Consider the following 57,671-nt stretch of genomic DNA (forward strand, 5'->3'; position numbering starts at 1 on the left):
CGAACCCGTTCGACGCCGCGTCCGGCGTCAGCGGAATTCCGGTGTTCGACCCCACCGTCACGGGCTGGCGCGGGGACATCGACACGAAAGCGACCTACTCGAACCTCGTCGACAACCTGGAGTACTGGGTCGCGCAGGCGAAGGCCCGCGCGTGGTGAGTGAGGAGTGCGAGTTCTGTGAGATCGTCGACCGCGACGATCCCGACGTCCGCGAGATATACCGGGACGAGAGCGTCGTTGCATTCTTCCCGACCGAACCCGCGGCCCTCGGCCACGTGCTCATCGTGCCGCGCCGCCACGTGCCCGACATCTGGAGTCTCGAGCCCGACGAGGCGGCCGATCTCTCACGGGCCGCCCTTCTCCTGGCTGACGCAATCCGCGAGGCGGTGACGCCCGAGGGGCTTAGCGTCATCCAGTCCAACGGCGACACCGCGACACAGACCGTGCCGCACCTTCACATCCACCTCGTGCCGCGATGGAAGGACGACGCGATAGGCCCGATCTGGCCGGTGGGGACGGACTTCTCGGAGGTCTCGAAGGAGGCAGCGATGCTCGATGTCCGCGACGCAGCGGAGCGTCTACGATCCTTTACCGAGCTGCCGATCGCGCCGGAGGACCGGCGCAAGCACCTCGACTACATTCAGGCGGTGGTCACGAGGCAGTCGGCCGCGTCTTCGTCAGCGAAGGGATGGCTGCTGCCTATCGTGACCGCCACGTTCGGTTTCGCGATCACGCAACACACGTGGCCCCTCGCGGCGCTTGGCATGGTGGCAGTGGTGCTGTTCGCGTACCTCGATGCCAACTACCTCCGGAGTGAGAAGCGGTTCCGTCGTCTGTACGACACAGTGGCACGGTCCACCCGCCGGGTCCCGCTGTTCACGCTCGACCCGGTCGATGCCGACGAGATCCTCGCGAACGACGCGCCCGCGATGTCGAAATGGAAGAAAGCGGTTCACACTTACCTACCCAAATGGTCGATTTGGGCCTCGTGGTCGATCGCCCCGTTCTACATTGCATTGCTCCTGCTTGGCGTGGGGGTGCTGATCGCGTCAGCCTCATGAGGGCTACGCCGTTCGTCCAATTCCGGAAGTAGTCGCCGGGGGCAGCCGATTGGGCGCCATCGCGACGAGCGCATTCGGATCGCTATGCCCCCCCGGTCTCATGTGCGGCGTGACTTCTGAGAGGATGAGGTACTTGTCGCCGCCTTCAGCATTCTACCGGGGGTCAAAGCGCCTGGCGAGCCAGCTCGAAACTTCGATTGCACAATCGGCCCACTTCAGCGCGTGACCAACCGTTACGCGCTCACCGTCGCCGTGGGCAATCTTTGTTCGTGCCTTGACGAGTGCCCCGAGCTGATCGGCCCTCAGGGAGTCGGCTTCTCCAAGCCAGTCGGCTAGTTCATCGCCCCAGGTAGGGTCGAAGGTGCGTACAAAGTCCACGAGTTGCTGTGGCCGAGCGCCTTGGCCCGATCGGAGACCGGACGACACTCTCCGATGTGGTCGAGCAGGTGCCACGGCGCGGCAATGCTCGTCCGCAACATCGTCGCGGACCGCCTCAACTAGGCCAGCCGACCTCACTGCAAGGTACCTCGCGAGGTGAGTGGAGGTGCTTTCTCTCTCGTCGAGCGCACGGACAATTTCGCAAAGTTCCTTAAACTCGAGTAGCCGCTGGGTTACTCCCACGGGGGGCCAGTGGGGAGTCACGGTCCGTCCTAGGACGCGAATGCTGCCGCAGCGAGACTGAGGCGGTCTCGCACGGCATCGTTGTCAGCGGTCGAGCGTGTCGTAACTCGCGCGAACTCGTCACTCCCTTTGAGGGCTGAGATTGCGGAAGCGACCGCAGCGGGCTCGCGACCCTGAGCGAGCTTACGCATTAGGCCCACAATAATCGCTTCGGCTTGGGCTGCGTTCACCTGGCCGACCTCCCCGCGGCGCAGGGCGCCGCGTCCCGCGTCTCTCTCCAGGATGACCGTTGCGCGCCGGAAAAGATCGGCAGCGTCGTTTGGCAACTCTCTTGCATTGCGGTAGGCGGCGCTGAAGTTGTTCAGGAAAGACTTGAGCGGTCGGGCGTATTCAGGCGCATGCAGATACAGGGCGGCGATCCGCATGACGAGCTCGTGGTCGCGAATCCGCTTGTTTGGCGGCCCGAAAAGCGCCCGCCAGGCCGGGAAGCTATTGAGCTCTTCGACCAATACCATGAGCGGTCCCGCGAAAAGTGCGACGCGGATCTCGTGGGGGGTAAGTTGGGTACCTCCGGAGTTCAGGCGCTCAAAGATTCGATAGATGGCATCGTTGACCTCCGTAGAGCCGTCGGTTGACACGATCGTCGCTTGCATGAACGAATCGTCGAGTGCCAATTTAGATGCTTCGCCTAGTGTCTTGTAAGTCCGCCCGCGGAAATCGGCGCTGACGTTCTCCAGGGCGAACGGACGGGCATTGTGTGTGCCTGCGTAGAAGCGTCGCAGTGTCTCTAGGCGCTGCTGGCCGTCGAGAACGAGCATGACGTTGTCGGTTTGCTTCACAAGGAAGATCCCTGGGACGGGATACCCGAGGAGCAGGGATTCGATGAAGCGGTCCATCTGTCCTTTCGTCCAGACGAATCCTCGCTGGAAGCCAGCGGTCGCATTCGCGGGGTCGTCGACTCCGAATTGAGGAACTCTCATACTTCCGCGCTCCAGGCGCTTTACGAGTCCGTCAACGGGATAGTCCTGAGTGCTGTAGGTGACCGCGGGCGGTGCTTCGTCGCCGTCCACGAGGTCCTCGAGCTCGAAGTCGCTCAGAGTGCGGTCCAGCAGGTCAGCGGAACGCTCGCCCGATTCCGGTGAGTCGTCTGCGTCGCTGGTCATGTCGGCGAACGTACCGCAAGAGGCTGGCTTGTGGCGGCTCAAGACGAGACGCGCGTGCGGGCGACGGGCTTGCACGGCCGAAGTCCTCGAGGGGCCCGCGGCTGTGGATCGGGTGGGGGCCGATGTGTCACAGCTGTCGACCTGGGTCTGGCGTGCAACGGGCGTGCAGCGAGGACCCCTTCGCGGCTCCAGGACTTTGCCCGGGCAAGCTCGGAGAGCCGCGCCGCCGGTCAGGAGTTGTCCCGGCCAACGAATCACTGACCTGAGCGCCGGCGCGCTCGCTAGGCCCGGCGTCCGACCGTTGACGGAGACGCAACGCAGGGTAGGATTCGACGCGATGCGGCTTAAGTATCCAATATGTGGATGCGACGCCCAGCGCGACGCAGGGCGATCGGGGACTTCGCGAAGGGGCGACACCATGACCACATCGATGACGCGACGGACAGTGCTGCGTGGAGGCGTCGCCGTCGGCCTGGCCGCAGGGGCCGCGGCAGCCACAGCCGGCACGGCGGGCGCGGATGCGGGAAGGGCCAGCGGGCACGGCCGTCCGCGAGCCTTCCCGGTCGCCCGCTACGGCGCCCGCCCCGACGACGGCCGCGACGACACCCACGCCATCCAGCGCGCCATCGACGCCGCCACCGCCCATCGCGGCCCCAGCGTCGTCGCCTTCGAACGCGGCACGTACACCCTCACGGCCACCGAGTTCGAGGTCCTGAAGGTCACCGGCGCCAGCAACCTCACGATCCGCGGCGCCACGGACCGCCGTGGCCGCCCCGCCACGACCCTCGAGGTCAACCTCCCGCTGCAGAACAAGCCGCCGAACGGCGTCCACCTGTCGCTGCTGTCGTGCACGGACACCACGGTTGAGAGCCTCGTGCTCGACTACAATCCGCGCTTCGGCACCTCCGGCGTCATCGTGAGCGTGGACACGGCCAACGACGCCGTCGAGGTCGACGTCTTCGACGGCCTCCCGCACTTCGACGGCATGCGCTGCTACTCCGCCAACAGCTGGGACATCGCCACAGGGCGGATGCACCACGTGCCGGCCCTCACGATCGGCACCGGCGAGAGCACGTTCACCAACACGTGGACCGCCGTCCCCGGCGGTGAGGGTCGCCGCTACCGCATCGCCGGCTTCGGGTTCACGCCGTACGTGAGCGTGGGCGACGGCATGAACTGGCACTTCGGCATCGACGGCCCCAAGAACCTCCAGATCATCGACTGCGTCGACACCCGCGTCGAGAACGTCGACTTCCCCAACGCCATCGGCATGTGCTGCCTCGCCGGCTACAACACCAATCTCACGCTCCGCCACATCCGCATCGCGCCGACCAACGGCGCCCTCGCCGTCGGCCCCCGCGACGGATTCCACCTCTCCAACAGCCGCGGCACGCTCGTCGTCGACGACTTCGACGCCAAGGGCGTCCGCTGGGACCCGCTCGTGCTGCGCTCCACGCTCGGCGAGATCACAGCCGTCGACGGCGCCCGCCGCGTGAGCGTGCTGTACCCCGCCGGCGCGGTGCCGATGCCGTACGAACCCGGCGACGTCGTCACGTTCTGGTCCGGGGACGAACCCGCGGAGCGCACGGTCGCGAGCGTCGACCGCGACGACGCCGGCACCACCGTCACGCTCGACCTGGACGGCGACGTGCCGGCGAGAGCGGTGGTCGGGTCGACGCTCACGTGCAGCGCCCACGAGTGGACGACGGCGACCATCCGCAACTCGACGTTCACGGACAACTTCGGCACACCGCTCGTCATCATGAACCCGCACGTGACGATCGAGGACTGCACGTTCGTCGACAACGCCTACCAGGTGATCGGCCTCGGGACGACGAGCTCGGGCTCCGGCCCGTTCGCCCGCGACATCACCATCCGCGACAACACGTTCCGCAGCTCGGGCTGGATCAAGAAGTACCCGAAGCACCTCGCCAGCGGCGCCATCACCACGCTCTGCAACAACGGTCGGTTCGACCTCGAGGCGTACAACTCCGACATCACGATCACCGACAACGTCTTCGAGGACATGGCGGAAGAGCCGTTCCAGGCGGCGGTCGAGGTGCGGCACGCGCGGCGCGTCCACATCGCCGGGAACACGTACCGGAACGTGAGCCAGCGCGTCGTCGTCGACCCGGCCACCACCGGCGAGATCACCAATGAGGACGGCTGAGGCCGCGGGCGGCGGGCACCCGGGCGACGGCGCCTGTCGGGAGACCGGTGCGCCGGCATCGCCCGACCCGACCCCTCAGTAGGGCAACGCGCCGATCGCACCGCGTGTGACGCGAAGCTTCTTGCGCGACGTCGCGACCGAGGTCGACTGCCAGACGTTGGTCGCGGTGATGTAGTTCGTGTAGAAGTAGTCGGGCCCGGCGGCGCACCGCAGGTAGCCCTTGTAGGGCTGGCACTTCGCATAGCCGGAGCCGTCGTCCTCGTTGGGGCTGGCGGGGATGCCGATGTAGCTCAGCAGGGTCGGGTTGCCCGCACGTCGGTCCGGCCATGACGTCCTCCCCGTTCCACCCGACGCCGTGCCGTAGCTGGACATGGACGGAACGGAGAACTCCGTGGCCACGTGATCCTGTTCGGGGACGTCCTGGTCCCGCGCCACGCGCGAGGCATAGCCGCAGTGGACGTCCCCGGCGAGGAACACGGGGCTGAAGTCAGGATCGGAGGCGCGCCGCGCGGCGATGGCATCGGTGACGAGTCCGCGTTCGGCATAGGTGTTCCACGTTCCGGCAACCCTCGGGTCGGTGGCGGAGATCCGATAGCTCGTGATCGGGCTGACGACCCCGAGCGCGGTCCAGGTTGCGGAGGCTGTCGCGATCCTGTTGAGCACGCGGTTCCGCTGCGCCACTCCGAAGAGCGTCGGCGTCGCGTGGTCGAACCGCGTGCGGTACTGACGCATGTCGGGGACGATCAGGTCCAGGTGCCGTCCCCAGCGGATGTCGGTGCGCTCCACCTCCGCGACCAACCGCGTCGTTCCAGGTTCCACGACCGGGCGCGCCGACCGGGTGGGCATGTTCTCCCAGAGGGCACGGAGCGCGTTGTTCCAGCGGTCGATCACCCCCTGCGTGCGGTCCGCGACCTCGCCGCCGTGGACGTCATTGATGAACTCATGGTCGTCGGGCACGTAGAACATGGGCTGCGTCCGACGGACCCGCTGGATGTTGTCGCGCTCGAGGTAGGCGCCCCAGCGCCTGCGGTAGTCGGTGATCGATCGGCACGCGTCAGTCGTCGGGTCGCCCGGGATCTCAGCCGGGATCGTGTTGGCGTGGCTGCTTTCGTAGATGTAGTCGCCGAGGTGGAGGACGAAGTCCATCGGGTTCTGCTCGAGGTGCGTGTACCCCGGCCAGTAGCTCGTCCCCGTGAGTTCCGTCGCGTAGGACTGGCAGCTGATGACGGCGAAGCTGGCGATGACGTCCGCATCGGGTGCGGGACGGGTTCGCGTGGTCCCGACCCAGGTCTCAAAGCCGTCGACGGCGAACCGAAAGTAGTAGGTGGTCCCCGCCTGGAGGGGCCCACCGCCGGGCGCGGTCTTCACATCCACGTGCGCCGACCAGCAGTCCGTCGCGGTGACAGTGACGTCGCCGTCGTAGAGGCTCGTCGCGTCACTCGTGGCACCCTCGTGCGTCGTCGCGACCCGCCAGTGGACGGAGATGGACGACGGCGCCCCCGCCATCCCGAAGTCCGTCGCGGTGGGCTCGGGCGCGAGCCTTGTCCAGAGGATCACGGAGTCCTCGGTCGGGTCGCCGGAGGCTGAGCCAAGCTGAAACGGGTTGCTTGCGAATGTGACGGCAGCTGCGGGCGCGGCGGCCGCGAAGTCGGTGACAGCGGCGCCGGCCGCCGCTCCAGCGGCAGCCAGAAAGCTTCGACGGGATACGGACATGGGTGAGCTCCCTTGCGAGGTGGGGGTCATCGAGGACCGAGCCGGAGCGACATCACGTCGGAGCACGGCAGGAGATGGCACTGCCTGGCTCATCGACGTTCCTCGCAGGTGGGTCGGCGTAGGACGGTCGCATAGCCGAGCCAGTGCATCGCGGTCGCCTTTCCCGACGGCCCGAGGTTGACGCGGCGGGAGGCGATCCTTGCGACTCGACGCCGAGCATGGTGGCGACGCTACGGGCGGTGCCAGAGGCTGGGGAAGGCACGATCCGACGGAGCCACCTGGACGATTCGATGGTGGCTCACCCCGGTGGCCTTGCGATCCCACCGCATGGGTCACCCCGCGACGGGTCCAGGACCACGCTTGCCCCCGGGTGCGCGACGGCGGCGTCAAAGCGCGTTGGATGGCGGCTCTGTCGTCGACGCCGAGCCGGCCGCGGCTGGGCCGCTTGCCTGACCTCCGCCGGTGGGGGCGACCACCCCGAGACGCAGCGGACGATACGACCAGATCGACCACGCTCCCGGAGAACACGGTTCTTCCGTCGACGAAACGACCAGATCGACCACGTTCTCGGAGCACAACTCCTCCGGAGACGGAACGACCTCCACGACCAGCGTCGGCGTGCGCCTAGGAGGTCAGCCCGCGACCCCGGGCCACGGGCGCTGCCCCCAGAACCCGCCCGGCGCGAACAGCTCGTCGACGCACGACGACAGCAGCCCCGCCTCCAGCAGCAGGTCCAGCAGCGTGTACCGGCTCCGGATCGTCAGCGCCCGCCAGTACGTCGTCCGGAAGCGGTCTAGGTCCAGCCCGATCTGCGCCGGGTGCGTCACGGCTCCCACCGTGGCAAGCCGCGACTCGATGTCCGCCGCCGGCAACAGCTGCGCACGCAGCAGCGGCGCCAGTGTCGGCCACAGCGACACCATGTCCGTGAGCCGCGACCGCAGCGCCGAGGCCGGGACGTACTTCGCCTCGCTCTGCGCCAGCGCCGCGACCTCCACCTCCGGTGGCAGCCCGGCCCCGCGGATCCGGGACGCCATCTGCTCCCACGTGGGCCACGCGGCCACGGCGGCGTCGACGTCGAGCGCACCGAGGTCACGCCGCAGCACCACCTCGTACAGCGCGCACATCGCGATCGTGCCTAGACCCACCTTCATCCCGTGCGACAGCGGCGGCTCGGCGTCGCGCCCCAGCCCCTCCATCTCCCACAGGTGCGAGAACTGGTGACCGGCGCCGGACGCCGGGCGCGAGGACTGGTGCGCCTGCATCGCGAGCCCCGACATGAGCAGCCCCTCGGCGAGGCGGCCGACGGCGGCGAGGTCCCCGGCGGCGAGCCCCGCCGGGTCCGCCAGCGACGCCCGCAGGGGGCCCTGGACCAGGTCCCACACGCCGCGGTCGATGGGCTCGACGCCGAGCGCGTCGGCGATCATCCAGTCCGCCCCGGCCGGGACCTTCTCGATGAGGTCGCCGAGCCCGGTCGCGGTGAGGCGCTGCGGCGCGTCGGCCATGACCGACACGTCGGCGACGACGGCGGCCGGCGCCGGGCAGTACTGCGTGATCTTGAACCCGTCCTTCGTGATGGACGCGCCGTACGCGGCGTACCCGTCCATCGATGCCGCCGTCCCGACCACGAGGTACTCGCGCCCCAGCTCGCCTGACGCCAGCTTCACCAGGTCGTTGAGCGTGCCGGACCCGACCACGACCGGCACGGCGTCGCTGCCCCGCAGGTGCTCCCGGATCAGCGACACGTTCTCGTACGACGCGTACACGGTGGGCGTCGCCGGCAGCACCAGCGGCGGCGCGAGCGACACGCCGGCCGCGCGCAACGACGCCGACACCTCCTCGCCAGCCACCGCCCACGTCGTGCCGTCCGCCACCAGCTGGGCGGAGGAGTCCCCGAACGTCTCCGTGAACACGGCGCCGGTGCGCGACAGCACCCCCACCCCGGCCTCGAGCGCGCGCGTGTCCGACGCCCCCGCGAGCGCCGTGGCCAGCACAGTCATCGCGTCACCGCGCCGGGCAGCAGGTGGTCGACCCGCTCCAGCAGGAGGTCCGGCTGGAGCTCGGCCGGCAGGGCCTCCGCCTCGGCCCGCGTCGAGTCCCCGGTGAGCACCATCGCGGAGGCCATCCCGACGTCGGTCGCCATCCGGATGTCCGTCGGTAGCCGGTCGCCGACCATCACGCACCGCGAGAGCGAGACATCCAGCCCGGCGAGCGCGGCATGCACCATCGCGGCGTCGGGCTTGCCCACGTTCTTGGTCAGCGTCACGCCGGTGCTCGCCTCGATCGCCGCCACGACCGCCGCCGCGTCGGGCTCACCCCGGCCGCCCGGCAGCGGGCAGTACGGGTCCGGGTTCGTGGTCACGAGGATCGCCCGCTGGTGCATCCACAGCGCGTCGAACGCCACCTGCAGCTTCGCGTACGTGAGCGTCCGGTCGTAGGAGGCGATCACGACGTCGACCCGCGACGCGTCATCGCTCACCTCGAAGCCGGCCGCGAGCAGCGCGTCCACGAGCGGCCGCTCCGCGATCGGGAACACGACGGCGTCCGGGTGCTCCCGCTCGAGCCACCGCACCATCGCCACGACCGTGTTCGTGACCTCCTCGAGCTCCGCCTCCAGGCCGAGCCCGCGCAGCTTCGTCACGTACGCCTCGGGGGAGCGGGTCGGGTTGTTCGACACGAACCGCACCGGGAGGGAACGACGGCGCAGCTCGGCCAGCAGGTCCGCCGCACCCGGGAGCAGCTGGTCGCCCAGGTAGATCGTGCCGTCGAGGTCGAACAGGTACGCGTCGTACAGCTCGTCGGCGCGCGGCCGCAGCGTCGCGGCACGGACGGCGTCCCGCGTCTCGGCGGTCAGCACGCCCCGGTCCCGGCCTCGTACGTGTCGATCTCCGCCACCTTCGGCGCGGACGCCGACGTCGGGTCGAACGTCAGCGTCAGCCACTCCTCGGTGAGGGCGCGCGCGAGCTCCAGCCCGATCACCCGCTGGCCGAGGCAGAGCACCTGGGCGTCGTTCGACAGCACCGACCGCCGCACGGAGTAGACGTCGTGCGCCGTGACGGCCCGGACGCCCTTGACCTTGTTCGCGGAGATCGCCACGCCGAGCCCCGTGCCGCACACGAGCAGCGCCCGGTCCGCCTCGCCCGCGGCGACCCGGCGCGCGGCCTCGAACGCCACGCTCGGATAGTTGGCGCCGTCGTCCGCGGCGGGTACTCCGACGTCCACGACGTCGCTCACCAGATCGCTCACGAAGAGATCCTGCTTGAGCGCCTCCTTGTAGTCGAACCCGGCTCCGTCCGAGCCCACCACCACGCGCCATGCCATGGCCGTTCCTCCTCGTCCGCGGGCGGGACGTCGTCCCGCGCCGTGCAGCTCTCTCGGCGACGACGACGGCGTCCGCACCTTGGCTGGTAAAACTCTCACAGACGGATTCGTGAACGCAAGGTCGTCTCGGCGTTGTCCGGACGGCGTGCGTGGCGGGGTCGGCGCCCCGTCCGGGCCGCGCAGAATCGCTGGTGAGAGGGCGGGGACGTCATCCCCCAAGTGGCGCGCGCCGGAGCCGGGCGCATCGTCCCGACGAGGTCCGGTCGCCGTCGCGGTGGTGAGACGTCCTTGCGCGCCGACCGACTCGAGGGATAACTTTCACGGACCGCGAGCCCGGGTGTTCCAGGACGCCGTAGCCGTCGCCACGGCCCCGGCGCGCGCCCGTTCGAAGTCACCCATCCGCAGTGCCGCGAGGAAGGCAGGACGTTGGCCCACCAGGACGTGATCGCGGCGCCGCGCCCGCCCGCGACCGGAGCGCGGGAGGCCGCCGATCGGCGCCGCGGACGACGCCGGCGCGACAGGCGCGAGTACGCCCTGTTCGCGCTGCTCATCTTCCCGAACGCCGTGCTCATCCTGACGTTCGAGTACTGGCCGGTGCTCTACAACGCGTTCCTGTCGATGACGAGCTGGAACATGATCTCGGGCACGCCCCAGTGGGTGGGATTCGCGAACTACGTCGACCTGCTGACGAGCCCCAACTTCCACCGGGTGCTGCTGAACACGGCCGTGTTCACGGGTGCGGTGGTGATCGGGAGCGTCGTGCTCGGCCTGCTGCTGGCGCTCCTGTTCAACCAGAAGCTGCACCTGCGCGGCGTCGTCCGGACGGCGGCGTTCTCGCCGTACGTCATCAGCGGCGCCGCCGTCGCGACGCTCTGGCTGTTCCTGTTCGACCCGAACTACGGGCTCTCGCGCCTGCTGTTCTCGCTGGTCGGGGCGGACTCGCCGCGCTGGGTCACCGACGCCCAGTGGGCGATGCCGGCGCTGATCATCGCGTACCTGTGGAAGGGCATGGGCTTCGTCGCGATCATCTACCTCGCCGGCCTGCAGGGGCTGCCCGAGGAGTACGACGAGGCGGCGCGCATCGACGGCGCCGGCCGCTGGGCGATCTTCCGCAGGATCACGCTGCCGCTGCTGTCGCCCGTCACGTTCTTCGTCATGGTCATCACGATCATCGGCACGTTCCAGGCCTACGACCTCATCGCCGTCATGACCGGCGGCGGGCCGGGGATCGCGACGACGACGCTGTCGTGGTTCATCTACGAGCGCGCCTTCAAGGCGTCCGACGCCGGGGGCGCGGCGGCCGCGGCGATGATCCTCTTCGTCATCCTCCTCGCGGTCACTGCCCTGCAGAACGCCTACTCCCAGCGCAAGGTGCACTACCAATGAGCGCAGCGATCCCGCTCCTGAAGGAGGGCCAGGACGACCCCGCCCTCGACGGCCCGCCGCCGCCCCGCCGGCGCGGTGCGATGACCGACTCCAGGCTCCGCCGCGTGCTGCTGTACGCCGCGCTCGTCGTCGCCGGGCTCACGTTCCTCGTGCCTGTCTACTGGCTGTTCTCCTCGGCGGTGAAGGAGAACTCGGACATCTACCAGTACCCGCCGCAATGGCTGCCGTGGCCGCCGGTCATCGAGAACTTCGGCGACGCGTGGGCCGCCGCCCCGTTCAACCACTTCCTGGTGAACTCGCTGATCGTCACGGTGGTCGGGGCGTCGATCAAGCTCGTCAACGCGTCGCTCACGGCGTACGCGTTCGTCTACCTGCGGTTCCCCGCGAAGAACCTCGTGTTCCTGCTCATGCTCGGCTCCCTCATGGTGCCGGGGAACGTCACGCTCATCGTCAACTACATCACGATGGCCAACCTCGGCTGGATCAACACCTACCTCGGACTGATCCTCCCGAGCGCGGGGAGCGTGTTCGGGATGTTCCTGCTCCGGCAGTACATGCTGACGCTCCCGTCGGACATCACGGAGGCGGCCGCCGTCGACGGCGCCGGTCACATGCGCAAGCTGTTCCAGATCGTCCTGCCCATGTGCAAACCAATGCTCGTCACGGTGGGCGTGATCGCCGTCGTCGACATGTGGAACGACTTCATCTGGCCGCTCATCGTCACGAACACGGTCGAGATGCGCACGCTCCCGATCGGGCTGCTCTACCTCCGCTCGGCGGAGGGCTACAACGACTGGGGCGCGATCATGGCCGGCACCGTGATCGTGGCCCTGCCGATGCTCGTGCTCTTCCTGTTCACGCAGCGGCACATCGCCCGCGGCCTCACCGCCGGCGCCGTCAAGGGATGAGCGTGCCGCACGCCCCGGACACCCCGCCTCGAAAGGACACACCCATGACCCGCAGTCCCTTCGGTTCCCCGAGCCGCCGCACGTTCCTCGGCCTCGGCGCGGCCGGTCTCAGCGCGCCCCTCCTCGCCTCGTGCGCGGGCGGCGGCTCCTCCGGCGAGCTGGGCTCGGTGGACCTCAACGTGCCGTCCGCGTTCTCCGGCCGCGAGGTGAACATCGCCGTGTGGAGCTCGATGAGCGGCAACAACGGCGAGGTGCTGCAGGGCCTCGTCACGCAGTTCAACGAGTCCCAGGAGGACATCTACGCCGAGCTGCAGTTCCAGGGCGCGTACGAGGAGGCCGGCCCGAAGGTCACGGCCGCGCTGCAGGCCAAGGCCGTGCCCGACGTCATGATGTTCGCCGACACGTGGTGGGCGCGGTTCATGCTCAACGACGTGCTCGAGCCGCTGGACGACTACTTCACCGACGACTTCAACGGCGACGCGTACCTGCCGTCGCTGTTCCAGGAGGGCGTCGTGGACGGCAGCACGTACTGGCTCTCGTACGGGCGCAGCACGCCGCTCTTCTACTACAACAAGGACCAGTTCGCGCAGGCCGGGTTGCCGGACCGCGGGCCCGAGACGTGGTCGGAGCTGCTGGAGTGGGCGCCCGCCCTCAACGCCATCCAGGTCTCCGGGAAGGCGCTCGCGACCCACGCGTTCAGCTCGGGCGACGACTGGCCGTTCATGGCGCTGATCTGGGCGTTCGGCGGCCGGATCTCCGACGGGCTCGACGTGCAGATCGACGGCGACGCTGCCGTCGAGGCGGGCACGTGGGCGCAGGACTTCGTGTTCGAGCACGGCTACGGCTACCTCGCCCAGGCACCGACGACCGACTTCGGCGCCGGCGTCGTCGCGACGACCGTCGGCTCGACGGCGTCCCTGCGCGGCATCTACGAGGAGTCCGACTTCGAGGTGGGCGCGTCGTTCCTCCCGCAGGAGGTGACCACCGGCGTGCCGACCGGCGGCAACGGCTTCTCGATGTTCAGCGGTGTCCCGGACGAGCGCAAGCAGGCCGGCTTCGAGCTGCTGACGTTCCTCGGCCGGCCGGACAACGCCGCCGCGTGGACGCTAGGCACCGGGTACCTGCCGATCGTGACGGCGTCGCAGGAGGAGCCGGAGCTCGCCCAGGTGCTGGCCGACGACCCGAACTTCTCGGTGGCCGCGGACCAGCTCGAGCTCGCGCAGCCCACGGACGCCGTGCGCATCTTCGTCACGGACTCCACGAGCACGATCATCGGCGGCATCCAGGAGGTCCTCTCCGACCGCAGCAAGGACGTGGCGACGACGTTCGGCGGCGTCGCCGGCCAGCTGCGGCAGGGCGCCGAGGACATCCAGGACTCCTACGACCGCTGGTACGGCTGAGCACCGGCCGCGACCTCCCGCCCGCCCGACCCACGACCGAAGGAGACCGAACCCGCATGCCCGTCATCGCCGTCGGCCACCGGGGAGCCGCAGCCCTGGCCCCCGAGAACACGCTCGCCTCGTTCGCGCGAGCGGAGGAGATCGGGGTCAACCAGCTCGAGCTCGACCTCCAGACCAGCAGCGACGGGCACGTCGTCGTCATCCACGACGCGAGCGTCGACCGGACGACGAACGGGACGGGCGCCGTCGCCGACCTGACGTTCGAGCAGCTGCGGGTGCTCGACGCCGGCGACGGGGCCACGATCCCGACGTTCGCCGAGGTGCTCGACGCGACGAGCGTCTCGCTCCAGGTGGAGATCAAGGCCACGACGGCGATCGAGCCCGCCGTCGAGCTGCTGCGGCAGCGTCCCGAGGACGCCCGGCGGTGCGAGCCGACGTCGTTCGACGCCGCGACGGTGGGTCGCTTGGCCGAGCTGCTGCCGGACGCGTGCGTCGGGCTCATCCGCAAGGTCGCCGGACCCGACGTGCTCGACGAGGCGGCCTCGCTCGGCGCCCGGCGGGTGCTCGTGGGCCTCGAGAGCGCCGACGAGGCGTTCGTGCGGGCAGCGCGGGAGCGCGGGTTCCGGGTGGACCTGTGGCCGATCCGCACCGCCGACGACGTACGCCGGGTCGTGGAGCTCGGCGCCGACGGGTTCACCCTCGACGACCCGCGGCTGGTCGCCGACGCCGGGTTCCGGATGACGCCGGACGGGCTCGTCGGCGTCGACGTCCCCGCCCGGTCCTGAGGCCGGGCGGCCGCGATGGGAGGCTCCGGCGGGCCGTACGTCCTGGGGCTCGACTTCGGCACGGAGAGCTGCCGCGCCGCGGTGTTCGACGTCGCCGGTCGCGCCGTCGGCATCGCCGCCGTCCCGTACCCCACGGGCTACCCGCAGCCCGGGTGGGCGGAGCAGGACCCGCAGCATTGGTGGGAGGCGGCGTGCACTGCTGTGCGACGCGCCCTGGCCGAGTCCGGGCTGAGCGGGAGCGAGATCGCGGGGCTGGCGTGCGACGCGACGTCGCTCACGCTCGTGGCGACGGACGCCGCCGGCACCCCGTTGCGCCCCGCGATCCTGTGGATGGACGTGCGCGCCGTCGAGCAGGCCGCGCGCGCCGACGCCTCCCGCTCGACCGCCCGCCGCTACAACGGCGGCGGCACGATGCCGGCGAGCGCCGAGTGGTACCCGTTCAAGGCGGCCTGGCTCAAGGAGCACGAGCCGGACGTGTACTCCCGGGCCGCGCACCTCGTCGACGCGGCCGACTGGATCACGTTCCGGCTCACGGGTGAGTGGACCGTCAACCTCAACTCCGCCGCGCTGCGCATGTACTACGACGGCGACAACGGTGGCTGGCCGGAGGACCTGTACGACGACGTCGGCGTCGGCGACGTGCTCGGCAAGCTCACCGGGCCGGTGCTGGCGCCGGGCGCGCCGGTGGGCGAGCTGACCGACGACGCCGCGGCGGCACTCGGCCTGCCGGCGGGCGTGCCCGTGGCCCAGGGCGTGATCGACGCGTGGGCCGGCCAGATCGGTCTGGGCGTCCTGGCACCCGGCCGCATGGCGCTCATCACCGGGTCCTCGCACGTGTTCACGGGCCAGTCCGCCGAGCCGATCTCCGGCCCGGGCTTCTTCGGCGCGTACACCGACGGCGTCGTGCCCGGCGAGTACACGGTGGAGGGCGGCCAGGCCTCGACCGGCTCGGTGCTCAAGTGGTTCGTGGAGCACTTCGCTCCGGACGTCCGGTCCGCCTCCGCGAGGAACGGCACGAGCCCGTACGACGTCCTGAACGAGCGCGCCCGCCACCTGCCGCCGGGAGCCGAGGGCGTCGTCGTCAACGAGTACTTCCAGGGCAACCGCACGCCGTACACGGACGGCGACGCCCGCGGGATGATCTGGGGCCTGAGCCTGCATCACGGCCCGGAGCACGTGTACCGGGCGATCCAGGAGGGCGTCTGCTACGGCACGGAGCACATCCGTCGCGTCATGGCCGACGCCGGGCACGAGGTGCACGCGATCGTCGCCGGGGGCGGGGCCACGCGCAGCCGGGACTGGATGCAGATGCACGCCGACGTCACGGGCGTGCCGATCACGCTGACGCACGTGCCCGACGCGACGGCGCTCGGCACGTGCGTGCTCGCGGCAGCAGGTGCCGGGTTGTTCGGCTCGGTGCGCGACGCCGCGGCTGCCATGGTCCGCACCGCCGACGTCCTCGAGCCCGATCCCGACCGGCACGAGGAGTACGGCTTCTTCGTGGACCGCTACGTCGAGGCCTACCCGCTGCTGCGCGAGCCGATCCACGCCGTGGCCGCCCGCGTGGCGGATCAGGCCTCCAGCGCCTGATCCTCGCTCGCTCGGGCCGCCTTCACGATCCGCGTGGGCACGTGCTCCGAGACAGCCGCGACGAACTCCGGGTCGTCCGGGTCCGTGAGCAGCAGCTCGTCGAAGTCGCGGGTGGGCGCCAGCCGGTGCAACGCCGTCCGCCGGATCTTCGTCGGGTCCATGAGGAGCACCCGCTCGTCGGCCGCCGCCATCATGGCGCGCTTCATGAGCACGATGTCCTGGTCCTGGTGATAGGTCTCGTCCGGCGTCATCGCCGACGTGCTCAGCACCGCCAGGTTCGCCCGCAGCCCCTGCGTCATCGCGACGGCGTCGATGCCGAAGAACGCGTCGTGGACGGTGCTGTACCGACCGCCGATCATGATGAGGCTGACGCCGTCGCACGAGCGCAGCGTGTGCAGGATGGGCTGGTAGTTCGTGATGACGGTGAGCGGCACGTCGTCCAGGCGCGCGATGCGGCGCGCGAGGAACACGTTCGTCGACGACGTGTCGAGCATGACCGACATGCCGGGCTCGATCCGCTCCAGCACGGCCTCGGCGAGGGCGTCCTTGTGCTCGGACTGGTAGTGCAGGCGGAACGCCGAGCTGCTCTCGAACACGGACGACGCCTTCGCGGAGACACCGCCGTGGAACTTGCGGATCAGCCCCCGCCGCGCGAGCTCGTCCAGGTCACGGTGCACGGTCATGATGCTGGCGCCCGAGACCTCGGTGAGCTCGTGCGGGGTGGCCACCCCCTTGGCGAGGACGTAGGAGGCGATGAGCTCCTGGCGCTCCTGCCGGGCGCGGTCCCGTGCCGAGGGGCGCCGGCCGGCGTGCGACGAGCTCATGGATCCGTCTCCGCTCCCGGACTCCGCGTCCGGAGCCCAGTTTATGGTCAGCCCACGGCGACGTGGGGCCGAAGCCCCAGCACCTCCAGCCGAGCGGCGAGGTCGCGCAGCGCGTCGGCCTCGAGCGTGGGGACCGGGCGCGCCGCGCGCGGCGACCCACCGCGCAGGATCGCCACGGCCGCCTTGATCGCCGACAGCCCCGTGGCGCCGTCGGCGAGAGCCGCGATCTCGCCGATCCGCGCCACGGCGGCCGCCCGCGCGTCGTCGTCGCCCGCCTCCAGCGCCGCCCGCAGCAGCCCCGGTTCGATGTTCTCGAGCCCGCTCACGAAGCCGTCCGCGCCCGCGGCCCGGTACTCGAGGACGGCGGCGTCGTCGGTGCCACGGAGCACCGTGAACGACGGCGACCGCAGCGCGAGCAGCTCCGTGAAGTACTCGCGGGAGGGGCCGCTGTCCTTGATGCCGACGACGTTCTCGTGCTCCGCCAGCGTCGCGACGAGGTCCACGGTCAGCGGCACGTGCGTGTTCTGCGGGATGTTGTACAGCACCACCGGCACCGCAGCGGCGTCGGCCGCCCGCCGGAAGTAGTCGAGCAGCCCCGCCGGGGTGGTCGCGTAGTAGAACGGAGCGCACACGGCGACGTGCGTGACGCCGTCGGCCACCCGCCGCAGGTTGCGGCGCGTCCGCGCCCACCCCGCGCCCCCGACGCCCAGCACGATCTGGCCGCCCGCGTCCCCCACCTCCGACAGGACGACGTCGACGAGCTCGTCGGCGACGGCGTCGTCGAGCACCGGCAGCTCGCCGGTGGTCCCGAGCGCCATGAGTCCGTCGACGTGGGGGAGGACGGCACGGACGTGAGCGGCGAGGACCTCACGGTCGAGGCGCTCGTCGTCGGTCAGGGGCGTGACGATCGGGCAGATGACGCCGGTGGGGCCGGCGTGGTTGCTGCTCATGCGTGGACGGGAACCTCTCGGAAAGCGTGCAGACGGTGGAACGTGAGGTAGTTGGCGTCGTGGTGGTTGTGCGCGGTTCCGCCCGGTTCGTCCCAGGCGGTGCGGGAGAGGACCAGCAGGTCGCCGTCCTCGATGAACCAGTCGACGTACTGGAAGCCGTGCGTGACGTCGTCCGCGTGCTCCAGCACGGGTGCCGACACCCGCCAGGTCCGCAGGTCGGCCGACCGGGCCAGCGCCAGCGTGTTCCGTGCCCGCAGCCCCCGCGACCGCGCGGCCGGGTCGGGGACGTGGTTGACGAGCGAGACGTAGTCGCCCGTCACGGGGTCGCGCCGGATCGCGAACTTCGTGATCCCGCCCGGCATCTCGATGAGGTCCGCCTTCGGGTCGAACGTGGCCCGTGTGCCGTCCGGACTCACGTGCACGATCGCGCCCCACGTGACCCGCGGGTCGGCGCTGTCCACGCGCAGCACGTCGACGAGCTCGCCCTCCGGCGTCACGACCGCGTTGCCCTCCAGCCACGCCCGGAACCCGTCCGGCAGCCACGCGTTCTCCCGCGCGAGGGCGTTCGTGGATGTCCACGACGCCGCGTCGAGCAGGTCCGCCCCGAGCGGCGCGGACATGACGAACGCCGCGAACCGCTCACCCCAGCCCTCGCCCCCGGACGCGTCCTCCATCGCGCGCCAGATCCGCCCGTCGTGCTCGACGAACGGCATCGGCGCCGTGTGGAACTGGCCCTGCCGCAGCAGACCCGTCCGCGGGGAGTCCGGCGTCGTCCACGTCCGCCCGCCGTCGTCGGAGCGCCGGATCACGACGTCGCCGTACTCCGTGGTCGTCCCCAGGATGTACAGGGCGCCGCCGTGCACCAGGAGGCTCGACCACCACTGCCCGGCGAGGTGCGCCCGGTGGCGCCACGTGGCGCCGTCGTCGTCCGAGGCGTACACGTGCGTGTCGCTCCACGTGGAGCCCGGCCCGAACAGGTCGTGGCTCGCCAGGAGCGTGCCGCCCGGCAGCCGCACGAGCGACGGCGAGCCGATGTACGCCTGCGTCGCCGCGGGGGAGTGCGCGACGACGACGCCGGGCGGCGGCTTCACCGTGGTCGTCCCGTTCCGTACCGCGTCCGTCGTCACGCCTGATCGAGCACCCACTGCTCCGCCTTTCGTTGCTGGTCGGCCAGCTCGGCCGCCAGGTCGTAGCTCGCGCCGCCGAGCGCGCGCGAGATGATCGAGGCCATCCACGGCCGGAACGTCCGGAACATGAACTCGGGGAAGAACGCGTTCCGTCCGGCCTCCGCGGCGGCGATGAACGCCGGCGCGTACGGCGTCAGGTCGGTGTCGACCCAGTCCGCGTCGCGCCAGGTGGGCAGCTCCTGGTACTCCTCGTACAGGAACCGCTGGCCCTCGGCCCCGCTGAGCAGCTTGACCGCCTCCCACGCGAGGTCGGTGTCCCTGGCGGCGGACGCGATCGCGAACTCCGTGGCCGTGACGTAGAACGTGTGGCCTTCGGTGTTGCGCACGCCCTCCGTCACCACGAAGCGGTCGACGAGGCCGTTGTCCTGCGCGGTCTGCATCGCCGCCGGCGCGACGGACATGTTGATCGCCACCGTGTTGTTCTCGGTGCCCCAGTTCTCCGCACCCTGACCGATCTCGAACCCGGGCGGCGCGAACTCCGCCGTCGCGATCATCTGCTCGATGCCGCTGCGCACCTGGTCGGTGTCGAACGCGAGCCGGGCCGGGTCGTCCGGGTCGACGGTGCCCAGGTCGATCCCGCGGCCGAAGTAGTACAGCATGATGTGGCTCGCGGCCCGGGGGTCGTAGTACATCCCGTAGCACTGCTCGCCCGTGCGGGGGTTCGTGCCCGTCAGCCGCGGGAGCTTCGCGACGACGTCGTCGATGTCCGGGATCGTGCCCGGCGGCTCCACGCCGAAGTCCTCGAACAGCTGCGCGTCGTACGCGAGGCTCAACGTGTTGAGGATGCCGGGGGAGGAGATGTACGTCGACGGCGCGGGGTCCCACGGCGGGTACATGATGCGCTCGAGCGGCGGGGCGAAGATCGCCTCGATGTAGTTGTCCGCCCAGGAGTCCCGCTCGTAGTACGGCGTGAGGTCCGCCAGCAGACCCTGCCGGAAGAACGGGTACACGGTGCTCATCTGGATGATGTCCACCGAGCCCCCGAGCAGCATCGTCTGCACCTTCGAGTTGGTGGAGTTCGCGTCGCGACCGGGGACGTCGACGGCGACGACGCCGTCCAGCCCCGCGTCGCTCAGGAAGTCGTTGAGGCCCCGGATCTCCCGGCCGGTCCGCGGGTCGATGCCGACGTTCGCCGCGAACGTCGTGAGGCCGACGCGAGACCCGCCGCCCGCCGTCGCCCCGCATCCCGACAGGAGAGCCGCGCCGCCGAGCGCGGTCGCCGCCGCGGACGTGGAGAGGAAGGCTCGCCGGGACAGCTGCCGTGAACGCATGTGCCTCATCCCTTCACCGCCGCGCTCGCCACGCTGGCCACGATGTAGCGCTGGAAGAACAGGTAGATCGCGAGGATCGGGATGAGCGACAGCACCGTGGCCGCCAGGTTGACGTCCGGCAGGGCGTACGTCTCGCTCCCGATGGTCTGGTTGAACGACGCGAGCCCGAGCTGGATCGTGTACATCGTCGGGTCGTTGATGACGATGAGCGGCCACAGGTAGCTGTTCCACGTCGCGAGGAACAGCAGGATGACCAGGGTCGCGATGATGCCCTTGGCGAGGGGCGCGTAGATCCGCATGAGGATGCGCAGCTCGCCCGCGCCGTCGAGCCGGGCCGCCTCGCGCAGCTCGTCCGGGACGGAGTCGAGGTACTGCTTCACGAGGAACGCCCCGAACGGGTACGCGATGGCGGGCAGCCACAGGGCCCAGTACGTGTCGAGCATCCCGAGCCACCGGAACGTCATGAAGTTCGGGATGATCGTGGCCTCGAGCGGGATCATCATCGTCGCGAGGGCGACGACGAGGATGACCTTCGACCCGCGGGGTCGGATCTTCGACAGGGCGTACCCGGCCAGCAGCGCCGAGCCGAGGCTCAGGACGATCTCGACGACGGCGACCAGCAGGGTGTTGCCGTACAGGCGCCAGACGTCGATCCCCAGGGTCGCGATCCGGTACGCCTCCGTGCTGAAGTCCTCGGGGATGATCTGCGGCGGGAACGGGACCGACAGGCGGGCCTGCCCGTTGAAGCTCGTCGAGATCATGAAGACGAACGGCAGGAGGACGGCGAGCGCACCGATGGTCAGCACGAGGGCGCTCAGCCACCAGCCGAGCCGACGCGCGCGGGTTGCCGACCGCTGAGGACGCGGCGCCGTCGTCTGCTGCGGCGGCGCACCGGTGAGCTGCTGGACGGTCATGACAACCTCCTGCGGAACAGCGCGAAGTTGACGCACGTGAGGGCGAGGATGATGAGGAAGAGGACCACGGTGGCGGCGGACGCCTTGCCGAAGTCGAACGTGTTGAAGCCCGTCCGGTAGATGTAGAGCATGATCGTCGTGAGGACGCCGCCGGGCTGGCCGTCCGTCCCGCCGATCTGGTAGACGTCGGCGAAGCGTTTGAACGCGTTGATCGACTCGACGACGATGATGAAGAACGTGATCGGCCGGAGCATCGGCAGCGTGACGCTCCACCACCGGCGCAGCGAGCCGGCGCCGTCGACCTCCGCGGCCTCGTGCAGCTCGCGGGGCACCCCCTGGAGACCGGCGAGCCAGATGAGCGTCGTGTAGCCCAGGCCCTGCCACACGGACATGAGCACCACCGACGCGCGCGCCGTGCCCGGGTCGGAGAAGAAGCCGAACGGGCCGAGTCCGAGCTGGCCGAGCAGGGCGTTCACCCAGCCCTGCTCGGTCGGGTAGAAGACGTACGTGAACGCGATGGCCGCCGCGATCGCCGAGGTGATGTTCGGCGCGAAGTACACGGCCTTGAACAGGCTCTGCGTGGCCGGCAGCGAGTTGATGAGCGTCGCGATGACGAGGCTGAGCGGGATGCCGATGACGATCGTCAGCGCCCCCATGTACACGGTGTTCGACAGCGCGCTCCAGAACAGGTCGTCGCTGAAGATGTACGTGTAGTTGTCGAGGCCCACGTAGCTGGCCTGGACGCCGTTGCTGTCGGTGAAGCTCAGGCGGGCGGTCTCGACGAGCGGGTAGAGCGTGAACGCGGCGAGTGCCACGAGCATCGGCGTCAGGAAGATGTAGCCGATGACGTCGGAACGGGCGCGGAGTCCGAGCCCGCGCCGGCGCTGCGCGGCGGGCGGCTCGGGCGGCTTGCCCGTCCGGACGCGCGTGAGGGTGGGGTCCATGGTCCCTCCTTTGGAACCTCGGGTGGTGCGGGGTGTCAGGTCGCGGGGCGTCCCGTGCGTCTCTGGTGGGCGGCGGTGATGCGGGAGCGGGCGCCGAGGAGGTGGGCGCCGAGCTCCGTGCGTGCCGAGTCGCCGTCGCCGGCCAGCACGGCGTCGAGGATCTGGGCGTGCGACTCCGCCGACGGGCCGAGGTCGTCGTCCTGGGCGGTGCTGATCTCGAGCAGCGCCACGAAGGTCGGCTCGAGCGTGTGCCACATCGCGTGCAGGCGGCGGTGGTGCGACGCGGTGTAGAAGAGCCGGTGGAACATGACGTCGGCCTCCGCGAAGCTGGCGCTGTCGCCTCGCTGCGCCGCGTCCCGCATGGCCTCGACCGCGTCGACGAACGGCGTGCGGTCGAGCCGCTCCTGCTCGAGCACCAGGTCCAGGGCGAACGCCTCGAGCACCTCGCGCAGCGAGTAGAGCTCGTCGATGTCGTTCTCGTCGAGCCCGACGACGAACGCTCCGCGACGGCGTGACTCGACGAGGCCGTCGCTCTCGAGCGCCCGGAGCGCGTCGCGGATCGGGCCGCGGCTGACGCCGAAGCTCTCCGAGAGGGGACCTTCCACGAGATGGGTGCCGCGCTCGAGCTCTCCGGAGACGATCTTGCGGCGCAGTGCCCGGGCGACCCTGTCGCCGAGCGCTTCCTGCTGCAACGGGGTGACGTCGATGTCCATGTATGACCTCCGCGGGAGACGGTAGACGGTTAACTGTCGACCGGTCAAGGCGGAGGCGCTCGCCGGCCCGTGCCGCGGGGCTACGTCACTGACCCGCGTGGTGGGTCAGTGACGTACCGCCGGTCCGTGTCGCGGGGCTACGTCACTGATCCGCGTGGTGGATCAGTGACGTACCGCCGGCCCTTGGCCCCGGTTGTCTCCGCTGCGGAGTGGAGGGGCCGTCAGGCCGACGCGGGCTCCCGCTCGCGGTCGGTCGCGTGGTCGGACGCGCGCAGCGCCTCCCGCGCGATCGTCGTCACCCACACCATGACGAACGGGATGACCGTCACGTTCTTGATCGCGAGCTCCCACGAGAGGAACGTCGCGTGAGCGTCCGGGCTCAGGTCGGCGGCGAGCAGCTCCGGGACCACCTTGAAGACGAGCGTCAGTCCGACGAGCATCGCTGCGCTCGCCAGCAGCATCGGTGCGTTCCCGGCGACGAAGCGGGACAGCCGCCGGCCCAGCTGCGCCCATGGCATGGCCCGTTCGGCGCGGAACAACGTGCGCACGAGCCATGCCAGGAACATCAGCCGGACGACCGCCGTGAACACCTCGCCTCCCACGCCGCCGGCGAACGCGAATCGCTCGTCGCCCGAGACGGCGAGGAACCGCTGCGCCGACGCGAGCGCCCCGAACGCGGCGATCGCTGCGTAGTGGCGAAAGAAGAAGCGGAGCGCGACGCCGAACGTCGCGCTCGCCTGGGACCATCCCCGTGTCATCGATCTATCCTTCGGTTGTCTGAATAATTCAGTACACTAAACTATACGTGAGGGTGGAGGATGGCGCCATGACGAAGTCACCGGACGACGGCTCGGCCGGCGTGCCCGGTTCCCGAGGCGCACCCGGCGCACCCGACGCGGCGGCGAGGCTCGGCACCGACCTGAGCGACGCCGTCGTCCTCTTCCACGAAGCGCTCGGGTCGCTCCTCGGCCTCTCCGCGGCGGACAACAAGGCGCTGGGCATCGTGCGGCGTGAGGGGCCGATGTCGGCGTCCGAGCTCGCGACGCGCACCGGGCTCACGGCCGGAGCGATCACCGGGCTCGTCGACCGCCTCGAGGGGGCCGGGCTCGCGCAACGCACGCGGGACGCGGCGGACAGGCGGCGGCTCGTCATCTCCGCGACGGCGACGGCGTCGCCCGAGGTCGCTGTGGCGATCGGCGGTCTGCAGTCGGGCATGGCCGAGGTGACGTCGCACTTCACGCCGGAGCAGCTGCTCGTCGTCGCGGAATGGGTGGACCGGACGAGCGCCGTGCTGCGCGAGCAGGCGGCGGCGATCGCCCGACAGCGGCAGGAGTCGGCGGGGCGTCCGGAGCGCGGGCCGACGGTGTAGCGTCCGGCGCACGACAGGCAACGGAGGCGGGGTGCGGCATGGCTGTGACGATGCGCGACGTCGCGAAGCGCGCCGGCGTGTCGGTGAAGACCGTCTCGAACGTCGTCAGCGGCGAGTACCCGTACATCCGCCCCGAGACGCGCGCCCGGGTCGTCGAGGCCATCGAGGACCTCGGCTACCGGCTCAACGTGTCGGCGCGGCAGATGCGCACCAACCGGACCGACGTCATCGGCCTCGCCCTGCCGGAGCTCCGCCTGCAGTACTTCGCCGAGCTCGCGGACGAGGTCATCCGCGCCGCCGCCGAGGAGGGGCTGCGGGTCGTCATCGAGCAGGTGGAGCACGTCGAGCACGTCGCCGTCGACCACATGATCGGCACGGGCGCGCACCTCCTCGACGGCGCGATCGTCGCCCCGACCTCACAGGCCGACGTCGCGCCCGAGAGCGCCCCCCGCGGCTTCCCGATCGTGGTCCTCGGCGACCGCCGCATCGGCGACGACGTCGACCAGGTCTATCTCGCCAACGCCACCGGCGCTCGCCTCGCCGTGAATCACCTCCTCGACGTCGGCTGCCGGCGCATCGTCGCCCTCGGCGGCATGCCCGGCGAGACCACCGGCAACGCGGGGGAGCGCACGGCCGGCTACGCGGATGCGCTCGCCGCCCGCGGCGTCGACGTCGACCCCGACCTCGTGGTCCCGACCTCCGCCTGGACCATGGCGGCCGGAGCTCAGTCCCTCTCCGCGATCCTCGAGCGGGGCACGACGTTCGACGGCGTCTTCGCGTTCTCCGACTCCATCGCGATCGGCGCCCTCGGCGCCCTCGCGCAGGCGGGTGTCCGGGTGCCGGACGACGTCGCCGTCGTCGGCTTCGACGACATCGACGACGCCGCCCACGCCGTCCCGCCGCTGACCTCCGTCGCCGTGGACCGTGCGCGCACCGCCCACGAGGCCGTCCGCCTCCTCGTCCGACGCCTCCGGGCGGACACCCCGCCCCCGACGAGCGCCGTCGAGATCGGGGCCACGCTCGTCGTCCGCGCGTCGTCGACGCGCTCCGCCTGACCTCCACTCGCGCCCGCCAGTGCGCACGAGGTGCCTCTTGACGCTTCGTAGTACACCGTTGTACGGTCACGACCTGCACTAATACACCGTTGTACTAGCGAACGCACGAGGCGAAGGAGCTTCTCGGTGTCGATGCCCGTCACACTTCCCACGGCCGGGGGCGCGCTGCACCGGTTCTCCCCGAGCACCGCCGGCACCGCGTCCAGCAACGGCGGCACCTCCGACGGCGCCGTCGCGGACAACGTCGCCACAGACGACGTCGCCGTCACCTTCGCCCTCGACACCCGCGGCGTGCCCGTCAGCACCCTGCTGTTCTCCCAGTTCCTCGAGCACATGTCGTACGCCACGATCGGTGGGCTGAGCGCCGAGCTCGTCGTGAACCCGACGTTCCACCCCGACCATCACCTCCGTGCCGACCAGATCGCCCAGCTCCGGGCGAACGCCGACGCAGCCGTGGCGTGGGCGCTCGGCGACCCGACGCCGATCCGCCACCGGTGGGTCTCCTCGCCGCTCGCGAGCGGGTGGTCGGTGACGCTCTTCGACGACGAGACGGCGCGCGGGCTGCCGCTCGGCTGGGGAGCCCTCGGCCGCCCGGGAGCGGTGCGGCGCGCCGTCGGTCGCGTCGGGGGAGCGGTGCGGATCGACGGGCCGGGCGGCGCGGCAGACGACGGCGGCGCGGCGGACGACGGCGTCGCGCACCTCGGGCGGGCGACGGTGCCGCTCGACGGCACGGTCGCCGGCATCCGGCAGGCCGTGTACGTCCCGACCCACCGCACGCGCCGGGTCCACGTGCGGCTCTGGGCGCGCGCGGAAACCACCCTCGCGCACGTCGAGGTCGGCCTGCGCCGTCGGCTCTCGACGGCGCCGGCCCGCCCTGCCGGGCAGGTGCTCGCGAACGCGACGATCGCCGTCGGTCCCCACGACTGGGGGCCGCAGGACGTGATCCTCGAGGTCGACGGCGACGCGCTCGCCCGGCACGAACCCTGCGACCTGTACGTGCTCGACCACGGCGGGGACGCCGTCGTCGTCGACCGCATCAGCGTGCTCCCGACCGACCACGTCCACGGCCTCGACCCCGAGATCCTCGACATCGCCCGCCGCGCCCGCATCGGCGAGCTGCGCTGGCCCGGCGGGAACTTCGTGAGCCACTACCACTGGCGCGACGGCGTCGGCCCGCTCGACCTGCGGCCCACCCGCGCCAACCCGGCGTGGGGCGGCCTCGAGACGAACCTCATCGGCACCGACGAGTACCTCCGCCTCTGCGAGCTGCTCGACGCGACGCCGCACATCACCGTCAACACGGGCACGGGCACGCCCGAGGAGGCGGCGGCCTGGGTCGAGTACTGCAACGGCGCCCCGGACACCCCGATGGGACGCCTGCGCGCGGCGAACGGGCACCCGGAGCCCTACGGCGTCACGGTGTGGGAGGTCGGCAACGAGAACTTCGGCGCCTGGCAGGGCGGCTTCACGGGCTCCGAGGAGAACGCCCGGAGGTTCGCCCAGTTCGCGACGGCGATGCGCGCCGTCAGCCCGATCCCGCTCCGCCTGCACGCGTGCGGCAACTGGTCCGACCTCGTGCCGCCGAGCGTCGCGCACGACGACGTCGCGTGCGACGGGCGCTGGCACAGCGAGCTGCTCCGCCAGGCGGCGGGCGACGTCGACGTGATCTCCCTGCACCCGCTCCCGATCAACGACCGCGGCCTCGAGGGCGTCTCCGAAGACGAGGCCCACGCCGCCGTCATGGCGCAGGTGGTCACCGCGGAGCGCGAGAGCCTGCCGCGCCTGCTCGCCGAGTGCGACGCCGTCCGCGCCGACCCGCCGATCCGGCTCTCCATCACGGAGTGGGGGCCGATCGGCGAGAACCCCGCGCGGATCAACGTGGAGAACGTCGGGGGCGCGGTGTGGGGCGCGACGATGCTCGCGACGGCCATCCGGTTCGGCGAGCGCATCGAGTCGGCCAGCGCGAACGGCTTCCACCACGGCGGCGCGATCAAGAAGGGCGCCGGGGTCGTGTACACGGACCCGGTGGTCGACGTCGTCGTGCGGCTCCGCGAGTTCGCCGGCTGGACGCCGGTCGGGATCGAGACGCACGGCCCGGGCCACGACGTCGCCATCGGCACCGATCTCGGCGTGCCGGAGCGCGACGTGCCCGACGTCGACGTCCTCGGGCTCCTCTCGCCCGACGCGTCGCGCCTCGTGGTCATGGCCGTGAACCGCCGCCTCGGCGCGCCACGGCACGTGCGGCTCCGCCGACCTGACGGCTGGGGCCGGGCGAGCGCGGAGCTGCTCGTCGGGCCGCAGGTGTTCGACCGCGCCTCGCCCGTGGACCCGGACCCGTTCCCCTGGACGCCGGCGCACCTGGATCCCGAGACCGGGACCGACGGCGGCGTCACGGGATTGACCGTCCCGCCGGTCGCCGTCGCCCTCGTCCACCTCGAACGCACGCCCGACGGCACGACCTGACGCACCACCCGCCAGCAGAGGGCACGTCTCATCACTCGAAGGAGAGCACCATGAGCAAGCTCATCAGGGTCGCGGCGCTCGCCGCGGCCGGCGCGCTGACCCTCGCCGCGTGCGCGAGCGGCGGCGGCGACGCCGGGGACGACGGCGGCCAGGCCGGTCCCGTCGAGATCACGTTCTGGAACGGCTTCACCAGCTCCGACCGCCCGATCGTGGAGCAGCTCGTCGCTGAGTTCAACGACTCCCAGGACGACTACCGGGTGCGGATGGAGATCCAGCCCTGGGACACGATGTACTCCAAGCTCATGCCCGCCTACCAGGCCGGCGAGGGGCCGACGCTCGTGGCGATGGACCCGGCCCGCACGCCGGCGTACGTGGAGCGCGGCGTCCTCGCACCCGTCGACGACTTCTACGGCGACGGCGCGCTCGACGCGGCCACGCTGCCCGAGGCGAGCCTCGAGGCGAACATGTACGACGGCGTCCAGTACGGCGTCCCGATGAGCGCGGGCGCCGGGATGCTCTACTGGAACGCGGACATCTTCGCCGCGGCCGGCATCGAGGGACCGCCCGAGACGTGGGCAGAGCTGGCCGACGTCGCCGTCCAGCTCACCGAGGGCGACCAGTACGGCCTGCCCATCGCCGACCACGAGGCGCTCTCGCTGTGGCCCACGCTGTTCTGGGCCGACGGCGGCGGCATCTTCACGGACGACTCGAGCGCCTCGCTCCTGGGCGACGACGCCACGGTGGCCACCATGGAGTTCTGGACCGACCTGGTGCAGAACGAGGGCATCTCCCCGGCCGGGCTCTCCGGGGCCGACGCTGACGCGCTCATGCTCGCCGGGAGCGCCGCGATGCACATGACCGGGCCGTGGCTGAGCTCCGGGCTCACGGAGGCCGGGATCAACTGGGAGGTCGCGCCGCTGCCGGCAGGGACCTCGGGGCAGTTCAGCCCGGCGGTCATCGTCAACATGCACCTCGACGCGAACGCGACGGACGCCGAGCGGGAGGCCGCGCGCGCGTTCGTCACGCACTGGAACTCGCCCGAGGCGCAGACGACGTGGGCGGTCGGGACGTCGTACCCGCCGAACCGCACGGACATCCCGGCGTCGGACCTGGCCGAGAACCCGACGTCGGCCGCGTTCACGGAGGCCATCGGACCGCGCTTCTACCAGGCCGGGCTGCTCAACTTCGCCGACCTCGACGCGAACGTCGTCACCCCGACGATCCAGCGCGTCCTCGCCGGTGAGGGCACGGCTGCCGACCTCTTCCCGGAGGCCGCGGAGCAGCTCGACTCCCAGATCGAGACGCTCGGCGAATGACGGCGGCCCTTCCCTCGGCGTCCGCCCCGTCGGCGCCCGCCCGCGGCAGCGCGGGTGGGCCCGGCGGGCGGCGCGTGGGACGACGCTCGACGATCGAGCGCCGCCGCACGCGCACGGCCGTGGCGTTCCTGCTGCCCGCGGTCCTGATCCTCGCCGTCTTCGTCTTCTGGCCGATCGCCAACGCGCTGCGGACGTCGTTCACCGACGAGGCGTTCCTGCCCGTGACGAACTGGGTCGGGCTCGACAACTACATCCGGCTGGCCGACGACGAGCGCTTCTGGGGCGCTCTCCGCAACACCGCGGTGTACACGGCGGTGACGGCGCCGGTGTCGGTGGCGATCGCCCTCGGCCTCGCGCTGCTGCTCAACCGGCCGATGCGCGGCCGCGCCGCGTTCCGGGCGATCCTGTTCTTCCCGTGGGTCGCGTCGCTCGGGATCACGTCGATCGCGTGGGCCGCCCTCGTCGATCCCCAGATCGGGATGCTGACGTCCTGGCTGCGGTGGTTCGGCATCTCGATCGGGGACGGGCTGCGCGACCCGGAGTTCGCGATGGCCGCCGTCATGTTCGTCGGCATCTGGCGAAACGTCGGGTTCTTCATGGTGATGTACCTCGCGGGGCTGCAGCAGATCCCGGGCCACCTGGAGGAGGCCGCCCTGCTCGACGGCGCCGGCGCGTGGCAGAAGTTCCGGAACGTGACGTGGCCGCTGCTGGCGAACACGACGATGTTCGTCGTCGTCATCGCCGCCGTCTTCTCGTTCCAGGCGTTCGACCAGATCTACGTGATGACGGCCGGCGGCCCGTACTTCCGGACCGAGACGCTGGTCATGCTCATCTACGGGTCGGCGGTGCGCGACTTCGACGTCGGGTACGCGACGGCGGTCTCGTGGGTGCTCGTGCTCATCGTGCTCACGCTCAGCCTCATCCAGATGCGGTACTTCTCGAAGCGCGTGGTGCAGTACTGATGACGACGGCGACCCTTCCCTCTCGTAGCACCTCGCCGTCGCGCCCGGCGGGGCCGTTCCGCGCCGGTCGCGCGCGGGCGACGACGGCGACACGCACGCTGGTGACGTGGTTCGCCCTGGCCGCGGCGTCCGCCGTCGTGCTCCTGCCGCTCGCATGGATGCTGAGCGCTTCGCTGCGCACGCAGGGCGACCTCGTGGGCAGTCCGTCGTCGCTCATCCCGACGAACGTCACGTTCGAGAACTACGTCGAGATCTGGCAGCTCATCCCGTTCGGGCGGCTGTTCCTCAACACCGTCGTGTTCGCCGGGGTGGTGGCGTGCGTCTCCGTGGTGATCGACGCGATGGCGGGCTACGCGCTCGCGCGGTTCGACTTCCCGGGCCGGACGTTCGTGTTCGTGGCGCTCGTCGCCACGCTGCTCGTCCCGATCCAGGTGACGTTCGTGCCGGTGTACTCGTTGTTGATCGACCTCGGGTGGGTGAACACCCTGCACGGGTTGATCGTGCCCCGGATCGCCGACGCGTTCGGGATCTTCTTCCTCCGGCAGTACTTCCTCGCCCTGCCGAAGGACCTCGAGGACGCCGCCCGGATCGACGGCGCCTCGGAGGTGCGGATCTTCCGGTCGATCATGTTCCCGCTCGCCGGCCCGGCGCTGCTGACGATCTTCATGTTCAACCTGGTCGGCAACTGGAACGACCTGCTGTGGCCGCTCATCGTCATGAGCGACCCGCAGTCGACGACCCTGCCCGTGGGCCTGGCGCTGTTCCGCGGTCAGCACGTCATCGAGTACGGGCCGCTCATGGCCGGGTCGGTGCTCGCGCTCATCCCGATGGTGATCGCGTTCGTCGTCGTGCAGCGACGGTTCATCGAAAGCATCGCAACGACCGGGATCAAGTAGAACCGGTTGATCCTGCCGCTGTCGACCCGTCGACTCCGTGCGCAGCGATAAGGACGGGCGCCGTGTGGGTGCGGCGACCTACAGTTCACAGCGTCATGATCGACGCTCCCCTCGCACCCACCCGAGACCAGGCCGCGCCCGCGCGCCGGGCGATCGACCCGTCGCGTCGTCTCGACTGGCGGCGTCTCCGCGGAGTGGTGACGGTGCTGGCGCTGCTCGCGCTCGCCGTCGCCACGGTCGGGACGGCGCTCGGCACGGTCGTGGCGGGACGCCTCGCCCAGGAGGCGACGGCGGCCGGCGTCCTCCTGCTCGCCGGGTGCCTCGTCGGGGCGGCGCTGCTCGACACCCTCGGGTACGTGAGCTGGGCCGGCGTCGTCGACAAGGCCGAGGGCCGGCTGCGCGGCGACCTCCTGAGCGCCGCGCTGCACCAGCCGCTCGCCGCGCTCACGGAGCAGGCCGTCGGCGAGGTGCTCGACCGGGTCGACGACGACACGCACGCCCTCGGCACCCTGGTGCGTCGCCAGATGTGGGGGATGGGCCGCACGCTCGTCGGATCCCTGCCGCTGTGGATCGTCGCCGGCCTCACCTGGTGGCCGGCGTGGATCCTCTTCCCCGCGCTCGCGGCCGTCACGCTGCTCGTGGTGCGGCCCATGCTCGGCGAGATCGCGCGCCGCAAGGTCGTCGAGGAGCGTGCCTGGACGGACAACGCCGCCGCGTTCGAGGAGGCCGTCGCCGCGCGGGACGATCTGCGCACCAGCGGCGGGCAGGCGTTCGCGGTGCGACGGCTCGCCGAGATGTCGGCCGCCGTGCACCGCACGCTCGACCGCGTGCTGCAGGTCGAGACGTCGATGACGTGGCGTGCCGGCAGCCTGCTCCACGCGCTGCTCGCCGGGGTCGCCGTCAGCGGCGCGGCCCTGGCCGTCGGCGGCGACGTCTCCGTGGGGCAGCTCGTCACGCTGTTCCTCGTCACGTCGACGTTCGTGGGTCAGGTCGACCAGCTCGCCCACCACCTGCCCGACCTGCAGGAGGGCGTGGGCGCCGCGATCCGCGTGCGCCAGCTCCTCGAGGCCGAGTCGGAGCCCACGGGCGGGCGCACCCTGCCCGACGAGCCGCTCGACCTCGAGCTGCGGGACCTGCACTTCGCCTACGCCGAGGGCACGTTCGCCCTGCAGGACGTGTCGCTGCGCGTGCCGGCCGGGCACACCGTGGCGCTCGTCGGGCGCACCGGGTCGGGGAAGTCGACGCTCGCCTCGCTCCTGTCGCGCGCCGTCGATCCCGAGCCCGGCACGGTGTTCCTCGGCGGGCACGACGTGCGCGACCTCGACCTGCAGGATCTGCGCCGCCGCGTCGGCGTCGTCACGCAGCGCACCGAGATCCTCGCCGGCACGCTGGCCGAGAACATCACGCTCTTCGCCCACCTCCCGCGCGCCGACGTCGAGGCGGCGGTGGCCGAGCTCGGCCTCACGGATTGGGTGGCCGGACTGCCCGACGGGCTCGACACGCTCCTCGGTCCGGGCGGGACCTCGCTGTCCGCGGGTGAGGAGCAGCTCGTCGCGTTCGCCCGCCTGCTGGTGGCCGACGTCCAGGTCGTCGTCCTCGACGAGGCCACCGCACGCATGGATCCGCTCACCGAGGCCCGGGTCATCGCGGCTTCCGAGCGGCTGCTCGGGGGGCGCACGGGTGTGCTCGTCGCGCACCGGCTGGGCACGGTCGAGCGTGCGGAGCTCGTGGTCGTGCTCGATCACGGCCGCGTCGTGCAGCAAGGCGCGCGCGTCGCGCTGGCCGCCCAGGACGGGCCGTTCCGCTCGCTGCTCGAGGCGAGCCGCGTCGCCGAGGCCGAGCACGGTGGCGGCTCGGCCGGCGAGGACCACGCGACACTCGACACGGCGGTGGGCGCCCGCCGTCGGACGGGCCCGCCGCCCGACCTGCCGGACCCCGGCACCGGCCCGAGCCTCGCTCGCGGCATCGCGCACGCGCTGCTCGTCCGGCCCCGGTGGGGGATCCTCGGCGGCGCGTTGTTCCTGGTGGCGAGCCTGGTCTCCGCGCAGGGCGCGATCACCGGCTATCTCTGGGGCCGCGCCGTGACCGACCTGGAGCGCGGCGCCACGCCGGCCGTGCTCGTCGGCGTGATGGCGGTGCTGCTGCTCGTGGTGCCCCTGTGCCACGCGGGCGCGATGCGCATCTACCCGAAGTGGTGGGTCGAGGTGCTGCTGCGCATCCGCACGGCGGTGCTCGTCGGGCAGACGAACCAGCACCGGCTGCGCCGCACACCGCCGGGGGAGGTCGTCGCACGCGCGCTCGACGCCGACCGGTACGTCCGGTACGCCGACCGGTGGGTGGACCTGACCAACGGCCTGGTGATCGTGGTGGTCACGACCCTGCTGAGCGGGTCGCTCCTCGCCGGCGCTGTGCTGCTCGCGGTGCTGGTGGTCACCGCGGTCTGCGCGGTGGCGGGCCGACCGATCGCGGGCCGGACGGCGGCGCGGGCCTCGACGGCGAGAGCCCGGTTCGGCCGCGCGCTGGTCTCGGCCCTGGACGCCGCCCGGACCGTCAAGCTCGCGGCCCGCACGCCGCAGGTGCACGACCACCTGCGCGGCGTCGACGCCGGGCGCGTCCGTGCGGCGGTGTTCGAGCACCGCGTGCAGGCGGTGCTCGACGGCGTCCCGGTCATCGCCGTCCAGGCAGGGGTGGTCGTGGCGTGGGCAGCGCTGCTGTCCGGGACGTGGAACCTCGCCACGACGCTGCTCGTCGCGGCAGCCGTGAGCGGCTTCAACTGGTTCGGCGTGGTGGCGGGCGCCGTCGTCACGGAGGCGCCGGGCACGCGCGCGTGGCAGAGGTCCACGGGCGCGTTCGCCGGAGGCACGGACCTCACGGTGCTGCCGCCGGATGTCGACCTGAGCACGGGCGGTGCGCCGGCGCCGTCGGCGGCAGCGCGCGAGCAGCTGCGGGCGCTCGAGCTGCGCGGTCTCACGGCGGTGCACGACGACGGCACGATCGGCGTCGAGAACGTCGACCTGGCTGTCCACCGCGGAGAGCTGGTGCTGCTGCTCGGCCAGGTGGGCTCCGGCAAGTCGAGCCTGCTCTCGTCGCTGGCCGGCCTCATGGAGCACACTGGCAGTGTCACGTGGAACGGGGCCGAGGTGGACGACGCGCAGCTCTTCCTGCGCCCCGGCCGGGTGGCGCACGTGGCTCAGGTGCCGCGCGTGCTCTCGGGCACGTTCGCGGAGAACGTGCGCCTCGATCACGCGGAGCGCGACGTGGCCGGACCGATCGACGCGGCCCGGCTGACGATGGACGTCGAGGACGCCGGCGGTGCGGACGCCGTCGTCGGGCATCGCGGCGTGCGCCTCTCCGGTGGGCAGGTGCAGCGCCTCGCGCTGGCTCGCGCTCTCGCGACGGACTCCGAGCTGCTGCTCGCCGACGACGTGTCGAGCGCGCTCGACGCCGCGACCGAGATCGAGCTCTGGGACTCCCTGCGCGAGCGCGGCACGACGGTGGTGGGTGCGACGTCGAAGCGCGCCGCGCTCGCACGGGCCGACCGGGTCGTGGTGCTGGCCGACGGTGCGGTCGCCGCCGTCGGGCCGTGGCGCGAGCTCGCCGGCCGCTGGGGTCACCTCGCCGGCTGACGCCGCCCCAGCGGAGTGGCTGGAGCGGCGAAAGTACTGCGGCGCTGCGGCAATGTCGCGGGCCTACGGCAGTGACCCGTGTGGCGGGTCACTGCCGTAGCGCGGAGGGCTGCGGCGGTGGCGTGGGCCTACGGCAGTGACCCGCGTGGTGGGTCAGTGCCGTAGGTCGCGGCCATCACCCACCGCGCCGCACAGCACCGGGCTCTTACGCGGGCTGGGCCGCCCCCACGCCAGCGCCGACGAGCAGCTCGGACATCGCGGAGCCTTCGGCGTCCGGCAGCTCCAGGCCGAGCACCGCGGCGAACGTCGGCGCCTCGTCGAGGATCGAACGGCGCCCCGCGTCCGCCCCCGGCGCGAACGACGGCCCGGTCGCGAGGAACACCGGCTGCCCCCGTGCTGCGGGGCGTGGCCGTGGTTCCCGAGGTACCCCGCGAAGTCGGCGTCCTCGCGGCGCACCACCGGCCGGCTCGTCCAGTCCCGCCCGACGAGGACCCCCGGCTCCGACTCCACGACGTACGCGAACGGGCCGTCGAGCCCGTAGCGCGACGCCGCCTCGGCAGCCGTGTGGATCGCCGCGATCCGGTACTGCGGATCCGCCTCGAGGTCCCGCAGGAGGGCGGCGACGTCGGCCAGCCGCGCGGGGGAGAGGTCCTCCGCGAGGAACAGCTGCCCGGACAGACCCGCGCTGTGGCAGATCACGTCGTAGTCGAGCAGCCGCCCCGCGCCGTCGATCCGGAGGAACCCGCGCTCGGCGAACACCGCGTTCAGCTGCGTGTGCTGCTCGACGGCGAGGTGCCCGTGGTCGCTCACCAGCACGACGTTCGTGCGCTCCAGCTCCCCGGTGTGCTCGAGCACGTCGAGCAGTCGCCCCAGGTACCCGTCGATGCGGCGCAGGGCGTCGTGCACCTGTGGCGAGAACGGCCCGGTGGCATGCCGGGCGGCGTCGACAGCCACGAGGTGCAGGACCATCACGTCCGGGCGCTCCCGCTCCAGCACGTCCGCCGCGACCGCGCACGCGAAGTCGTTGAAGTCCCGCTTCGGCTCCCACACGACGAGGTCCACGTGCTTCGCCACGTACGTCTCCCACACGTCGGGCGAACCGGTCGCCCGGTACATCTCCTGGACGCCGCCCCAGTACTCCCGGTCCCAGATCTCGGGCACCAGCGTGTCGATGTCGGCGTGCGCCGTCGCCGGCCACTGCACCGCAGCCGTGCGCAGACCCGCGCGGCGGGCGGCGTCGAGCAGCGTCGGCACGCGCACGTGGTGAGCCGACCAGAACCAGTCCGGGTCCGCCTCGTGCGGCTGGAACTGGGTGTTGTTGTAGATGCCCGACGACGCCGGCCCGGCTCCCGTGAGCTGTGCGGTGTGGTTGGGGTACGTGAGCGTCGGGAAGACGGCCTCGATCTGCGCCGTCGCCGCATCGCGCAGCAGCCGGCCGAACGCGGGGAGCGTGCGGGCGAACTCGACGTCGTCACCCACCATCGCGTCCACCGACACCACGAGCAGCTTGTGAGGTGCGCTCATGCGGACATGACCTCCTCGAGGTCCTCGCGGTTGTCCTCGATGACCTCCTCGAACGTGGCCTGCAGGCCGCCCAGGACACCGGCGACGTCGGCGTTATCGCCGTACACCTGCGCCATCGCCGCGCCGAGCTCCGTGGCGCCGGACTGGTACCAGACCGGCTGGTCAGCGGTCTGCGCGTTCGGCAGCTGCGCGAGCGCCACGCCGAAGTTGGGGTCGGCGGCCACGAGGTCCTGCACCGTCGCGGTGTCGTGCGACGCCTTGACGATCGGCAGGTAGCCGGTTCCGGCGTGCCACTGCGCGGACATCTCGGGGTCGGCGAGGAACCGGAACAGCTCGGCGCATGCGTCCTGGCGCTCCTGGGACTCGGCCTTGACGATGGACAGGCCGGAACCGCCCGTGGGCACCTTGGTGGAGTCCTCGAGCTTGCCGAGCATGAACGCCGTCCCGATCTCGAAGTCCGACGCCTCGGTGGCGCCGCGCAGCGACGCCGTCGACCCGTGGCATGCCGCCGCGAGGCCGGTCTGGAAGTCGGTCATCGCGGACTGCGCCATGTACCCGAAGCCGTCGTCGTGGATGAAGCCCGCCTTCCAGGTGAGCCAGTCGTGCATCTGCTCGGAGTCCACCGTGACGGTGAGGTCGTCCGAGAGGGCCCCGCCCCACGCCCACGCGTGCGCCTGGCCGTACCAGTTGTCGCCCGTGCCGAACGCCATGGGCATGAGCGGCTGGCCGGCCACGCTGATGCTCTTCAGCTCGGGCGCGAACTCCGCGAACTCGTCCCAGGTCGCCGGGCCGGTCTCGGGAAGCCCGAGCTCGAGGAACCGCGTCTTGTTGAAGTAGAAGAGCGGCGTCGAGCGGGCGAACGGCACGACGTACGTCTGGCCGGCCGCGACGCCCTCGCCGACGTAGTTGTCGAGGTAGACGTCGAGCGACCACTCGTCGTCGAAGTAGCCGTCGAGCGGTGCGAGCGCGTCCGAGAAGTGGAACTGGAGCCACTGCATCTCGGGGAAGCACACGATGTCCGGCACCTGGCGTGCCTGCAGCGCCGCCGTGAACTTCTGGTTGAGCGTCGCGTAGTCGGCCTGGGACTCGGCGGCCGCGTAGATCTCGTCCTGCGAGTCGTTGAACGCCGTGAACTGCTCCTGCACGACCTCGAAGTTCACGCCGGTGAACGGCGCCCAGAACAGGATGTTCGTGCGGCCCGAGTACTGCGACGGGACGTTGGTGACGGGCGCCTGGCTGAACCCGTCGCGCAGGTTCGAGCTGCTCTCCGCGCCCGACCCGCCCGAGCCGCCGCCCGGCGCGCCGCAGGCGGCGAGCCCGAGGCCGGCGGCCGAGACACCGAGCGTGGACAGGAGGGTGCGGCGGGACAGATGGAGCGAGCTGGGCGAAGGCATGGATGTCTCCTGAAGGTGGGTGGGGATGGGTCCGGGTCAGCCCTTGGTCGCACCCGCGGCGAGACCGCCGATGATGCGCCGCTGGGCGACGAAGAAGATGAGCAGCATCGGCAGCGCCACCATCACGGTGCCGGCCATGATCGCGCCCCAGTTGGTGTAGCCCTCCTGGCTACGCAGGAACATGAGGCCGATGGGCAGCGTGCGCATGTCCACGGTGCTCGTCACGATGAGCGGCCACACGTAGTCGTTCCACTTGGCGAACATCACGATGAGCGTGCCGGTGAGGATCATCGGGCGGCTCATCGGGATGACGACGCTCCACATCCGCCGGAGGTGACCTGCGCCGTCGAGCTTCGCGGCGTCCACCACCTCGTCGGAGACGCGGCGCATCTGCTGGTAGATGAGGAACATCGCGAACGCGCTGCCGATGCCGGGCAGGACGATGCCGAGGTAGGTGTTCAGCCACCCGAGGTTGCCCACGGTGATGTAGTTGACGAGCAGCGTCACGTGCCCGGGGAGCATCATCGAGCCGAGCATCAGCAGGAACAGCGGCGTCTTCCAGCGGAACCGCACGAACGCGAACGCGTAGGCGCTGAGCACCGCGAGACCGACCTCGAGCGTGGTGCCCGAGACGGTGGTGATGAGCGAGTTGAGGAAGAAGCGGTCGAACGGCGCCGCCGTCCAGGCGTCGGAGAAGTTCGCGAGCTCGAGCGCGGTGGGGATCCACTGCAGCGGGTACACGTAGATGTCGTGCTCCGGCTTCACCGCCGAGGTGAACAGCCACACCAGCGGCAGCACGAACACGGTGAGCGTGAGGGCCAGGAGCACGTAGAGAGCGAGACGCACGGCGAGAGGACGGCGCACCCGGCGCGGGGGCGCCGTCGTCGGCACGTCGGCGGAGAGGGCGGCGTCGGCGACGGCGGAGCTCGCCGTGGGCAGGGGACGGACGTCGAGGCTCATGAGTAGTGCACCTGCCTGCCGGCGGTTCGGGTCTGGACGATGGTCACGCCGAGCAGCACGAGGAAGAGGACCGTCGCGGCCGCCGCGGAGGTGCCGACGTCGAACCGCTGGAACGCCTCCTCGTAGACCATCCACGTGAGCGTGGCGCTCGAGTTGCCCGGCCCGCCGCCGGTGAGCGTCGCGATGATGTCGAACGCCTGCGCGGCGCTGATGATCCCGGTCACCGTGAGGAAGAACGTGACGGGGGAGAGCAGCGGGCGCGTGATCGACCAGAACAGGCCGAACCCCCGGGCGCCGTCGAGCTCGGCGGCCTCGTACACGTCGCGGGGGAGGTCCTGGATCGCCGTGTAGTAGATGATCGCGACGAAGCCGAGGCGCTGCCACGTGTACGCGATCGTGATGGCCCAGATCGACCAGTCCGACGTCGTCGTCCACGAGGGCGACGTGAGCCCGAACAACCCGAAGAACCAACGGCTCAGCCCGTACGTGGGGTCGAACATGAACAGCCAGAGGATGCCGACGGCGGCGCCCGGCAGCATGTGCGGAGCGAACGCCATCGTGCGGGTGAAGCCGGAGAACTTCAGCCGCTGGGACAGCAGCTGGCCGATCGCGAGCCCGCCGGCGAGGCTCCCGACGACGGCGACCCCCGTGAAGATCGCCGTGTTCCCGAGGACCGTGTAGAAGTCGTCGCTCGTGAACAGGTCCTGGTAGTTGGCCAGCCCGATCCACTCCGGGGCGGCGGCGACCATGTCCCAGTCCATGAAGCTCAGCACGACGTTGTAGATCGTCGGGTAGTACGAGAAGACGAGGATCGCGGCGAGGTTCGGCAGGATCAGCGCGCCGAACAGGAGGGCCTCGCGGCGGTTCGAACGGCGGCGGTTCCGCGTGACCGGCCGGGACGGCGCCGCCACCGCTGCCTGGCCGGGGCGCGGCGGGTCGACGACGGCGGTCACGGCCGCGCCCCCTGCGGCGCACGGCGGCGCGGGGTCGTGGATGGTCGTTGAGGCACGCGTGGCTCTCCCCTGCTGATCAGTTCGCACCGGACCGGACGAACGTAGGAGCGCTCCGTGAATGCGACGCCGCCCACCCGCGGACCGGCAGGTGAACGGCGTCCGACGGCGCCGCGAACGCGCGCCCGGTGCGCTCGCGGGCGACGTCGAGGCGCCGATGTCGCCCGCTCACCCGCAGTTCTTCCGGTTGTCACCGGACGGGCCTACGTTGGGCGCACAGCCGGACTCTCGCAGAGGAGACGCACGTGGCCGTCGCACGATCCGCCGTCGCCGTCCTGAGCACGCTCGCCGTCGCGGCGCTCGGGCTCACCCTCGCTGTCACGCCCGCGGCCGCCGGTGGCGGCGGGTCGGGAGGCGGCTCGGGAGGCGGCTCGGGGGGTGGCGGCCCGAGCCTCCGCGTGGCCACGTTCAACGCGTCGCTGAACCGCGCCGCCGCCGGCGAGCTCGTGGCCGACCTCAGCACGCCCGACGACGCGCAGGCCGCCACGATCGCCGAGATCCTCCAGCGCAACCGGCCCGACGTCGTCCTCCTCAACGAGTTCGACTACGTGCCGGACCACGTCGCCGTCGACCTGTTCCGCGACAACTACCTCGAGGTCTCCCAGGGCGGCGCCGAGCCGATCGAGTACCCGTACGCGTACGTGGCGCCGTCGAATACCGGCATCCCGAGCGGGTTCGACCTCAACAACGACGGGACCGTGGGCGGCGGCGACGACGCCCTGGGGTTCGGGCTGTTCGAGGGGCAGTACGGCATGGTCGTGCTGTCGCGCTACCCGATCGTGGAGCGCGACGTGCGGACGTTCCAGACGTTCCTGTGGAAGGACATGCCCGGCGCTCTGTTGCCGGACGACCCGGCCACGCCCGAGCCCGCGGACTGGTTCACGCCCGAGGAGCTCGACGTCGTGCGGCTCTCCAGCAAGTCGCACTGGGACGTGCCGGTGCGGGTCGGCCGCGACACGGTGCACGTGCTCGCCTCGCACCCCACGCCGCCCACGTTCGACGGCCCGGAGGACCGCAACGGCCTGCGCAACCACGACGAGATCCGGTTCTGGGCCGACTACGTCACACCCGGCAGGGCGTCGCGCTACATCGTGGACGACGACGGCGAGCGCGGCGGTCTGTCGCGGAACGCCTCGTTCGTCGTGGTCGGGGACCAGAACGCCGACCCGCTCGACGGTGACTCCGTGGACGCCGCGATCGACCAGCTGCTCGACCACCGCTGGATCACCGACCCGCTGCCGACGTCGGACGGCGCCGTCGAGGCGGCGTCGCTGCAGGGCGGGGCCAACACCGCCCACGCCGGTGACCCGGCGTACGACACGGCGGACTTCGCCGACACCGCGCCCGGGAACCTCCGCGCCGACTACGTGCTGCCCTCGCGCGACCTGCGCGTGCGCGACGCCGGCGTGTTCTGGCCCGTGGCGGCCGATCCGCTGTCCAGACTGACGGGCGTGTTCCCGTTCCCGAGCAGCGACCACCGGCTCGTGTGGGTGGACCTCGGCGACCCGGTGCTGGGCGAGCCGCTCGCGCAGGCGCACGCGCACAACGACTACGAGCACGACCGGCCGCTGTACGACGCGCTCGAGCACGGCTTCACGAGCGTCGAGGCAGACGTATGGCTGGTGGACGGCGAGCTGCTCGTGGCGCACGACGCCGTCGACCTCGACCCCGAGCGCACGCTCGAGAGCCTCTACCTCGACCCGCTCGACGAGCTCGTGCGCGGCAGGCACGACAGCGTGTACCCGCGGTGGGACGGGACGTTCCAGCTCCTCATCGACATCAAGACCGAGGCCGAGAGCACGTACGCCGCGATCGAGGCCGCGCTCGGCGAGCATCGCGACCTCTTCGCGCGGTACTCCCGCGGCCGCGTGCACGACGGCCCCGTCCGGGCGGTGATCAGCGGGAACCGCCCGCTCGAGACGATGGCCGCGGCTGACCGCCGCTACGGCTTCTACGACGGCCGCTCCGGCGACCTCGGCTCAGGCCTGCCAGCGTCCCTCATGCCGCTCGTGAGCGACAACTGGGCGAACCTGTTCACGTGGCAGGGCGTGGGGGAGATGCCCGCCGGCGAGCGGGACGCCCTGCACGCCTACGTCGCGCAGGCGCACGACGCCGGGTACCGCGTGCGCTTCTGGAACACGCCGGATGCGGCCGGCCCGGCTCGGGACGCGGTGTGGGCCGAGCTGCGCGACGCCGGCGTCGACCACATCAACACCGACGACCTCGCCGGCCTGGAGGCGTTCCTCGACGACGACGACGCCTGAGCGTCGCCGGGTGCGCCGCGGGCTTTCCTCCGGTCGCGACTGGGGTCGATTCGGGAGCACCCGGCTCCCGAATCGACCCCGCTCCGGTGGCTTCAGGGTCGGGCCGCGGACCGTCGCCCGGGCGTCACCAGGTCAGGCTCTGAGCGGCTCGGCGTAGCAGCGCACCTCGGCGACGGCGGCCGACGGGTCGCCGTTCGTCGCGTGCACCACGAGCCGGAGCGCCCGGGTGGCCACGACGCCGGGCAGATCGTGCCCGCGGCGGCGAGCGGCGTTGTCCGTGACCGTCAGGACCCGGCGCCAGTCGCCGTCGTCCACGGTCCCGGCACTCCCGAGCACCTCGATCGAGTACGACCGCGCGCCCTGCGGGTCGCGGTACCCGGGCGGGCACCTGTCGTACTCGCGCAGCACGCTGCCGGCGAACGTCAGCTCCACCCGGCCGACCTCCCGCTCGGCGTCCCAGGCCAGCTCGAGCCACTGGTCGAACGGCTGCGCCGGGTCGGAGCGCCACACGTTCGTCGACCGGTGCGGACGCGTCACGCCGGTGAGCGCCTGCGAGGCAGGCCAGGCGGGCTGCGGGGGCGACACGCGGTGCGCGAGCGTCACCGCGTCGAGGTACCGGCGCATCCGGCCGGACGCGATCCGCACCCCCGACACGGAGCCCGGCACGACGCTGCCGGCGCGGTGCCACGAGATGTCCGGGTCGGCGTCGAGGTCGAGGCGGACGTACCGCACGTCGACGCCGTCGTCGGAGGACCCCAGCTCGTCCGCGCCGAGCGCGACGTCCCACGTGACCCACACGCGCTCGCCCGGCGGCACCACGAGATCCGCCTTCGCGAGCACCGGGGCGTCGTCGATGCGGTAGTCCCAGATGTGGTCGACGGCGAGCAGCCGCGCGCCGATCGTCCGCGCCTCCGGGGTGGGGTTCGTCAGGCAGACGGCGACGGAGTCGAGCCCTGGTGCATCCGCCCCCGTGCCGACGGCGATCCACTGCCCGCGCACCTCGGCGAGCGCATCACCGGGCTTCGAGTGGTTCCCGAGCCCGCCCGTGACGCCCACGGCATCCGGGTCGGCGCCGTACGCGAGCGCCGTCGACGACGCTCGCACCCGCGCGGTCCGGGCCAGGTCGAGCGGGTCGGCGTTCGCCACCGACGGCAGGAACGCGCCGTCGCGCAGCAGCTGCTGCTGCACGGCGTCGATCGCCTCCGACGCGACGGAGTGCACCGCCACGCCGTCGCGCACGGCGATCGCCGCCGCCGTCCCCGCGGCCTGCCCCATGATCGCCGTTGTCGCCTGCACCCGGACCGAGCCGAGGGCCACGTGCGTCGCCGACACGTTCCGCCCCGCCATGAGCAGGTTCGGCACGTCCAGCGCGATCAGGGAGCGCAAGGGGATCCCGAACGGCCCGACGTACGCGGCGACGGCGGCCGGCGCGGTCGTCAGGTGCCCTTCGGCCGCCGTCGGCTCGCTCGTCTCGGCCAGCAGCCCGCCCGGTGTGTGCAGGTCGATGTTCCAGCCGCCGTACGCGATCTCGTCACGGTGCGGCTCGGCGCGGAACAGGTCGGCCTCCGTCATGAGGTGCTGGCCCATGATCCGGCGGCTCTCGCGCTTGCCCGGGACCTGCCCGATCCAGTCGAGCGCGTACGTCCGCGCGCGCTCGCGCAGGTGCGGGTCGGAGTTCTTGATCCAGTCCCACACGCCCAGGGCGTGCCGCGTGAGCTCGTGACGGATCGTCTCGGCGTCGTGGATCGTGTGCCACGGCACCCCGATCTCGATCCACCAGTAGCCACCCTTGAGCGTCGACGGCCTGCGGCCTCCCCGGTAGAAGAACGCGGCGTCGTCGTAGCGCACGGCCCAGTCAGGCAGCTCGAACTCCACCGGGCGCCCGACGTCCTTCGTCTTGATGTGGATCGAGTTGCCCATGACGTCGTCGGACGCCGCCTCGGGCGCGTGGGGCTCGCCGAACTCCGCGCGACCCTCCGTGCCCATCCGCCACGGCGCGCCGGCGAGGGCGGCCACGACGCCGTCGCCTGTGCAGTCGACGAAGACATCGCCGCTGAACGTCGTCTCGGTCTCCGCGCTGGCGGTGTACCCCACCACCGCCTCGATCCGCTGACCCGCGCCCAGTACGACGTCGCGCACGGCCGTGTTGAGGTGCAGCGTCAGGTTCGGCGTCCGCTCCACGAGGTCGTACATCGTGAGGTCCCAGACGCTGTTCGTGAAGCCGTTCTCGAAGATCTCCTCGTGGTTGAGCAGGCGTTCGCGCTCGAGGAGATCGCCGACGACGCCGGTCTCCCGTGCATAGGCGTGGTAGTTCCCGGCACCGCGCGGGACCACCCGCACCTCCGAGGAGCTGTTCCCGCCGAGCACGGGGCGGTCCTGGACCAGCACGGTCCGCAGGCCGAGGCGGGCAGCGGAGACGGCGGCGCTCACGCCGGCGAGGCCCCCTCCGCAGACGACGACCTGGGCACGTTCCTCACGATGACGCACGGGACTCCTTCGGTGGTGGATGGGGCTCAGCCCTTGAGGCCGGTCGTGGCGATGCCGGCGATGAGCTTGCGCTGGAACAGCAGGAAGAACACGAAGACGGGGAGCAGCGAGACGAGCGACATCGCGAAGAGCTGACCGTAGGAGGACTGGCCCATCGCGTTGACGAACATCCGCAGCCCGAGCGGCACGGGGTAGTCGTTGAGGTCGCTCAGGTAGATGAGGGGGCCGAGGAAGTCCTCGTACGTCCAGATGAACGTGAAGACCGCCGTCGTCGCGAGCGCCGGCACGGTGAGCGGCAGCATCACGGAGCGGAAGGCGCGCCAACGGCCGGCCCCGTCGATCTCCGCGGCCTCGTCCAGCTCCCGGGGGATCCCCCGCATGAACTGGACGAGCAGGAAGATGAAGAAGGCGTCCGTCGCGAGGAACTTCGGGACGATGAGCGGCAGGTAGGTGCCCACCCATCCCACGGCCGAGAACAGCGCGTACTGCGGGATCAGCGTGACGTGGCCGGGCAGCATGACCGTGCCGAGCATGACGGCGAACCACACCTTCTTGAGCGGGAAGCGCAGCCGGGCGAACGCGTACGCCGCGAGGGTGCACGCGATGAGGTTCCCGGCCACGGCTCCGGCGCAGATGAGGAACGAGTTCGTCAGGAAGGTGCCGAACCCGGGCGGGTTCGCGTTCCATCCGGCGGGGTAGCTCGCGAGGTCGACTCCGGACGGCACGATGGTCGGGCTCGCGAAGATCTCCTCCTCGGGCACCACCGAGCTGCGAGCCATCCACAGCAGCGGGTACAGCGTGGCGACGCAGAGGAGCAGCATGAGGCCGTGCCACGCGAACGTGGCGAGCGGCGCCCGCCGCGCGGGTCGGCGTCGGGCAGGTGGCACGGCGGGCGACGGCGTCGCGCGCGTGAGGTGGGCGGGTGTCGGTGCGGTGGTGGCCATCAGCCCGTCAGCTCTCGTCCGCGTAGTGCACCCAGCGGCGGGCGCCGAGGAAGTTGATGGCGGTGAACGTCGCGATGATGGCGACGAGCACCCACGCCATCGCCGAGGCGTAGCCCATCTCGAACTCGCCGAACCCCTTGATGTAGAGGTACAGCGTGTAGAAGAGCGTCGAGTCGACGGGGCCGCCGGTGCCGTTCGAGATGATGAACGACGGCGTGAACGCCTGGAACGCCACGATCGTCTGCATCACGAGGTTGAAGAAGACGAGGGGCGTCAGGAGCGGCAGCGTGACGGACGCGAACCGCCGGACGGTGCCCGCGCCGTCGACCCGCGCCGCTTCGAGCAGCTCCGCGGGGATCTGCCGCAGACCGGCGAGGAAGATCACCATCGGGGACCCGAACTGCCAGACGGCCAGGACGATCAGCGTGAGCAGCGACGTGGACGGCGACGCGATCCAGTTGGGACCCGAGATCCCGAGGAACGCGAGGATCTGGTTGATCGCGCCCTCGCCGCCGAACAGCTGCCGCCACAGGATCGCGATGGCCACGCTGCCGCCGAGGAGCGACGGCAGGTACAGCGCCGCACGGTAGAACGACATGCCGCGCAGCGTCCGGTTCATGAGGACGGCGAGCCCGAGCGCGACGGCGAGCCGCAGCGGCACGGAGGCCAGCACGTAGGTGAACGTCACGCGCAGCGACTGCAGGTGGCGCGGGTCGTCCGTGAACATCGTGCGGTAGTTGTCGAACCCGACCCACACGGGGTCGTTGAACAGGTCGTAGGACGTGAACGACAGGTACGCGGACGCCGCCATGGGACCGATCACGAGCGCGGCCAGCCCGACGAACCAGGGCAGGAGGAACAGGTAGCCGGCGCGGGCCTCGCTCCGTGCCCGCGCGGGCGGCCGGGGCCGGCGAGCCGGCCTGGTCGCCCGCGCGGCGGCGGCGGGTGCGGTGGGGACGGACACCCTGACGCTCAGCCTTCCGCGTCGGCGAAGAACGCGTCGACGGCGTCGTCGATGCTCGTCTGCCCGAACGCGACGGCCTCGGCGAGCTGTCCCAGCAGTGTCCGGGAGTCGGCGAACCCGTCCGGCCACAGGCGGTTCAGCGGGCGCGAGTTCTCGGCCACGATGTCCATGTACTCGACGGCGGGCAGCTCCTCGTCCGTGACGGACTCGGCGATCTGCGCCCGCGCCTCGGCCGTGGGCGGGATGCCGAGCGTCGCGCCGAGCTCCTCGACGGCGCCGGGGTCGTTGACGAGGTGGTCGATGAGGTCGGCGGCGCCCTGCGGGTTGCCGGACGTCGCGGAGATCGACCACAGGCTCGCGGCGTTGATCCACAGGCTCGGGTGCTCCGTGTTGTGCGGCGGGAGGCCGATGTCGAGGGCGGAGTCCGTCACGGCCTGCAGGGCGACGTAGTCCTGGGTCCACGCGAACGAGGCGGCGGCGCGCCCGGTGGCTAGCGGGCTGCCGGGCATGTTGCCCGCGGACTCCGCCGTGACGTCGGCGGGCGGCACGGATCCCGCCTCGCGCATGTCGGCCCACAGCTGCAGCCACGCCCGCAGGTCGTCGGGCGTCGCGTTGAGCGAGCCGTCGTCCGCGTAGAACTCCCGGCCGCTGTCGCGCACGTACAGGATGAACAGGATGAGGTCGCCGCTCCCGTCCTGGACGCCCCAAGTCTCGCCGGCGCTCGCCATCCGGACCTGGTCGGCGAACGCCGCGAGGTCGTCCCAGGTCCACTCGCCCGCCGGTGCGTCGACGCCGAGCTCGCCGAGCAGGTCGGCGTTCGTGACGAAGCCCGTCGCGTTCGTCGCGGCGACGACGCCGAAGCTTGCGTCGCCCACCGTCCCGAAGTCGCGGATTCCCGCGTCGAGCCCGCTCGTGTCGAGGTCGACCTGCGAGAGGTCGAGCAGCGAGTCCCGCTCGGCGTAGGTCGGCAGCTGGCTCGCGGCCTGCATGACGACGTCGGGCAGGTCGCGGCCCGCCACCAGCGTCGCGAGCTTGTCCCAGTAGCCGTCCCACGGCTGCGGCTCGACCGCCACCTCGGGACCGCCGGCCTCGGTGAAGGACGCGATCGCCGCGTCGAGCGCCTGGTTCTGGTTGTCCACCCCCCACCAGGTGGCGCGGATGGGCGCGTCGGACGCAGGGCCGACCGTCTCGTCGGCACCCGGGGCGTCACCGCCGCCGACGCCGCAGGCGGCGAGCGCGAGGGCCAGCGAGGCGGTGACGGCGGCGGCTGCGGCCGGGCGACGGATCGTGCGACGGGGTGTGTGCCGGGTGGACTTCATCGTTCCTCCAGGAGCCGAGCGGCGGTGGCGGCGTTACAACGTTAGACAAGTGTGACAGCGTGAGCGGCGGCGTTGTCAACTGTGCGTTCGGCCGTCCTGCTCGGCTGATTACCGGAGGCGGGGAGCGATATGTTGTGGGGTATGTCAGATCCGGTATCACCCTCGGGAGGGCCGCCCGGCGCGCCGCAGGAGGAGGCGCAGGCCGCCCCGGGCCGCTCCGCGCGCGCGGGGAAGGCAGTCGGCATCAAGGACGTCGCCGCGCGCGCCGGCGTCTCGTGGAAGACCGTCACGAACGTCATCCACGGGCGGCCGAACGTCGCGCCGGCCACCCGCCGTCGCGTCGAGCGCGCGATCGCCGAGCTCGGCTACCGCGCGAACCTGGCCGGGCGGCAGCTCCGGCACGGCCGGACCGGGCTCCTGGCCGTGAGCGTGCCGGACCTGGCGACCCCTTACTACGCGGACCTGGCGCGATCGGTCGTCCAGCGCGCCCGCAAGGACGACTACACGGTGCTCGTCGACGAGACCGGACACTCGATCGCGCGGGAGACCTCCGCCGCCCGGGGCTACCCGGTCCGCTTCACGGACGGCGTCCTGCTGAGTCCCTCGCGCCTGACCGGGCCGGAGATCGCCGCGTTGCGCACGGACACGCCGCTCGTGCTCCTCGGAGAGCAGGCGGACTCGGGAGGGTTGGACCAGGTCAGCATCGACAACGTGGGCTCGGCTCGCGAGGCCACGCGCCACATGCTCACGCTCGGGCGGCGACGCCTCGCCTTCCTGGGCGCGGAGATCGGCCCGCACCGCAAGGCGTCGTCATTGCGCATCGCGGGCGTGCGCGCCGAGCTGGCGGCGTGGGGCGGCGACGCCGAGCTGGCGCTCGTCGAGACCAGCGAGTACAGCCGGTCCGAGGGTTTCGCGCGGACGCGCCGGGAGTACGAGGCCGGTGCGCGGCACGACGCACTGATCTGCGCGACCGACCTCCTCGCCGTCGGCGCGCTGCACGCGCTCGCCATGCTCGGGCTGCGGAGTCCCGACGACGTGGCGGTGCTCGGCTGGGACAACGCGCCGGAGGGGGAGTACGCCTGGCCCCCGCTGACGACCATCGCACCGGACATGGCGGAGTTCGGCTCCCAGGCGATCAACCTGCTGCTCGCGCGCATCGTCGAGCCCGCCGCGCCCGCCCGCCGCAGCGTCGTCAACCATCGCCTCGTGGTGCGCGCGAGCACGCTCGGGAGCGCCGCGACGTTCAACCCCGCCGTGCCATACCAGATCCGGCATGAGCGCCCGTCCCCGGGTGAGCTGATCCGCGAGGCTCGCGTGCGCGCCGGGCTGACGCAGAGCGCGCTCGCCAGCCAGATCGGGAGCTCGCAGGCGCTCATCGCGCGCTACGAGGCAGACGCGGTCAGCCCCACCGTGCGGTCGCTCGACCGCATCCTCGAGGCGCTCGGGTCCGACCTCGAGATCGGGTCACGGCCGCCGGCGGCGCCTCGGGCTCAGGCCGGCGTGAAGGGCGTCAGGCAGAACGGGTGACCGGCCGGGTCGAGCAGGACCGTCCAGCGCGGATCGGGCTGCCGGTCCGGCCGCGTCGCCCCACACTCGAGGGCGAAGGCCGTCTGCTCCGCGAGATCGAAGTCGTCGCTGCTCAGGTCGAGATGAACGATCGAGCTTCCCGGCCATGATGGCCGGCGGTGATCCGCGACCCGTTGCGCGATCAGCACCACGCTTCCGGCCCGGACCGCCGCGGCTTCGGCGCCGTCCCACAGCAGGGTGCCGCCGAGCAGCTTCCGGTAGAACTCGGCGAGCTCCCTCGGATCGGCACAGTCGAGCGAGATCGCGGCGATCGCCAGCTCCGGGCGGCGGCGTTCCATGGGCTGAGTCAACCAGTCACGGCGGCGTCGCAGGGTGCAGCGCCGGACCCGGTGGTGAGCCTGGCGGTAGCGTCGCGCGGGTGCACTTCTCCGAGTACGACACCCGGCTGGCCGCGTACGCGGTGATCGTCGACGAGTCCGGCGGCGCCGAGCGCATCCTGCTGACCTGGTTCAACGGCGGCACGAGCGGTCTCCGACCCTGCTGGTCCCTGCCCGGCGGCGGCGTCGAGTACGACGAGAGCCTCGAGGAGGCGGTCGTCCGGGAGGCGAAGGAGGAGTCCGGGTACGACGTCGAGCTCGGCGTCCCGTTGGTGACGAGCACGTTCACCGACGCCACCGGGGAACGGCCGTACAAGGCCGTCCGGATCCTGTACACGGCGACGGTGGTCGGCGGCACGCTGGGCACGCTCGAGGTCGGGGGCACCACCGACCGGGCGGAGTGGCGCGACCTGGACCGGGTCGCCGAGGAGCCGCGTGCCGACGTCGTGCGGATCGGGATTCGCGCCTGGCGGGACCGGGTCCGATGAGCCGGGCCGGGTGACGCGTCGGTCGAGCTCGTACCTGAGCGACGAGATCGATCTCCCGGATGTCCGATCTCGTCGCCACGGTACGAGCTCGGCGCCGGCGTGGCGCCGCCGCGAGACACCTCGCGGCACGCGACGTCCGTGAGCCTCGAGACGCCACCGCAGGGCTTCCGCCGCGTCAGCGCGCGGTTCACACCTCAGGTAGCTCGAGCTGGCTGAGTCGGGAGTACGCGCCGGTCATGTGCTTCTCCGCGGCGGCCCGCGCCACCGCAGGATCGCCGCCGGCCAGCGCCTCGCGCAGCTCGAAGTGCTCCGAGAACCCGACCGTGGGGAAGTCGGGGAAGTTGACGTTGCGCGTGTGCAGGAAGAACGACACCTGGCTGCGCAGCGACGTCCAGACCCGTTGCAGCCGGGCGTGGTCCGCGGCGTCGTAGATCACGTCGTGGAAGGCCAGGTCGAGGGCCACGGCCTCCTGCGGCGCCACGGAACCCGATGTGCCCTTCATCGCCTCGAGGACACGGTCCATCTCCGCGAAGTGCGCCGGCGTCAGGCGCGTCGCGGCACGTTCCGCGGCGAGAGCCTCCATCGCGGTCCGCAGCGTGTGCACCTCCTCGACGTCGCGCCGCGTGAGCACGCTGACGAATGCCCCGCGGTGACGGCGGATCTCGACCTGCCCCTCGGCCTCGAGGATCGCGAAGGCCTCGCGGACCGGCCCGCGACTGACGTTCAGGGCGGCGGCGAGCTCGGTCTCCCGCAGGTGCTCACCCGGGCGCAGCTCGCCGGTCGCGATGCGTTCCCGGAGCTCGCGCACCACGTACTCGCCGAGCGACGTGCGCGGTGGTGCCGCCCACCTGACCTGGCTCATCGAGTGCGCGTCCGCGCCGCCGGGCGGGCGTGCTCCGCCGTCGGCCGCCTCCATCCGTGGGGAAGTCCCCGCATCCCCGGTCCTTCCTCTCGTCCTGCGCCTGAGTGTGCACCCGCACCGGTCCGGACGGGCGGCACGCCACAACTCTAGAGCATGTCGATGATTGATTGTTGACAATCTGCGATCGGCGACCGTACGTTAACGCTCACATCGACGACGGCGGACGCGAGCCGCCGTCGGACCGGTCCCGGCGCCCGTGCGTCGGTCCGGCCAGCACCACCGCCAGCACATCGACGTGACCCGAGAGGCAGTGACCAGGCGTGACCACAGCGGTTCCCACCCAGGACGTGAACCCCGGCATCTCCAGCGAGCGCGCGTTCCCGCGCAACGCACCGAGCGACCCGAGCGCACCGCACGTCGCCGCCGCGCGTGTTCAGGTGCACGCGGACGACGACGCCGGCCCGCTCACCCGTCTGTGGGAGAGCGTGGGCTACGACGAGATCAACTGGACCTACACGCCGACGGGCCGCCACCTGCTCGGCACGTTCGGTGAGCTCACGACCACCGGCTACCACGTGCGTCCGCACTACGTGTTCTGCTCCGGCTCCGGTTTCGGCATCCCGCACTGGGGGAACGGGAACGTCTACCACGAGGACGCCGAGGGCAACGTCACGTACGACTTCACGATCGTCGACCAGACGTACGACGCGATCGTCGAGGCCGGCCACCACGTGCTCGTCGAGCTCGCCTTCACTCCGCGCGACCTGCTGCCGCCGGAGGCCGAGGAGCTCGCCGTCGTCAGCAGCCCCACGGTGTACTCCGCGTACGAGGCGGGCCAGTGGTCCTACCCGCCGCGCGACTACGGCCGCTGGCGCGACCTGGTCGCCGCCCTCGCCGCGCACTGCCTCGAGCGGTACGGCGCCGAGGAGGTCGACACGTGGCTGTGGGAGCTGTGGAACGAGCCGGACATCTTCTACTGGCGAGGCACCCCCGAGCAGTTCTACGACCTGTACGCGGTCACCGCCGAAGGCGTGCGGAGCGTGCTGCCGCAGGCGAAGGTCGGCGGCCCGGCCGTGACGGGGGGCGGTGCCGAGTTCCTGCGCGGCTTCCTCGCCTACACCGAGGCGCACGACGTGCCCGTCGACTTCGTCTCGTTCCACACGAAGGGCTCGGCGTTCACCCCGTGGCGCGTCTACGGGCCGACCGGCGGTCCCGCACCGGCGAAGCAGAGCCCGTCGGCGCACAAGATGCTCCACGAGATCCGCACGATGCTGCGGGTGATGGCCGAGTTCCCGGCCTACAAGACGCTCCCGGCGATCGTCGACGAGTGCGACGCCGGCGTCCCGGCGCACTACTCCTTCTACGACAACGCGAACTTCGTGTTCCAGAACACCGAGTACTACCCGGTGTTCCAGGCGAAGCTCATGAAGAAGATCCTCGACCTGTCGGACCTCGAGGGCGCCAACGTCCAGCAGGCGACGTCGTGGAGCTTCTACTTCGAGGGCGAGCGCTACTTCGAGGGCACGCGGTCGTTCCTCACGGCCGGCGGCGTGGAGAAGCCGTTCCTCAACGCGTACCGGATGCTGGCGAGGCTCGGCGAGCGCCGCGTCACCGCGACCTCCGACGCCGCCCACGGCGTCGACCTGCTCGACGAGGCCGCGGGCCGGAGCATGCCGGAGGAGGTCGACGTCCTCGCCTCGCGCGCGCAGGACGGGTCGGTGGCGGCGCTGGTGTGGCGTCACACGGACGACCAGTACCGCACCGCCGAGTCCGCGACCCCCGTGACCGTCGACGTGACGGGCCTCGCCGCGGGCGCCTACCGGCTGACGCACCAGCGGATCGACGCTGAGCACAGCAACTCGCACACGGTGTGGCAGGAGCTCGGCGCACCACAGGTCCCGACCGACGAGCAGCTCGCCGCGATCCGTGAGCGGCAGGGCCTCGAGGAGCTGGAGCCGGCGCGCGAGGTGACGGTGGGCGACGACGGCGCGGTCAGCCTCGTGGTCGACCTCCCGCTGCCCGCGGTGTCGTTGCTCGTGCTGGAGCCGGTCCGGTGAGCGCCGCGGCACTCCCGGCGGCGCCGATCACCGCCACCGTCGAGATCGCGCCCGGCGTCCACGTCCCCCAGGTGGGGCTCGGCGTCTTCCAGGTCGCGGCCGACGACGTCCAGCCCGTGGTCGAGGAGGCGCTCGAGGTGGGCTACCGCCACTTCGACACCGCCGCCGCGTACAACAACGAGGCCGGCGTGGGTGCGGCGGTCCGCGTCTCGGGGGTGCCGCGCGAGGACGTCGTGGTGACGTCCAAGCTCCGCAACGGCGAGCAGGGGTACGAGTCGGCGCTGCGCGCCTACGCCGACACGTGCCAGAGGCTCGGCCTCGACCGGCTCGACCTCTACCTCATCCACTGGCCGAACCCCGAGGCGGGGCTCTGGCCCCAGTCGTGGCGCGCGTTCGAACGCCTCCGGGCGGATGACGACGTGCGGGCGATCGGGGTGTCCAACTTCCTCCCGGAGCACCTACGCCGGCTCGCGGCGGAGGCTCAGGTGCTCCCCGCGGTCAACCAGGTCGAGCTGCACCCCACCCACACCCGGCCCGACGTCGTCGCCGCCTGCCGCGACCTCGGGATCGTCGTCGAGTCGTACTCGCCGATGGGGCAGGGGCAGGACCTCGGCGGCGCCCCGGTCCTCGCGGCGGCCGCAGCGCACGGCGTGACGCCCGCGCAGGTCGTCCTGCGCTGGCACCTGCAGCACGGGTACGTGGTCATCCCGAAGACGACGTCGCGGGCGCGGCTCGTCGAGAACCTCGACCTCGACTCCTTCGAGCTCGCTCCGGAGGAGATGGCGGCGATCGACGACCTCGACGCCGGCCGGCGGATCGGTAACGACCCGAGCACGTTCTCGATCAGCCAGATCCGCTGACATCCCTGACCCACATCGGTCCACCGACAACCAGGAGGGTGCTCGATGGCGAGCCCATCGCTCATCGCCGAGGCGACGGCCACGAAGCCGGCGCCGCCGCGACCGGCCCGGCCGGTGAAACGACCCGGCCAGCGCGCCCGAGAACGCCGCAGGAACCTGTGGATCTACGCGTTCTTGCTGCCGACGTTCGTGCTGTACGGCATGTACACGCTCTACCCGATGGTGGCCAGCTACTGGTACTCGCTGGTGGAGTGGAACGGCTTCACGGCCGACCAGACGTTCGTCGGTCTCGCCAACTACCAGGCCGTGCTCGCTGACCCGATGTTCTGGTCGTCGGTGCGGATCACGTTGCTCTTCCTGCTCATCGTGGCGCCGCTGCGGGTGTTCGGGGCGTTCGCGCTGGCGATCCTGCTCAACTCGCCGAGGCTCCCGTTCACGTCGTTCTTCCGCACGGCGTACTTCCTGCCGGTCGTGACGACGACGGCGATCGTCGGCGTCGTCATGCGCTTCATCCTCGACCCGGCCAGCGGGCCCGTGGCCGCCGTCCTGCAGCTGTTCGGCGCCGGACCGGTGGACCTGCTCGGGTCGTCGTCGACGGCGCTGGTCACCTCCGGCGTCATCTACGTGTGGAAGTTCTTCGGCATCACGATGATCTACTGGCTCGCCGCCCTGCAGACGATCCCGCGGGACCTCTTCGAGGCGGCCCGGATCGACGGGGCCGGGGCGGGGAAGATCTTCCGGCACATCACGCTGCCGATGCTGATCCCGTTCCTGCTCATCATCTCGGTGCTGACCATCGAGGACTGCTTCCACGCGTTCGACCTCATGCAGTCGATGACGGCGGGCGGTCCGTTCTTCTCCACCGAGATCATCGAGATCTACATCTACCGCTTCGCGTTCGCCGCCACGATCCCGCAGCTCGGGTTCGCGTCGGCCGCCGCCGTGCTGTTCGGCGTGCTGGTGCTCGTGGTCGTGGCCGCACAGGTCTGGGCCACGGTGGTCTCCCGACGGCTGCGGGCCCGCGCATGAGCGCCGTCGTGGCCGGCGACCGCCGTCGGACGATCCGCCGCCGGCTGCCGTGGTGGCTGCTCGCCGTCGTCCTCCTGGCGCTCGCGTTCGTGTGGGTGTTCCCGTTCATCTGGATGCTCTCGGCCTCGCTGAAGTCCTCGGCGGAGATCTTCGCGGGCGGGCTGGGGCTGGTGCCCGAGACCCTGCAGTGGGAGAACTACTCCCGCGCCTGGGAGGACGGCAACTTCCGGGTGTACCTGCTCAACACGGTGATCGTCACGGTGGCGACCGTCGTCATCGTCGTGGTGCGGTGCGCGCTCGCGGGCTACGTGCTCGGGCGGTACAAGTTCCCGGGGTCGCGGCTCGTCATCGGGATCCTCGTCGCCACGCTGTTCGTGCCGACCGGCTACACGATCATCCCGATCGTCAAGCTCTCCCTCGAGCTCGGCCTGCTGGACCAGCTGTCCGGCATGATCCTGGCGCTCGCCGGCGGCGCCAACGTGGCGTCGATCCTCATCTACGCGGGCTACTTCCGGGGCCTGCCGCAGGAGCTCGAGGAGGCGGCGATCGTCGACGGCGCGGGCTTCCTGCGCACGTTCAGCCGGATCATGCTGCCGCTGTCGATGCCTGTGACGGCCACCGTCGGCATCCTCACGTTCCTGTTCACCTGGAACGCGTTCTTCCTGCCGCTGGTCTTCTCGTTCAGCAACCCTGCCCTGCGCACCGTGAGCGTCGGGATGCAGGCGTTCGTCGGGGAGAACTCCACGGACTGGCCCGGCATGGCCGCGGCCGGCGTCATCTCGCTCCTGCCCATCGTGCTGCTGTTCGCGTTCATGCAGCGCTACTTCGTCGAAGGCATCGCCGGCGCCGTCAAGTCCTGACGTCCGCCGTCGCCGTCCCGCGACACCACCCGTCAGCACCACCACTCAACGAGGAGACCGACATGAGCACCATCGACCGCCGCGCCTTCATGGGCGGACTCGGACTCGCCGGCATGGCCGGCATGCTCGCCGCCTGCGGGGGCGAGAGCGCACCGCCGAACGCCAGCGGAGGCGGCGGGGGCGGCGCCGACGGGACGCTGCGGTGGTGGGACCACCTCGGCGGCCTGCAGGACCTGCACGATCAGTGGGCCGCGGACGAGGGCGAGCGCCTCGGCGTCACGATCGAGCACACGTACAACGAGCCGGGCAAGGCCACGGAGGCGCTGCAGCTCGCCAACCAGAGCGACCAGCTGCCGGACGTGTACACGCCGCTCGTCGGGCTCCCGATGCCCGCGCTGGTGGACGCCGGCTGGATCCACGAGATCACGCTGAGCGACGAGGCGATCGCGCGGCTCCCCGAGGGCAGCTTCGTGGAGGGTCTCACGATGCTGGACGGCAAGATCTACGGCCTACCGGCGTTCACGGACAAGCAGTACGCGGCGTGCACCTGGTACAACTCCGCCATCGCCGAGGAGGTCGGCTTCGAGCCCCCCACGAGCTACGACGAGTTCCTCGCGGTGCTCCAGGCGATCGCCGACCACGGCGCGTACGCCCCGATGACCATGGCGCTCGGCGCCACGGGCCGGATGCGGGAGCAGATCGACGATCTCGCGCAGGCCGGCGGCTTCCCGGGCTACCAGGGGCTGCGGTACGACACCGGCGAGTACGAGTACCACCACGACGCCTACGTGGCCGCGATCGAGCTGTACAAGGAGATCTCGGACCGGGGGTTCCTGCTCCCGGGCACGAACAACTTCCAGATCCCCGACGCGCGCGGTCGCTGGGCGGCCGGCGAGATCGCCTTCCACATGGACGGGCCGTACTCGCCGGGCGCGGTCCGCTCGCTGAACCCCGACGCCCTGGAGTTCATGGCGGTGGCCGGGATGCTGACGCCCGAGGGTGACGAGGTCGTGGCGACGCGCGGGGCACGCGGTGCGGACTGGGTGGTCGGCGGCACGACGCAGGTGGCCGAGTACGCCAGCCAGCTGATCGAGACGTTCACGCAGGAGGACTACCAGACGGCGCTCGCGTCCGGCATGGACCAGCCCCCGATCGTGCTCGACACGGTCGCGGGCGCGGACGTCATCGAGCCGTACGCCTGGCTCGTGGAGGAGTTCCGGACCCGGATCTTCCGCGGTCCGCAGCCCATCGTCCGCAACGTCGACGTCGCGACCGTGCAGGCGAACCAGTCGCCCGTCGCGCCGGAGCTCGGGAACGTCATCCAGGGCTACCTGGGCGGCGAGATCTCGGACCTGCGCGCCGCCCTGGTCGACCTCTCCGACGCGAACTCCGCGGCTCTCGACGACGCGATCGCGACGGCGGTCGACGACGGAGCCGAGGTCTCCCGGGCCGACTGGGAGTTCCCGGACTGGGTCCGGGGCCAGGACTACACCTACTGACCCTTCGTCGATCGGAGAGAACACCTATGGACCACTTCCCTGCGGAACGCACCGCCGTCGTCACCGGCGCGGCCTCGCGGCGCGGCATCGGCCGCGCGGCCGCCGAGCGGCTCGCCCGCGACGGCTGGGCCGTCGGCCTGATCGACGTCGACGAGGGCGCCATCAAGGAGCTCGCCGGCGAGCTGACCGACAGCTACGGGGTGCCGGCCGCCGCCGTCGGCGTCGACGTCTCCGACAACGCCGCGGTGCGCGACGCCGTCGACCAGCTCGAGGAGAGGCTGCCGCAGCTCGTCGCGCTCGCCAACGTCGCCGGCGTCAGCTCGCCGGCGCCGTACCTCGAGCTGACGCCGGTCGAGTGGCACCGCGTGATCGACATCAACCTCAACGGCGTGCACTTCGTGAGCCGGCGCGTGGCCGAGTCGCTCGTGCGCGGCGGCGGTGGGCGCATCGTGTCGATCTCGTCGGTGTCCGCCCAGCGGGGTGGTGGCACGTACAGCAAGTCCGCGTACTCGGTCGCGAAGGCCGGCGTCATCGGCCTGACCCGAGCTCTGGCCCGGGAGCTTGGCCCGCACGGCGTGACGGTCAACGCGATCGCTCCCGGCCCGATCGACACCGACATCATGGGCGGCACCCTGAGCGACG

The 57,671-nt window shown here is 71.3% G+C and carries 47 protein-coding genes and 1 pseudogene (2 of these 48 running past the window's edge); 25 read left to right on the forward strand and 23 right to left on the reverse strand.

Annotation, left to right across the window (positions count from 1 at the left end; all coding sequences use genetic code 11):
• Positions 1–158, forward strand: the 3' end of a protein-coding gene (locus tag BCAV_RS07540) for a TIR domain-containing protein (RefSeq protein WP_015881994.1). The gene continues 331 nt to the left of window position 1, outside the view; the window shows 158 of its 489 coding nt (coding positions 332–489); the start codon falls outside the window, past its left edge; it ends in the stop codon at positions 156–158.
• Positions 152–1,060, forward strand: a complete 909-nt coding sequence (locus BCAV_RS07545; protein ID WP_144016741.1) for an HIT family protein — start codon at positions 152–154, stop codon at positions 1,058–1,060. The genes BCAV_RS07540 and BCAV_RS07545 overlap by 7 nt, the downstream gene beginning before the upstream one ends.
• Before the next feature lie 650 nt (positions 1,061–1,710).
• Here BCAV_RS07545 and BCAV_RS07550 read toward each other — a convergent pair.
• Positions 1,711–2,844 carry a DUF262 domain-containing protein gene (locus BCAV_RS07550; protein ID WP_015881996.1) on the reverse strand — a complete coding sequence of 378 codons (1,134 nt, stop codon included), beginning with the start codon at positions 2,842–2,844 and terminating at the stop codon, positions 1,711–1,713.
• Positions 2,845–3,262: 418 nt separating this feature from the next.
• Here BCAV_RS07550 and BCAV_RS07555 point away from each other — a divergent pair, with 418 nt between their 5' ends.
• A complete protein-coding gene (locus tag BCAV_RS07555) occupies positions 3,263–5,014 on the forward strand; it encodes a right-handed parallel beta-helix repeat-containing protein (protein WP_015881997.1) in 1,752 nt (583 codons plus the stop codon).
• Between the two features lie 75 nt (positions 5,015–5,089).
• Here the strand turns inward: BCAV_RS07555 and BCAV_RS07560 are convergent, their stop codons facing one another.
• The 4 genes from BCAV_RS07560 to BCAV_RS07575 form a co-directional block, all read right to left on the reverse strand.
• Complete coding sequence (locus tag BCAV_RS07560) at positions 5,090–6,820, reverse strand: alkaline phosphatase D family protein (protein ID WP_083769985.1); 1,731 nt, start codon at positions 6,818–6,820, stop codon at positions 5,090–5,092.
• Positions 6,821–7,359: 539 nt separating this feature from the next.
• Positions 7,360–8,724: a sn-glycerol-1-phosphate dehydrogenase gene (locus tag BCAV_RS07565; RefSeq protein WP_015881999.1), complete on the reverse strand. Its 1,365-nt coding sequence runs from the start codon at positions 8,722–8,724 to the stop codon at positions 7,360–7,362.
• Entirely contained in the window at positions 8,721–9,581 is an 861-nt protein-coding gene (locus BCAV_RS07570; protein WP_015882000.1) for an HAD-IIA family hydrolase, read from the reverse strand. Before BCAV_RS07570 ends, BCAV_RS07565 begins: the two co-directional genes overlap by 4 nt.
• Positions 9,575–10,045 carry a ribose-5-phosphate isomerase gene (locus BCAV_RS07575; RefSeq protein WP_015882001.1) on the reverse strand — a complete coding sequence of 157 codons (471 nt, stop codon included), beginning with the start codon at positions 10,043–10,045 and terminating at the stop codon, positions 9,575–9,577. The genes BCAV_RS07570 and BCAV_RS07575 overlap by 7 nt, the downstream gene beginning before the upstream one ends.
• 426 nt (positions 10,046–10,471) lie before the next feature.
• Here BCAV_RS07575 and BCAV_RS07580 point away from each other — a divergent pair, with 426 nt between their 5' ends.
• The 5 genes from BCAV_RS07580 to BCAV_RS07600 are packed head-to-tail and all read left to right on the forward strand — an operon-like array spanning position 10,472 to position 16,114.
• The gene (locus BCAV_RS07580) at positions 10,472–11,431 is read left to right on the forward strand and encodes a carbohydrate ABC transporter permease (protein ID WP_015882002.1); all 960 of its coding nucleotides are present in this window, start codon (positions 10,472–10,474) and stop codon (positions 11,429–11,431) included.
• Complete coding sequence (locus BCAV_RS07585) at positions 11,428–12,339, forward strand: carbohydrate ABC transporter permease (protein ID WP_015882003.1); 912 nt, start codon at positions 11,428–11,430, stop codon at positions 12,337–12,339. Before BCAV_RS07580 ends, BCAV_RS07585 begins: the two co-directional genes overlap by 4 nt.
• 44 nt (positions 12,340–12,383) lie before the next feature.
• Positions 12,384–13,739, forward strand: coding sequence for an ABC transporter substrate-binding protein (locus tag BCAV_RS07590; RefSeq protein WP_015882004.1), 1,356 nt, complete (start codon positions 12,384–12,386; stop codon positions 13,737–13,739).
• Positions 13,740–13,795: 56 nt separating this feature from the next.
• A complete protein-coding gene (locus BCAV_RS07595) occupies positions 13,796–14,524 on the forward strand; it encodes a glycerophosphodiester phosphodiesterase (protein WP_015882005.1) in 729 nt (242 codons plus the stop codon).
• A gap of 15 nt (positions 14,525–14,539) precedes the next feature.
• Positions 14,540–16,114 (forward strand): FGGY-family carbohydrate kinase, encoded by a 1,575-nt coding sequence (locus BCAV_RS07600; RefSeq protein ID WP_015882006.1) that lies wholly within the window; start codon positions 14,540–14,542, stop codon positions 16,112–16,114.
• Here the strand turns inward: BCAV_RS07600 and BCAV_RS07605 are convergent.
• From BCAV_RS07605 to BCAV_RS07640, 8 genes are all read right to left on the reverse strand, one after another.
• Positions 16,096–16,938, reverse strand: coding sequence for a DeoR/GlpR family DNA-binding transcription regulator (locus BCAV_RS07605; protein WP_015882007.1), 843 nt, complete (start codon positions 16,936–16,938; stop codon positions 16,096–16,098). The two genes, BCAV_RS07600 and BCAV_RS07605, sit on opposite strands and share 19 nt — an antisense overlap.
• A gap of 47 nt (positions 16,939–16,985) precedes the next feature.
• Entirely contained in the window at positions 16,986–17,888 is a 903-nt protein-coding gene (locus BCAV_RS07610; protein WP_015882008.1) for a dihydrodipicolinate synthase family protein, read from the reverse strand.
• A complete protein-coding gene (locus tag BCAV_RS07615; protein WP_015882009.1) occupies positions 17,885–19,015 on the reverse strand; it encodes a sialidase family protein in 1,131 nt (376 codons plus the stop codon). The genes BCAV_RS07610 and BCAV_RS07615 overlap by 4 nt, the downstream gene beginning before the upstream one ends.
• Positions 19,012–20,346 carry an ABC transporter substrate-binding protein gene (locus BCAV_RS07620; protein ID WP_015882010.1) on the reverse strand — a complete coding sequence of 445 codons (1,335 nt, stop codon included), beginning with the start codon at positions 20,344–20,346 and terminating at the stop codon, positions 19,012–19,014. The genes BCAV_RS07615 and BCAV_RS07620 overlap by 4 nt, the downstream gene beginning before the upstream one ends.
• A gap of 5 nt (positions 20,347–20,351) precedes the next feature.
• The gene (locus BCAV_RS07625; RefSeq protein WP_015882011.1) at positions 20,352–21,260 is read right to left on the reverse strand and encodes a carbohydrate ABC transporter permease; all 909 of its coding nucleotides are present in this window, start codon (positions 21,258–21,260) and stop codon (positions 20,352–20,354) included.
• Positions 21,257–22,204 carry a carbohydrate ABC transporter permease gene (locus BCAV_RS07630; protein ID WP_015882012.1) on the reverse strand — a complete coding sequence of 316 codons (948 nt, stop codon included), beginning with the start codon at positions 22,202–22,204 and terminating at the stop codon, positions 21,257–21,259. The genes BCAV_RS07625 and BCAV_RS07630 overlap by 4 nt, the downstream gene beginning before the upstream one ends.
• 35 nt (positions 22,205–22,239) lie before the next feature.
• Complete coding sequence (locus BCAV_RS07635; RefSeq protein WP_015882013.1) at positions 22,240–22,917, reverse strand: GntR family transcriptional regulator; 678 nt, start codon at positions 22,915–22,917, stop codon at positions 22,240–22,242.
• A 221-nt stretch (positions 22,918–23,138) separates the two neighbouring features.
• A complete protein-coding gene (locus BCAV_RS07640) occupies positions 23,139–23,675 on the reverse strand; it encodes a hypothetical protein (RefSeq protein WP_015882014.1) in 537 nt (178 codons plus the stop codon).
• Positions 23,676–23,743: 68 nt separating this feature from the next.
• Here BCAV_RS07640 and BCAV_RS07645 point away from each other — a divergent pair, with 68 nt between their 5' ends.
• The 7 genes from BCAV_RS07645 to BCAV_RS07675 all read left to right on the forward strand — a co-directional run bounded on the left by BCAV_RS07645 (position 23,744) and on the right by BCAV_RS07675 (position 34,604).
• Positions 23,744–24,286 (forward strand): MarR family winged helix-turn-helix transcriptional regulator, encoded by a 543-nt coding sequence (locus BCAV_RS07645; protein ID WP_015882015.1) that lies wholly within the window; start codon positions 23,744–23,746, stop codon positions 24,284–24,286.
• A gap of 38 nt (positions 24,287–24,324) precedes the next feature.
• Positions 24,325–25,341 carry a LacI family DNA-binding transcriptional regulator gene (locus tag BCAV_RS07650; protein WP_015882016.1) on the forward strand — a complete coding sequence of 339 codons (1,017 nt, stop codon included), beginning with the start codon at positions 24,325–24,327 and terminating at the stop codon, positions 25,339–25,341.
• Between the two features lie 132 nt (positions 25,342–25,473).
• Positions 25,474–27,804 (forward strand): hypothetical protein, encoded by a 2,331-nt coding sequence (locus BCAV_RS21575; protein WP_483458323.1) that lies wholly within the window; start codon positions 25,474–25,476, stop codon positions 27,802–27,804.
• Between the two features lie 50 nt (positions 27,805–27,854).
• Positions 27,855–29,120, forward strand: coding sequence for an ABC transporter substrate-binding protein (locus BCAV_RS07660; RefSeq protein WP_015882018.1), 1,266 nt, complete (start codon positions 27,855–27,857; stop codon positions 29,118–29,120).
• Positions 29,117–30,082, forward strand: a complete 966-nt coding sequence (locus BCAV_RS07665; RefSeq protein ID WP_015882019.1) for a carbohydrate ABC transporter permease — start codon at positions 29,117–29,119, stop codon at positions 30,080–30,082. The genes BCAV_RS07660 and BCAV_RS07665 overlap by 4 nt, the downstream gene beginning before the upstream one ends.
• Entirely contained in the window at positions 30,082–30,978 is an 897-nt protein-coding gene (locus BCAV_RS07670) for a carbohydrate ABC transporter permease (protein WP_015882020.1), read from the forward strand. The genes BCAV_RS07665 and BCAV_RS07670 overlap by 1 nt, the downstream gene beginning before the upstream one ends.
• 95 nt (positions 30,979–31,073) lie before the next feature.
• Positions 31,074–34,604 carry an ATP-binding cassette domain-containing protein gene (locus BCAV_RS07675; RefSeq protein ID WP_015882021.1) on the forward strand — a complete coding sequence of 1,177 codons (3,531 nt, stop codon included), beginning with the start codon at positions 31,074–31,076 and terminating at the stop codon, positions 34,602–34,604.
• A gap of 153 nt (positions 34,605–34,757) precedes the next feature.
• Here the strand turns inward: BCAV_RS07675 and BCAV_RS07680 are convergent, their stop codons facing one another.
• From BCAV_RS07680 to BCAV_RS07695, 4 genes are read right to left on the reverse strand one after another with little or no spacing between them, the layout of a single operon-like run.
• The gene (locus BCAV_RS07680; protein ID WP_015882022.1) at positions 34,758–36,128 is read right to left on the reverse strand and encodes an alkaline phosphatase family protein; all 1,371 of its coding nucleotides are present in this window, start codon (positions 36,126–36,128) and stop codon (positions 34,758–34,760) included.
• Entirely contained in the window at positions 36,125–37,522 is a 1,398-nt protein-coding gene (locus tag BCAV_RS07685) for an extracellular solute-binding protein (protein ID WP_015882023.1), read from the reverse strand. Before BCAV_RS07685 ends, BCAV_RS07680 begins: the two co-directional genes overlap by 4 nt.
• A 36-nt stretch (positions 37,523–37,558) precedes the next feature.
• Positions 37,559–38,482 carry a carbohydrate ABC transporter permease gene (locus BCAV_RS07690; protein WP_015882024.1) on the reverse strand — a complete coding sequence of 308 codons (924 nt, stop codon included), beginning with the start codon at positions 38,480–38,482 and terminating at the stop codon, positions 37,559–37,561.
• On the reverse strand, positions 38,479–39,435 hold the full coding sequence (locus BCAV_RS07695; RefSeq protein WP_015882025.1) for a carbohydrate ABC transporter permease: 957 nt from the start codon (positions 39,433–39,435) through the stop codon (positions 38,479–38,481). Before BCAV_RS07695 ends, BCAV_RS07690 begins: the two co-directional genes overlap by 4 nt.
• A 332-nt stretch (positions 39,436–39,767) precedes the next feature.
• Between BCAV_RS07695 and BCAV_RS23185 the strand changes: the two are divergent.
• Together BCAV_RS23185 and BCAV_RS23570 are read left to right on the forward strand one after the other, a co-directional pair.
• Positions 39,768–40,991 (forward strand): annotated as a pseudogene (locus tag BCAV_RS23185) (endonuclease/exonuclease/phosphatase family protein); the annotation flags it as partial.
• Between the two features lie 558 nt (positions 40,992–41,549).
• Entirely contained in the window at positions 41,550–41,756 is a 207-nt protein-coding gene (locus BCAV_RS23570) for a PI-PLC domain-containing protein (protein WP_342618260.1), read from the forward strand.
• A 132-nt stretch (positions 41,757–41,888) separates the two neighbouring features.
• Here BCAV_RS23570 and BCAV_RS07705 read toward each other — a convergent pair whose 3' ends face one another.
• From BCAV_RS07705 to BCAV_RS07720, 4 genes are read right to left on the reverse strand one after another with little or no spacing between them, the layout of a single operon-like run.
• Positions 41,889–44,243 carry an FAD-dependent oxidoreductase gene (locus BCAV_RS07705; protein WP_015882027.1) on the reverse strand — a complete coding sequence of 785 codons (2,355 nt, stop codon included), beginning with the start codon at positions 44,241–44,243 and terminating at the stop codon, positions 41,889–41,891.
• Between the two features lie 26 nt (positions 44,244–44,269).
• Complete coding sequence (locus BCAV_RS07710; RefSeq protein ID WP_015882028.1) at positions 44,270–45,187, reverse strand: carbohydrate ABC transporter permease; 918 nt, start codon at positions 45,185–45,187, stop codon at positions 44,270–44,272.
• Between the two features lie 7 nt (positions 45,188–45,194).
• Positions 45,195–46,151 (reverse strand): carbohydrate ABC transporter permease, encoded by a 957-nt coding sequence (locus tag BCAV_RS07715; protein WP_015882029.1) that lies wholly within the window; start codon positions 46,149–46,151, stop codon positions 45,195–45,197.
• Positions 46,152–46,159: 8 nt separating this feature from the next.
• Entirely contained in the window at positions 46,160–47,470 is a 1,311-nt protein-coding gene (locus tag BCAV_RS07720; protein WP_015882030.1) for an ABC transporter substrate-binding protein, read from the reverse strand.
• 141 nt (positions 47,471–47,611) lie between these two features.
• On the opposite strand from BCAV_RS07720, the gene BCAV_RS07725 reads away from it, so the two are divergent.
• Positions 47,612–48,997, forward strand: a complete 1,386-nt coding sequence (locus tag BCAV_RS07725; protein ID WP_050761690.1) for a substrate-binding domain-containing protein — start codon at positions 47,612–47,614, stop codon at positions 48,995–48,997.
• Here the strand turns inward: BCAV_RS07725 and BCAV_RS07730 are convergent.
• On the reverse strand, positions 48,961–49,335 hold the full coding sequence (locus tag BCAV_RS07730) for a VOC family protein (protein WP_015882032.1): 375 nt from the start codon (positions 49,333–49,335) through the stop codon (positions 48,961–48,963). The two genes, BCAV_RS07725 and BCAV_RS07730, sit on opposite strands and share 37 nt — an antisense overlap.
• 80 nt (positions 49,336–49,415) lie before the next feature.
• On the opposite strand from BCAV_RS07730, the gene BCAV_RS07735 reads away from it, so the two are divergent.
• Positions 49,416–49,862, forward strand: coding sequence for an NUDIX hydrolase (locus BCAV_RS07735; RefSeq protein ID WP_015882033.1), 447 nt, complete (start codon positions 49,416–49,418; stop codon positions 49,860–49,862).
• Between the two features lie 187 nt (positions 49,863–50,049).
• Here BCAV_RS07735 and BCAV_RS07740 read toward each other — a convergent pair whose 3' ends face one another.
• The gene (locus BCAV_RS07740) at positions 50,050–50,724 is read right to left on the reverse strand and encodes a GntR family transcriptional regulator (protein WP_043349045.1); all 675 of its coding nucleotides are present in this window, start codon (positions 50,722–50,724) and stop codon (positions 50,050–50,052) included.
• A gap of 320 nt (positions 50,725–51,044) precedes the next feature.
• Here BCAV_RS07740 and BCAV_RS07745 point away from each other — a divergent pair, with 320 nt between their 5' ends.
• The 6 genes from BCAV_RS07745 to BCAV_RS07770 form a co-directional block, all read left to right on the forward strand.
• Positions 51,045–52,781 (forward strand): GH39 family glycosyl hydrolase, encoded by a 1,737-nt coding sequence (locus tag BCAV_RS07745; RefSeq protein WP_015882035.1) that lies wholly within the window; start codon positions 51,045–51,047, stop codon positions 52,779–52,781.
• Positions 52,778–53,641 carry an aldo/keto reductase gene (locus BCAV_RS07750; RefSeq protein ID WP_015882036.1) on the forward strand — a complete coding sequence of 288 codons (864 nt, stop codon included), beginning with the start codon at positions 52,778–52,780 and terminating at the stop codon, positions 53,639–53,641. The genes BCAV_RS07745 and BCAV_RS07750 overlap by 4 nt, the downstream gene beginning before the upstream one ends.
• 45 nt (positions 53,642–53,686) lie before the next feature.
• Positions 53,687–54,670, forward strand: a complete 984-nt coding sequence (locus BCAV_RS07755) for a carbohydrate ABC transporter permease (RefSeq protein ID WP_015882037.1) — start codon at positions 53,687–53,689, stop codon at positions 54,668–54,670.
• Complete coding sequence (locus tag BCAV_RS07760; RefSeq protein ID WP_015882038.1) at positions 54,667–55,530, forward strand: carbohydrate ABC transporter permease; 864 nt, start codon at positions 54,667–54,669, stop codon at positions 55,528–55,530. The genes BCAV_RS07755 and BCAV_RS07760 overlap by 4 nt, the downstream gene beginning before the upstream one ends.
• 62 nt (positions 55,531–55,592) lie before the next feature.
• Positions 55,593–57,029 (forward strand): ABC transporter substrate-binding protein, encoded by a 1,437-nt coding sequence (locus tag BCAV_RS07765; protein ID WP_015882039.1) that lies wholly within the window; start codon positions 55,593–55,595, stop codon positions 57,027–57,029.
• A 26-nt stretch (positions 57,030–57,055) separates the two neighbouring features.
• Positions 57,056–57,671, forward strand: partial view of an SDR family NAD(P)-dependent oxidoreductase gene (locus tag BCAV_RS07770; protein WP_015882040.1) — the 5' portion only. Its footprint extends 152 nt past the window's final position; 616 of the gene's 768 nt are visible here — the first part of the coding sequence; the start codon lies at positions 57,056–57,058; its stop codon lies beyond the right edge, outside the window.

Source organism: Beutenbergia cavernae DSM 12333 (genome assembly GCF_000023105.1).
Taxonomy (GTDB): domain Bacteria; phylum Actinomycetota; class Actinomycetes; order Actinomycetales; family Beutenbergiaceae; genus Beutenbergia; species Beutenbergia cavernae.

Coding starts and splice junctions, on each gene's coding strand:
- BCAV_RS07720 (WP_015882030.1), bottom strand. CDS start 47,470: ATGAAGTCCACCCGGCACACACCCCGTCGCACGATCCGTCGCCCGGCC.
- BCAV_RS07645 (WP_015882015.1), top strand. CDS start 23,744: ATGACGAAGTCACCGGACGACGGCTCGGCCGGCGTGCCCGGTTCCCGA.
- BCAV_RS07590 (WP_015882004.1), top strand. CDS start 12,384: ATGACCCGCAGTCCCTTCGGTTCCCCGAGCCGCCGCACGTTCCTCGGC.
- BCAV_RS07625 (WP_015882011.1), bottom strand. CDS start 21,260: ATGACCGTCCAGCAGCTCACCGGTGCGCCGCCGCAGCAGACGACGGCG.
- BCAV_RS07585 (WP_015882003.1), top strand. CDS start 11,428: ATGAGCGCAGCGATCCCGCTCCTGAAGGAGGGCCAGGACGACCCCGCC.
- BCAV_RS07670 (WP_015882020.1), top strand. CDS start 30,082: ATGACGACGGCGACCCTTCCCTCTCGTAGCACCTCGCCGTCGCGCCCG.
- BCAV_RS07675 (WP_015882021.1), top strand. CDS start 31,074: ATGATCGACGCTCCCCTCGCACCCACCCGAGACCAGGCCGCGCCCGCG.
- BCAV_RS07630 (WP_015882012.1), bottom strand. CDS start 22,204: ATGGACCCCACCCTCACGCGCGTCCGGACGGGCAAGCCGCCCGAGCCG.
- BCAV_RS07665 (WP_015882019.1), top strand. CDS start 29,117: ATGACGGCGGCCCTTCCCTCGGCGTCCGCCCCGTCGGCGCCCGCCCGC.
- BCAV_RS07730 (WP_015882032.1), bottom strand. CDS start 49,335: ATGGAACGCCGCCGCCCGGAGCTGGCGATCGCCGCGATCTCGCTCGAC.
- BCAV_RS07660 (WP_015882018.1), top strand. CDS start 27,855: ATGAGCAAGCTCATCAGGGTCGCGGCGCTCGCCGCGGCCGGCGCGCTG.
- BCAV_RS07740 (WP_043349045.1), bottom strand. CDS start 50,724: ATGAGCCAGGTCAGGTGGGCGGCACCACCGCGCACGTCGCTCGGCGAG.
- BCAV_RS07725 (WP_050761690.1), top strand. CDS start 47,612: ATGTCAGATCCGGTATCACCCTCGGGAGGGCCGCCCGGCGCGCCGCAG.
- BCAV_RS07635 (WP_015882013.1), bottom strand. CDS start 22,917: ATGGACATCGACGTCACCCCGTTGCAGCAGGAAGCGCTCGGCGACAGG.
- BCAV_RS07685 (WP_015882023.1), bottom strand. CDS start 37,522: ATGCCTTCGCCCAGCTCGCTCCATCTGTCCCGCCGCACCCTCCTGTCC.
- BCAV_RS07600 (WP_015882006.1), top strand. CDS start 14,540: ATGGGAGGCTCCGGCGGGCCGTACGTCCTGGGGCTCGACTTCGGCACG.
- BCAV_RS07565 (WP_015881999.1), bottom strand. CDS start 8,724: ATGACTGTGCTGGCCACGGCGCTCGCGGGGGCGTCGGACACGCGCGCG.
- BCAV_RS07680 (WP_015882022.1), bottom strand. CDS start 36,128: ATGAGCGCACCTCACAAGCTGCTCGTGGTGTCGGTGGACGCGATGGTG.
- BCAV_RS07610 (WP_015882008.1), bottom strand. CDS start 17,888: ATGAGCAGCAACCACGCCGGCCCCACCGGCGTCATCTGCCCGATCGTC.
- BCAV_RS07760 (WP_015882038.1), top strand. CDS start 54,667: ATGAGCGCCGTCGTGGCCGGCGACCGCCGTCGGACGATCCGCCGCCGG.
- BCAV_RS07605 (WP_015882007.1), bottom strand. CDS start 16,938: ATGAGCTCGTCGCACGCCGGCCGGCGCCCCTCGGCACGGGACCGCGCC.
- BCAV_RS07690 (WP_015882024.1), bottom strand. CDS start 38,482: ATGAGCCTCGACGTCCGTCCCCTGCCCACGGCGAGCTCCGCCGTCGCC.
- BCAV_RS07755 (WP_015882037.1), top strand. CDS start 53,687: ATGGCGAGCCCATCGCTCATCGCCGAGGCGACGGCCACGAAGCCGGCG.
- BCAV_RS07555 (WP_015881997.1), top strand. CDS start 3,263: ATGACCACATCGATGACGCGACGGACAGTGCTGCGTGGAGGCGTCGCC.
- BCAV_RS07575 (WP_015882001.1), bottom strand. CDS start 10,045: ATGGCATGGCGCGTGGTGGTGGGCTCGGACGGAGCCGGGTTCGACTAC.
- BCAV_RS07620 (WP_015882010.1), bottom strand. CDS start 20,346: ATGCGTTCACGGCAGCTGTCCCGGCGAGCCTTCCTCTCCACGTCCGCG.
- BCAV_RS07550 (WP_015881996.1), bottom strand. CDS start 2,844: ATGACCAGCGACGCAGACGACTCACCGGAATCGGGCGAGCGTTCCGCT.
- BCAV_RS23570 (WP_342618260.1), top strand. CDS start 41,550: ATGCCCGCCGGCGAGCGGGACGCCCTGCACGCCTACGTCGCGCAGGCG.
- BCAV_RS07640 (WP_015882014.1), bottom strand. CDS start 23,675: ATGACACGGGGATGGTCCCAGGCGAGCGCGACGTTCGGCGTCGCGCTC.
- BCAV_RS07595 (WP_015882005.1), top strand. CDS start 13,796: ATGCCCGTCATCGCCGTCGGCCACCGGGGAGCCGCAGCCCTGGCCCCC.
- BCAV_RS07650 (WP_015882016.1), top strand. CDS start 24,325: ATGGCTGTGACGATGCGCGACGTCGCGAAGCGCGCCGGCGTGTCGGTG.
- BCAV_RS07710 (WP_015882028.1), bottom strand. CDS start 45,187: ATGGCCACCACCGCACCGACACCCGCCCACCTCACGCGCGCGACGCCG.
- BCAV_RS07560 (WP_083769985.1), bottom strand. CDS start 6,820: ATGAGCCAGGCAGTGCCATCTCCTGCCGTGCTCCGACGTGATGTCGCT.
- BCAV_RS21575 (WP_483458323.1), top strand. CDS start 25,474: ATGCCCGTCACACTTCCCACGGCCGGGGGCGCGCTGCACCGGTTCTCC.
- BCAV_RS07765 (WP_015882039.1), top strand. CDS start 55,593: ATGAGCACCATCGACCGCCGCGCCTTCATGGGCGGACTCGGACTCGCC.